Raw genomic sequence first — 57,084 nt, 5'->3', positions numbered from 1 at the left:
GTTGGGTCTTATGGCCTGACAGTGCAATAAACTGGCGAGGATGTCGCAGACCGCTAAGGGTGGCGTCCGCAAAACAGGCCAGCAGGTGCTGATAGTACACCATATAGCCGGTAACATCGTTGTGTGACCCCTGTGCCAACGGAAACAGGATATCGAGTAATTGTTTGGCGTTGGTCAGCTTCTCAGAAATATGGCGCTTCGCGAGAGACTCGACATTGACGACGGCCATAGCAATGCATGGATGTTGACGCTGCAAATTGGTAGTGTTCAGTGGCATATTCATGGCGATCCCCTTTCACATCTCAGCTAATCTCAACCGTCCGGGAACCATTCCCGCGTTGTATATTTTGTAGACTAGCTGTTTTTCTACTAGAATTTCACAATAAAAATTTTACATTGTGAATTTTACAAAATGCGCCAAGAAAACAGCCTGCTCCGTAAGTCACATTTTCTCGGGACAAAAATCAGAAACCTGAGAAAACGTAATCACTTAACAATGGACGACCTGTCTGCCCGGTGTATTCGGTTGGATCCTGAGTCGGCACCATCGGTGTCTTACCTGTCGATGATTGAACGCGGCAAGCGCACGCCAAGCTATGCCATGCTGCGGGTGATTGCGGATGTCTTTCAAAAAGATCCGGAATGGTTTATGGATGACGCACCCGAAGAGGACGCGATTGTGCCGGATAAAGGGCGCCGCGGGGGCATCAGCGGTATGCCATTAGAACCCGGTTTTCTGTTTTCTGGCGACATTCTGCAAATTGCCATTCCGGAGATGTTGTCGCAAACGGGGATTTCCGGTCGTCAATTTGCCCAATTGCTGATCCGCGCTTACCAAGAACATCATCAGAATCACTTCCCGGATCTGGAACGGGCCGCGGAAGAGACCGGTAACAAACAGTTGCCGCTGTCACAGGAAGATATGCTGGATATTGCCGCGCGACATGGACTAAAAATTCAGTGGTTTCAGACCCCTAAAAATATGGACGGCAGCCACCGATTAGTGACTTCCTTTATGGATGCCCCCGGCAAATTAATGCTTAATGAGTCGTTGAAAAGCAGTCCGACGCGGATGAAATATGACTTAGCGGTACATATTGGTCACTGTGTGTTGCATAACAGCGATGGACTGATGCACGAGATGAGTCTTGGCCCGGGCGCGTATGAGGTGGACTCGGCGCAACCGAGCTCTTCAGTGAATGCGCAGGATATCCTGCAAGCCTGGCGGGCATTTGAGGCCAGTTTTTTTGCTGGCGCGTTGTTATGTCCCAAAGTGCCATTTCGGCAGTTGTTGGACCGCTACGGCTATGAAGTCGATGCTCACCGTTTGGCGGGAGTGACACCATCGGTGGCGATGCGCCGGATGACCGTGGTATCGCCCTATCCTCATTGGCACTATTTTGATGCCTATACTCCGGGAAAGCTCAAAGCTGTATATCGCGGCAATGGCATTCCGTTGCCGTGGGGCAACATGCGGGAAGTGGCAGATCCCTGTCAGCATTGGTCGGTATTTCGGATGATCACTGAGCCGCGACAGGGCAGCGCGGCACAAATTTCATTGCTGGACGTTAATGGTCAGCCCAGAATTTACTGTTGTGAGTCGGTCAAAGTCACCGATCTGGCAGGCAATAATCGGGTGTTATGTGCTGGAATCGATCTCAACCCGGCGATTGAAGCGCAGGGCATGGATGCGCTGTCGATGTCTCAGGAGTTGAAACAGTTATGTGTCGTGCGTGGGGGCGAATCGGATATCCCAGCGGCGATGAAACGGCAATTACTGATGTTGGCCAGGATCCTTAATATTCATTGGTTGGAGCGCGGTCTGCAGCAGCAAGCGCGACTGATCTGCTCCCGTGGCGCAGTGTGCCCACGGGAACCGAAATGTTATGGGGGTTGTACTGACGCTTAAAGATTCCGCTGCTTAGATACGAAAGCGTGATACTAACTTGTCCAAGCGTTCAGCTAACAGATTGAGTTGTGTGCTGGCATTTGATGTCGCCTCCGCGCGCTCGCTGGTGCGGTTTGACACCTCGTTGATCTCTTCCAGGTTCCGATTGATGTCCTGTACTACCGTGGCCTGTTCTTCAGTGGCCGCAGCAACCTGGACGTTCATATCGCTTATCAGCGAAATCCGTGCCGAAATCTGCTGCAGTACGTCACTGGCTTCATCGGCGGCAACCACGCCTTCTGCTGAACGACTACGGCTCTTCTCCATAGCAGTTACTGCGTTAGCGGCTTCAGTTTGCAGACTATCAATCATCTGTTGTACTTCATTGGTGGACTTGGCGGTGCGTGATGCCAGATTACGCACTTCATCGGCCACTACCGAAAATCCACGCCCGGCTTCACCGGCGCGTGCCGCTTCAATGGCGGCATTCAGTGCCAACAGGTTGGTCTGCTCAGAAATACTGCGGATCACGTCGAGAATGCTACCGATGGCTTCGGTATGCTGCGATAGTGAAGCGATAACCTCTGACATCTGCCCAACATCGTCTGACAATTGGTTGATGGTGGCGCGGGCGCGGACAACAACTTGTTGACCGCTAGCGGCCTCATCGTTGGCACTTTTGGCTGCATCGGCGGCCTGAGCGGCATTTGCTGCTATTTCACTGACGGTCGCACCCATCTGATTGACAGCAGTGACAACTGCCAGGGTGCGATCCTTCTGTTCGCGATAGTCTTGTCGACTCTCTGCGGCATGAACGGAGCCAATCGTGGCGCTCTCTGTCAGTGTCTTACTGGTATTGGCCACTTCGCTTATCGAATGATGGATTTGCGCAATAAAGCGGTTGAAGCCATGCGCCAGCTCAGTCAGCTCATCATTCCCATGCTCCGGTAAGCGTTGACGCAAATCTCCGTCACCTTTACTCAGGTCACCGAACATCGTGGCTGCACTGGCAATGGGCTGACTGATAGAACGGGCGACTAATATCGCCAAAATGATAAATCCGACAGTGATCAGTAGTGTCCAAAGCAGGATCACCCAGGATGTTTGTTCTAACGCCCCAAAAATTTCCTGCTTAGGGACCTGAGCGACCACATACCAGCCAAGGGTCGGGATGTAACTGCTGGCCACCAGCGTGTCGGTGCCACCAATTTTTAGAGTTTGCAGATTAAAATTATCATGTTGCAGCAGTGCATTGGCAGCGGTGCCATAGAGGTCACTGAGTTTGCCTTTGCCCACCAGGGTTTTGTTCTGGTGAATTTGGATCAGGCCGTTTTCATCGGTGAGAAAAACGTTGCCTGTCTGTTCAATGCGAAAGCTGTTTAGCAGCGACACCATATCTTTTAGTGACTTACCTAAACCGACTAATGCTCTGCCATGCACTTGCTGGTAATTGACAAACAGCTTGACGTCACCGGTGTCGGGCTCGGTGTACAGCTTGAGCATTTTGGCTTTGCCACTGTTGACGTAATCGAAAAACCAACCATCTTGTTGATGATTCAGGATCCGCAGTAAGCCTTTTTGTGTGTAATAGGCGGCAGACTGGCGATCGGCATAGGACGCCTGAGATAACTGGTACTGCTCTGTCAGCTGTTGCAGTTTCGCTTCAACCAGCGGCTCTTCGGCATCTGGACGTCCCTGTGCCAACCACTGTCCGAGCATGGGATCTTTGGCTAACTGTTCTGATGCGCTTAACAAGGTCCCGATTTCAAGCTCAATACGGTTGCGGATCTGCATCAACTGGTTTGGCAATTCAGAAGTGAGCATGCGTTGGCTGATCACTTGCTTAGCACTGCTTTCCCCCAATAATGCTTGCAACACGGATGGCAGTACGACTGCCAGCACCATCGTAATAAGGAGTTTTTGTTTAATCGTTAATTTATTGAATTTAATCATTTAAAACTACAACTTAGAGATGCGGAGTTGACCTGAAGTACCGTTAACTCAAGGCCCAGATAGATTCCGGTGCAGCGTTGCCAAACCAGACGCGGCATTATCCCTATCCACCGGTGCTGCTGCAATCGCATGGATTCATAAAAATGCAGCGATGTTGCTGGCTACATACCCGAGTAATTAGGGCCACTACCACCTTCTGGCGTTACCCAATTGATATTCTGACTTGGATCTTTGATATCGCAGGTTTTACAGTGAATACAGTTTTGCGCATTGATCACAAAGCGTTTTACACCATTCTGTTCGGTAATTTCGTATACGCCCGCAGGGCAATAGCGCTGTGCTGGCTCATCATACAGCGGCAGATTGACCGCTAATGGCACCGAGGTATTTTCCAGCTGCAGATGGCACGGCTGATCTTCTTCATGTGCAATGTTGGTCAGATAGATAGAGGACAGCCTGTCGAAAGTGAGCTCGCCATCTGGTGCTGGGTAATCAATTTGGGGATAGTCACAAGCTCTACCCAGACAGGCAAAATCCGCCTTGTCATCACGTAGTGTCAACGGGAACTTACCATCAAACCAGTTCTGCTCGATAAAGTTAAAGGCACCGCCGAGCAGGGTTCCAAACTTGTGTAATGCCGGTCCGAAATTGCGGGCGCGATGCAGTTCTTCATATAGCGAACTCTGTTCCAGCCTGGTCTGGAAGCAATCGAGATCTTTGCCAGCATCTACCCCGGCTAACATCGCTTCGGCTAGCGTCTCCGCTGCCAACATGCCGCTTTTCATGGCGGTATGAATCCCTTTGATTTTGGCAAAGTTCAAGGTACCAGCATCGCAGCCAACTAATAAACCGCCAGGAAAACTCATTTTGGGCAGTGAATTGAGCCCACCTTTTGCGATCGCTCTGGCACCATAGCTTCGTCGCTCGCCGCCTTTTAATATTGCGGCGATTTGAGGGTGGGTCTTATAACGTTGAAACTCATCAAAAGGACTTAGATGCGGGTTTTTGTAATTCAGATCGACTATCAGCCCTACGGCGACCTGTTGATTTTCAATATGGTAAAGATATCCGCCGCCGGAAGCTGTTGTCAGTGGCCAGCCTGCCGTATGGACGACTTTGCCTAATTGATGTTGCTCAGCCGGTATTTGCCATATTTCTTTAAAGCCCAGTGCATAATGTTGCGGGCTTTTGCCATTATCCAGATGGAAATGTTGCATGAGTTGTTTACCGAGATGGCCACGGCAGCCCTCAGCGAAGACGGTATATTTTGCCAGTAATTCCATCCCGGGCATGTAACTGTCTTTGTGACGGCCATCCTTGCTGACCCCCATATCACCCGTGAGGATACCTTTTACACTGCCGTCATCATTAAACAACAGTTCGCTGGCGGCAAATCCTGGGAAAATTTCGGCACCGAGGGCTTCCGCCTGTTGTGCTAACCAGCGACACAGGTTTCCGGCGCTGATGATGTAATTACCATCATTAGTCATGGTTTTTGGGATCAGCGCATGAGGCATCGGCCGTGAACTCTCGCCAGACTGCAACAGTAAAAACTCATCTGTATTCACCGCAGTCGCCAGCGGTGCCCCAAGGCTTTGCCAGTCACCGAATAACTCTTCCAGCACGGTCGGCTCAAAAACTGCGCCAGACATTACGTGGGCACCGACCTCGGCACCTTTTTCCACCACACAGACACTAAGCGGCGTTTCCGCGTCTTTGGAAATCTGCAACAAACGACAGGCGGTGGCTAACCCGGCTGGACCCGCACCGACTATCACCACATCGAATTCCATGGATTCGCGTTCCATCATGTTCCTTTATCCTTCGCCTCGTGTTAACGGAATGTTGGCTTATGGTTCCACCATACCCGAAAAAATCGTTGGCGCACAGCACTTGACCGGTTCCCGCTATAGTGGACTTTAGTCACAGATCCCAGCATTGGCTAACGCACGCCCTGTTAAAGGGGTTTTGGAGATCAGGCATTTGCATTTATACTAGTAACTGACGGTTCTCCGAGCTGACGTCCCTACGTCACCACAGATAAGGGGCTTCAGCCGTGGCAATTTTGCCACCGGGGTAAGTGTAGAAATGCGCTTGCCTCCCCTTTATTTTGGAAAGGTGATCATGTCCCAGCAGTTACAAGACAATTTTGGTCGACGGTTTCACTATCTGCGGATGTCAGTGACTGATGTCTGTAATTTTAAATGCAGTTATTGCCTGCCGGATGGCTATCATCCCAATGGCAAGCAATCCTTTTTGACCCTCAGCGAAATTGAGCATCTGGTGGCCGCCTTTGCCAAGGTGGGTACTCGTAAAGTGCGCATTACTGGTGGTGAACCGACCTTACGTAAAGATTTTACCGATATTGTACGCTTATTGGCGGACAATCCCGCTATCCATACGATCGCCACAACGACCAACGGCTACCGCCTCGAGAAAAATGCCCAGGAGTGGTATGACGCGGGTCTGCGGCGTATCAATATCTCAGTAGATAGCCTGGACCCACGGATGTTTTATCAGATCACCGGTGAAAATCGGTTTGATCAGGTGATGCGTGGCGTTGATGCAGCACTTTCTGCCGGTTTTGAGCGTGTCAAAATCAACGCGGTGTTGCTAAAAGACCTGAATGATAAAGATTTGCCACGTTTCCTGCACTGGATCAAACACACGCCCATCGATTTACGCTTTATTGAGCTGATGGAAACCGGCTTAGGTCATGACTATTTCCAGGCACATCATTTGGCGGGCGAGTCAATTAAAGGCCGCTTGATGGCAGAAGGGTGGCTGTATGATCAACCTACTGCTGAAGATGGCCCGGCGCAGAATTTCAGTCACCCGGATTATCAGGGGCGTATCGGGCTGATCATGCCGTATTCCAAAGATTTCTGTGCCAGTTGTAATCGTCTACGGGTTTCCGCTATCGGCAAACTGCACTTGTGTCTGTTTACCGAACAGGGTCTCGATCTTAGGGATTTACTGCAGTCGGACGCTCAGCAGGATGAATTGATTGCGCGGTTGCATCAACAATTGCAACTGAAAAAGGAAACACACTTCCTGCATCAAGGCATCACCGGCGTAACTCAGCATCTGGCTTCTATCGGCGGTTAAGGCCGTTGGCGGTAACCGCCGCATTTTGAACGACAAATTAAGGCAGCTTTTTGATGAGCGAAACATTTACCCATATCAATGCCGATGGTAACGCCCACATGGTGGACGTTACCGCCAAGTCTGAAACAGAACGTGAGGCCCGTGCCGAAGCTTATGTGGAGATGGCCCCAGCCACGTTGGAGATGATCATCAGTGGTAAACATCACAAAGGTGATGTGTTTGCTACCGCCCGCATCGCAGGCATTATGGCCGCGAAAAAGACCTCAGAACTCATTCCGTTATGTCATCCATTGATGCTGACCAAGGTAGAGGTGGAGCTAGAAGCGCAGCCACAGCAGAACCGGGTGTGGATCACCAGTCGCTGCAAGTTATCCGGTAAAACCGGCGTAGAAATGGAAGCCCTGACCGCCGCTTCGGTGGCAGCGCTGACCATTTACGATATGTGTAAAGCGGTACAGAAAGATATGCATATTACCGGAGTGCGTCTGCTGGAAAAAAGCGGCGGTAAATCAGGACATTTTAAGGTGTAGCCCTATGATTAACGTATTGTTTTTTGCCCAGGTTCGAGAACTGCTCGGTACTCCTTCAATTCAGTTGGAGGCCGGTGAACATGTCGCTACCGCGGCGGCATTGCGTGAGCATCTGGCCGCCAAAAATGAAAAATGGGCGCGGGTACTCGAATCTGACAAGCTGCTGGTGGCAGTCAATCAAACTCTGAGCAACTGGCATGCTGAGGTGCGTGATGGTGATGAAGTCGCCTTCTTTCCTCCGGTGACAGGAGGCTAATGATGCAAGACCGGATTGTGGTGCAGCAGTCGGATTTTGATGTGCCGGCGGAATATGCCCGAATTGCCACTGACAACAGCGACGGCGCTATCGTTACCTTTGTGGGTAAGGTGCGAGATTTTAACGATGGCAGTGCGGTCACCGATCTGACGCTGGAACACTATCCGGGCATGACCGAAGCGGTGTTACAGCAGATCACTACCCAAGCCCGTGAGCGCTGGCCGTTAAATTTCGTCACTATTATTCACCGCGTCGGCACCATGTCACTTGGTGAGCAGATTGTCTTTATCGGTGTCAGCAGTGCCCATCGAAAAGCCGCCTTCGCGGCCTGTGAGTTCCTGATTGATTTTCTAAAGACTAAAGCGCCTTTCTGGAAACTGGAAGGTACCGGTGACGATAAACGTTGGGTTGACGCGCGCGATGCTGATGAGCAAGCGGCTAAAGCCTGGGAAGAGGACGCCTGATGATAGTCTGGATCTGCCGGAGTGTACTGGTATTAGTGTTAGCGTGGACGAGTCTGCTGCAGGCCGCGGAGATCCCGAATATTGCCGCTGCCGCCAACATTAAGTTTGCCATGGAGCAGATCGTTAAAAACTACCAGCAACAGACCGGTCAGCAACTGCGGGTATCTTATGGTTCTTCGGGTAACTTTGTGGCGCAGATAAAACATGGTGCGCCGTTTCAGTTGTTCCTGTCGGCAGATGAAAAATACGTCGAAGCACTCTCTTCATCCGGCATTACTGCCGATAATGGCGTGATTTACGCTTATGGTCGCCTAGCGTTGGTGGCGCCAAATAATTCGCCGCTGACATTGGATGAAAAGCTGGACGGGGTGGCAAAGTTACTGCACGACGGACAGTTAAAACGTTTTGCTATTGCCAACCCGGAACATGCCCCCTACGGCGAACGGGCACGGCAGCTGTTGCAGCAAAAAGGTCTGTGGCAGGCGATGCAATCCTCTATTGTGTATGGCGAAAACGTTTCGCAGGCAGCGCAGTTTGCCCTCAGCGGTTCCACACAAGGTGGCATAGTTGCGTTATCGCTGGCGATGGCACCACAATTTCGTGAACGTGGCCGCTATTTAGCGCTTCCGGTGGAACAGTACACGCCGCTGACCCAGCGAATGGTGCTACTCAATAGTGCCGGTGAAGTAACTAAAGACTTCTATCATTACCTGCAAAGCAAACCGGCCAGAGCGGTGTTCAGCTCTTTTGGTTTTGCCCTCCCAGAGGAACATTGATGGACTGGCAGTCACTGTGGTTGTCGATAAAGTTGGCTGCCATCAGTGTACTGATACTGATCCCTTTGGCCGTGATTATCGCCAGACCGCTGGCCTATGAGCGCTTTCGTGGTAAATCCTGGATTGAAGCGCTAATCATGGTGCCGCTGGTGTTGCCACCAACGGTGATTGGATACTACCTGCTCGTCAGTCTTGGCAGTGAAAGCTGGATCGGGCAGATGTTGGCGCAGTCGTTTGATATACAACTGGTCTTTCACTTTTCCGGCTTAGTGCTTGCCTCGGTGCTGGTCAATATCCCATTTGCAGTACAGCCAATTCAGCGCTCGTTTGAAGCCGTCCCCCAAGAAGTGCGTGACGCTTGTGCTTGTTGCGGTATGAATCGGTTGCAACAGCTGTTACGCGTGGAATTACCCTTGGCGTGGCCGGGGATTGTCACTGCCCTGGTATTGTGTTTTTCCCATGTGCTGGGCGAATTTGGGGTGGTGCTGATGATGGGGGGCTCCATCGCCGGTGAAACCAAGACCATCTCAATCGCTATTTACGACAGTGTGCAGGCGTTTGATTTTTCAGCCGCCGGAAATATGTCATTGCTGCTGGTGTTGTTTGCTGTTTCTACGCTGGCACTGACCACCGCTTTATCTCGGCGGATGGAGCGCAGTCGATGAATAGTCGCGGTGACTTGCATGTGAAAGTGGCACAAATCAGCGGTATTCCGCTGCAGGCAGAGTTTAGTTGCTGTGCCGGCGAGTTGCTCGCGGTCGTTGGCCCGTCGGGTGGCGGTAAAACCACGCTATTGCGAATGATTGCCGGGCTCAATCATCCGCAAACCGGCGAGATCCGCTGTGGCGAGCATGTGTGGTTTGGTAAGGGAATTAATCTCACGCCACAACAACGGCATTTGGGCTATGTGCCGCAGCATTACGGATTATTTCCTAACCTGAGTGCGCAGGCCAATATCGTGGCTGGCCTTGATCATCTGCCGAAATCACAACGACGGGCACGGGCATTGCAGTGGTTGGAATTGGTTAATCTGCATGGCTTGCCAGAGCGGTTACCGCACCAATTATCGGGCGGCCAGAAACAACGCGTGGCATTAGCGCGGGCATTAGCGCGCGAGCCATCAGTTCTGTTGCTGGATGAACCCTTTTCGGCGCTGGACAGAGAAACCCGCGAACGTTTGTATATCGAATTAGCCCGCCTTAAAAGCCAGCTGCAGATCCCGGTAATCATGGTGACCCATGATATTAACGAAGCATTATTGCTGGCGGATAAACTGGTGTTGATCAGTCAAGGGCAGATGCTGCAGGCTGGCGAACCCCGGCAAGTGTTGTTGAAACCGCGTAATGAATCTGTGGCGCGGCAGATGGGCTTGCGCAATATTTTTGATGCACAAGTGCTGCAATATGACCCAGACCAGAAACTGCTGTGGTTGCAGTTTGGCGAGCAGAAAATTGCCTGCGATGCCGATCCGCGTTTTCGCGGTGGCGATAATGTGCGCTGGGTGATCCCTAATCAAGGCATACGCTTTAACGCTATTAGCAGTGGCCGACTTAGCCGCAGCTATAACAAGCTATCGGTGACCATTGAGTCATTGTTGGTCATGGGCGAATCGGTGCGGTTAGTGGCGAGCATTGCAGGTATTGAACATCAGCTGCATGCCGAAGTCCCGCTACATTTAGTACAAAAGCTGGCGCTACGTGAAGGGCTACAGACGGAAGTGGCGTTAAAATCTGATCTTATCCATCTGCTGGAACACGACAATTCCACCCCCCACCACAGATGATCAAAACTTAATCTTGTTTCCATGCAGGTTTAAAGCAACCTTTCGTATACTGAATTGCCCAATAATTCAGGAGGTAGGCATTATGACCAACAGATTTTGCGGGTTATTGGCTATGTTGTTGATGACAACTCCTGCACTGGCTGTAACCGACCCGGCAGTAACGAGTGCACAAGCTGCCCAGCAAGCAGATATTAATACCCAGGTCACGTTACACGGTTATCTGATTAAAACGCTGGGAGATCAACATTATCTGTTCCGTGATCCCAGTGGTGAGTTGCAAGTCGAAATCGATAATGCCCTGTGGCGGGATATTAATGTTAAAGGTGATACCCCTTTGACCTTGAAGGGAAAAGTAGCCAATACCCGGTTTGGTCCTGAAGTTGAAATTGATAGTCTGCAACTGGCTGGATAATCATTAATTGTATGTAAACACTGGCCGTGCCTACGGCCGGTTGAGATGGAGGCATCATGAGGCTGATTTTAGCAACGCTGCTATTGTGGTGTTCTTCGGCCATGGCATCGACCTCACCGCTGCTGAGTTTGTTTGAAGATGGTCAACACCTCACCCCAACCGCAGCTATCAGTGATGTCGAAGCCAAGCATCTAGGTGAAATAATTGAATTTATTGCCGATATCAATGACGATAAGCTGTTATATCAGTTTACGGTGGCGGACCCTCAAAGCCATACTTTGTATAAACTGAAGCTTGATGGCTCTGACGGCAAAGTGCTTGATAAAACGGCACATACACTGACGAATGACGCACCGCAATTGGCGCTGGCGTTAAAATTAAGACAGCACCAGCAGTCGTTTTCCACCTTGACCCAACTGGCATTAGGCAATACCTCCGGGTATTTGCAACAAGCCGAGTTGGACCAGGATTTGGGGATCAGCTATCTGGAACTCAAAGTGCTGGACGAGCATGGCAGCCACAAATTAGCGTTTGATATTGAACATCAGCGACAGCTACCACTATTGAAATGGGATTAACGGATGAAAATATTACTGGTCGAAGACGACACCACCACCCAGGAATATATCGTCAAAGGATTCCTGGAGCAGGGACATAGCATTGAAACCGCCGGTGACGGCCAGCAGGGCTTAATATTGGCGACCAGTAGTCAGTTTGACTTACTGATCCTCGATCGTATGTTGCCGGGACTCGATGGTCTGAAATTGCTGGCGGCGCTGCGGGCAACTGGCAATCAAACTCCCGTGTTGATCCTGTCGGCGCTGAGTCATGTCGATGAGCGCGTTAAAGGTTTACGTGCTGGTGGCGACGATTATATGACCAAGCCGTTTGCCTTCTCGGAACTGCTGGTGCGCGCAGAAAAATTGATGCAGCGCGGTTTATCACAACCGGCGAATACCGATCTGAAAGTGGGGCCGTTGCGTATGGAATTGCTGACACGCAGCGTAACGCTGGATGATGAAGAGTTATTGTTACAGCCAAAGGAATTCTTGCTGCTGAAATATCTGATGGAGCATGCCAATCAGGTCGTCAGCCGCACCTTATTATTTGAAGCGGTTTGGGACTATCACTTTGACCCGCGGACCAATGTTATTGATGTGCATATTGCGAAACTGCGGCGCAAGTTTGAAGATTTGGGCCACGGCGATTTGATCGAAACCATACGAGGTGCCGGCTATCGTCTCCGCAAAGGTTATTAAGCCTTTTAAAAGCAGCGCTTGGCGCATCACGATTATCTTTTCGGTACTGGTGACCTTAATCATCGGTACTTTGCTATTGGTGCTCTACCGACAGTTGGTCAATGAACAGCAAACGCAGGTGCGGCAGCATCTGCTGTCAGAGGCGCAACGATATCTACAACTCTCATTGACCGTCGACCGTCGCGCATTTGCGGCGCAGATCCGGGCGTCTGATTCACGCACGGCGTTGATTGCCTGGCAAGGTGGGGTCGAAATGGTGGGCTCACTCACCTTGATGCCCGAGAACATGCCGCTACTGCCGAATACCCGTGAGTTTCCCATTTTCACTGGCGGTCCGGAAAAACTGCATATTTTGACCGGTGGCGTGGTGATGACCCGCTACGGTCCGGTACTTATCGCGACTCGCACCGACCATTTAGCAGCATTGATAGATAAATTTGTCAGTGCGGCGTTAACGGCGCTTGCCCTGACCATTGTGCTGGCACTGATTGTGGGGTACCTGTTTTCCAAAGGCTTACTCAGTCGCTTGGTACATTACAACCGTCTCAGCGAACGGATCGAAAAAGGTTATTACAACACGCGATTGCCGGTAAGTGGTAAGCAGGATGAGTTTGACCTGCTGGCGGCGCAGTTCAATCGGGTGCTGGATACGCTGGAGCATAACCTCCATGCCGTGCGCGGCGTCACCGACAATATTGCCCATGATATGCGTACTCCCTTGTCGCATCTGCGTATCGGCCTGGAACAACTGCCTTATCAGCCCCCGGAGAAATTACCTGAACGTTGTGGCGAACTGACCGATGAGCTGGATCATTGTCTGGCGACCTTCAACGCCATGTTGTCACTGACGCGCATTGAAGAGGGGCAGCAAGCATTGGAATTGCAACCGGTGAGTCTGCATGAACTGTGTGCCGATCTGCTGGAGATGGCAGACGCGTTAGCGGAAGACAGAAACCAGACATTAACGCTGGAAACGACCGAAGATTGCGTGATCTCGGGTGATAAGCATCTGTTGTTTCAGGCATTGTTTAATTTGGTGGATAATGCCATCAAATATGCGGGCGAGGGTGCCAGTATTCGCATTTCGCAGCAGGGGAGTAGTATCGACATCAGCGATAATGGCCCTGGTATCCCCGAAGATGCCCGGGAAAAAGTGTTTGAACGCTTGGTGCGGCTTGATCCTAGTCGCCATGAACAGGGCAGCGGTTTGGGATTATCGATGGTCAAGGCGATTTTATCGCGCCATCATGCGACAATTACCCTGACTGACAATCAGCCGGGATTAAAAGTAACCTTGAATTTCCCGCTTGCCTGAGAATACCTGCGATGACCACCGTTCCCAGTTACCGGCTGCTGGCCTCTGAAACAGATTTTATCGTTGTGGATAAAGCCCCTGGCGTGCATTTTCATAGTCAGGATGGCAGTGCCGGGTTGGTGGCACAGTTGGAAGCTGACCTCAAACTCAAACTTTATCCCGTACATAGGTTAGATACTATGACATCGGGGTTACTGTTGTTGGCCCGTTCATCTGCCGCCGCTGCGCGGTTTACGGCGATGTTTAGTCAGCATCAGGTACAAAAATATTATCTGGCGCTGGCAGGCGGTAAACCTAAGAAAAAGCAGGGTTGGGTTATCGGTGATATGGCCAAATCGCGCCGAGGTATGTATAAACTGCTGCGCACCACTGACAATCCGGCGATCACCCAGTTTTTCAGTCAGTCGGTGGCTGAAGGATTGCGACTTTACCTATTAAAGCCGTTGAGCGGTAAGACACACCAATTGCGGGTGGCGCTGAACAGCATTGGCGTGCCGATTCTGGGCGACACACTCTATGGCGCCACCGCAACCGTTGCTGAGCGCGGTTATCTGCATGCCTATGGTTTGGAATTTGTCTGGAATGGACGACTTTGCCAGTTTTTGTGCCCACCCATAGTCGGCGAACAGTTTCTGAATGCAGCGGTAACGGCGCAAATCCAGTTCTGGGACAAACCGTGGTCGCTGCCTTGGCCACAGTCAAAATCACCGGAGCGCTAACACTGATATGACACTAGCGCCGAACTGAACGGGAGCATCGTGGGTCCAGTCCGGCCTCAGTGCCACATTAGTTGGGGGCTTTCACCACGACAAACTGTTTCCCGCCTTCCAACGCTAAATACCAGACACCATTAGCCACGTAATATAAGCGGCCATCATAAGCGACTTTTTTGGTTACACCGGCCACCACATCCACAACTGTTCCTGGGGTCAGACTAGTGTCGGAGGCCACAGTATTGGGCGCACTCACTACAGTGTAATTGCCTGCGGGTGGATTCTGCACATATACGTACTGGTCACCATTCTGCCGGTAATAGTTATTGCCAACGATCGCATAGGTGATCCCGGCAAAAACCGCAAAAGTGGCTAAATCTGCCAGTGCATTACCGTGATAATTATAAACCTTGGGCGATGGCCGATGATCGTGGTTGTTGACGACGATGACATTTCCGCGGCTGTAATGATTACCACCGCGGTGGTCATCATTGTCGTGTCCATGGGCATAAGTCAGTGTTGGCGTCAGGACTAAGCTCAACGCGGTCAATCCGGAAATCAGTAATTTTTGCATGATAAGCAGGTCCTCTTTTAATGCCTCTTAGCATTAATATTGCCACTAAAGTAAGAGGGCCAGAAGCGGTATCAGGTAACAATAGGTAAAGTCGGTGCAAAGCCGTTACAATTGATTAACTGCTCAGTAACAAACATTGAAACAGCTTTAATTAGCAATTGCTGAATATGGAGGCTGTGCGCTAAAACACACAGCCTCTATGGGAATTGTTCTCTAGATGATGCTTGAGTTGCCGTTGTTCGATGACGATTACTGGCGTGGTTAACGGCGATTTCCCAGAATTCGCAAAATTCGCAAAAACAGGTTGATGATATCCATATACAGCGCGGCCGCACTATCAATGGCGTTATCTACGGTTTTGGGAATGGCATTGGCGCGGCCCCAGTCGTACCCGATATAACCACAGAAAATCAGCACGACAATCCAGTCGAGAATGCCATGATGGGTCTTGAAGAAAAACAGCTCTATCAATTCCACTACGATGACCAGCAACAGGGCGATGGTCAGTGCTCCGGCTATCCGCGCAAAAAAGGCCGGAAAGAGTGTGCCTAACACCATCATTCCGAGCGTCACCAGCGTGGTGATGCGCAGCGCATCAACCACTAAATCCGGTTGATACTGACTGACTACCAGATTGATGATTAGCCCGAAAGGTACAACGACTAGGTTATAACCAATAAAGCTGAACAGGGGATTATCGGATTTCTGAAACAGATAGATCCCGGCAAAACAACTGATAAAGTAACCGCCAAAAAACAGCAAGGGATTAATACTAGCAATACTCTGCGGGTCGATGCTGCTGACCATCAGATAGTTAATGGCAAAACCCCATAATAAGGTGATGCCGATAATCAGGTTGTACAGACTATTACCAATCACTTTGTCATTGGTGCTAGTACGGTCAAAAACGCTGTGTTCCATAGCAAATAATTCCTGATAACGTGAATGTGTACCAACTCAAGATATAGAAATAATCCCTTTAAAACCAGTGGTTTCAATCAGACTGACACACCTCGCAATGTGGTTGCTTGGGCAGCTTCATTTCGCGAAATTCCATGGTCATGGCATCTACCATCAGTAGGCGACCGTATAAGGGTTTACCCAAACCGGTAATCACCTTGATCGCCTCTGTCGCTTGTAAGCACCCCATCAACCCCACTACTGGTGCCAGAATACCGGACTCTACACAGCTCAATTGCTGCTCGCCGAAAAGACTGGCAAAGCAGTGATAGCAAGGCATGTCATCCTGATAACCAAACACGGTGACGACACCTTCCATGCGGATCGCTGCAGCGGATACCAACGGCACTTTGTGATGAAAACACGCCCGGTTCAGCTGCTCACGCACTGCGACGTTGTCGGTACAGTCGAGCACAATGGTATGCGTGGCCACCAGTTCCTCTGTCTCCTGATCGTCCAGCACTTGATGAATCGTACGGATGGCCACATGGGGATTGAGTTCGTTGAGAGTTTCTTTGGCAGAGGCCACTTTGGGCTGGCCGACATTACGGTCCAGATGCAGCACCTGGCGTTGCAGATTGGATAGTTCCACGGTATCGAAATCTACCAGGGTTAACTGGCCAATACCGGCTACGGTCAGATATTGAGATGCCGTGCAGCCTAGTCCCCCTGCACCAATCATCAGCACTTTTGCCAGCTTTAACTGCTCTTGCCCTTCGATGTCCATACCCTTAATGGAGATCTGGCGGCTGTAACGCAGTATTTCACTGTCGCTGAGAATATCGTCAAACTGCTCCATTATCGGTTCTCCGTCAGCAAAGTACGCTGTTAAAAGGCTCAACGGTGACTAGCTCACCTGCACCGGTATTGCCTTGTTGCTGCTCTAACACGATGAAACAGTTAGCCAGATGCATCGAACTCAACTGCGATGAATCCTGTGAGCCGGTAGTGCTGACCTGCAACGTGCCGTCGAGGTTATGACTGAGAATGCCGCGTTGATATTCGACTCGCCCAGGCTTTTTACGGATAGCACTGTTTAGTACCGCTTTAATCTGCAATGGCGCTACGGGTTTAAGCCCTTGTAACTTGCGCAGCAATGGCAACACCAGTTTGTAGAAGGTGACCATGGATGACACGGGGTTTCCTGGTAAGCCACAGAATACAGCGTCGCCAATCTTACCCATGGCAAACGGTTTACCGGGTTTCATGGCAAGCTTCCAGAAGGTGATTTTGCCTTCTTCATCTAGCACTTGCTTGGTGAAATCTGCTTCACCAACAGAGACTCCTCCAGAAGTGAGTACCATATCTGCACAGGCGGCCGCCTCACGAAATGCCTGCCGAATGGCTTCTGGGTCGTCCTTGATAACACCGAGGTCAATCCATTCGACGCCGGCTTTAATCAATAAGCCTTTGATGGAGTAGCGATTGGAATCATAAATCTGTCCAGGAGCTAATTCGCTGCCAATCGGGCGCAACTCATCGCCAGTAGAGAAAAAGGCCACTTTGGCGCGACGGAATACGCGTAGGTGGTTGATACCTAATGTCGCGATAATGCCCATCTCCGCCGCGCGGATTTCGGCGCCAGAGGTCAATACTTTGGTGCCGACCGCCATCTCTCCGCCACGCAAGCGCACGTTTTCCCACTGCTCACTGCAGGGTTCAAGCGTCACCTGATCGCCGGCTACTTCGGCATATTCCTGCATCTGTACGGTGTCATAACCATCGGGAACAGTCGCGCCGGTCATAATGCGCACACAACTGCCAGGGCGGTATTCACCTTGAAAAGGGTGACCAGCGAAGGATTTGCCGATAACCGTCAATGTGCCTTTGCTGGGTAAGTCGGCAAAACGATAGGCGTAACCGTCCATACCGGAATTGTTGAATGGTGGCAGTTCAATACTGCTGTGCAGATCTTCTGCCAGAACGCGGCCGATCGCTTCTGCCAGTGGTACTGTTTCAGTTTCATATAACGGTAGAATCTGCTCTAGCAGCATAGGTACTGCTTCATCGGGATGCAGTAATTGCGGGCGAGCACAAGGGTCCTGAGACATGGACATAGAGCAACCTTAATCTGACAATGAACTTTTCTCTGGCGGTTATTATGCCACGCGCAAGCCCGTAGGCTAAGCTTCCACCAGAACTCTCGATTGATTTTAACGATAATTTGAACAATAACAGTGAACTAGGTCGCCAACAAAAAAAGCAGCCGTGGCTGCTTTTTCTTTGGACGCGGTATTAACCAACATTCGCCATTAACGAGTGGCGATATGCGGCAATATCTTCGATGGTCAGTACCGGCATCTGGTGCTTGTCGCCAAACTCAATGATCTCCGGTAACCGCGCCATAGTACCGTCAGGATTGGTCACTTCACATAAGACCCCGGCATGTTTTAGCCCTGCAAGTTTCATCAGATCAACCGTTGCTTCGGTATGGCCACGACGGGTAAATACGCCCCCTGGCTGCGCCCGCAAAGGGTAAACATGGCCGGGACGAACCAGATGCTCAGGTTTAGCATCATCAGCGATGGCTGCTTTGATGGTGGTTACCCGATCAGCTGCTGAAACGCCGGTAGTGACACCATCGCGTGCTTCAATACTGACGGTAAATGGGGTGCCGTACTGGCTGGTGTTAGTGGTCACCATCGGCGGTAAATCCAGTGCTTTGACCCGTTCATCGGTCAAACACAAACAGACAATGCCACTGCCTTCACGGATTAAGAGTGCCATCTGTTCGCTGGTAAGGGTTTCGGCGGCAAAAATCATGTCGCCTTCATTTTCGCGGTCTTCGTCATCGACCACCAATACGCCGCGGCCTTGGCGCAGTGTCTGCAAGGCTGTTTCGACCCGTTCGGCGGGCGTACCAAAAGCGGCTAATAATGACTGATTCATGGTAAAAGTCCTTAAATTACAACGTGAATTTTCCAGAATCAGGGCAAGAAAGGAATAGCACAACTACCGCCATTGCGGTAATAGATGCCTGAAAGACAGCCGGTATAACAGTTGTCATATCCTCTTTCATCCGGACTGAGCCAGTACATACTGGCAACACCGTCGGCTCTGGAATAGTCACATAAGGTGAGGACACCAGATCTGCTGACCCTGACATCGTATCAGGCGCTCGCGGGCTTTCGCTGCTTAAAGCGATTTACCACCGGTGGGGAATTACACCCCGCCCTGAGAATACTGCCTGAGGGTGCTCAGGCGAAAAATAGCATGCGCCCGCAGTTATGAAATAACAAGCTTCCGCTTCACATTTCTGATCAGAGACTTGCGGTAATAAAAGTTGCCGGTCACTATAGGGTTTTCGGCCAGCAGTTTCGGCCATGAGCGCGGTGCGGTAGTGGCTGCGACTTAACAGGGAAAGGCTCATGAACAGACTGTTGACATCTATTGGGTTGGTAGGCGCAGCCATAGTGCTGTGCGGATGCGGAAGTATGAATGCAAAAGTAGAAGTCACTGCGCCAGTGGCCACTAAAATTCCTCATGAAATGACACTGCATGGGGTAACGCGAGTAGATAACTATTATTGGCTGCGTGATGACAGCCGTACCGCTCCTCAAGTCTTGGACTATTTGCATCAGGAAAACGCCTATACCCAGGCGCAGTTAGCCCCTTACAAGCCGTTAGAAAACCAGCTATTTAAAGAACTGACCTCGCGGGTCGAGCCTAACGAAAGCACAGTACCTTACCACTGGCATAACCACTGGTACTCACGGCGCTACAGTGAAGGCAAAGAATACCCGATTATTGTGCGTAGTCAGACGCAGAGCGGTGCTGTGCAGTCGCTGTTGGACGCTAACGAACGCGCGGCGGGACATGACTTTTATCGCTTGGCTGCTGTCAATGTCAGCCCGGATGAAAAGCTGCTAGCCTTTGCCGAAGATACCCTGAGTCGACGCATCTATACCGTCTATTTTAAAGATCTGTCTGGTGGTCAACTACTCTCCGATAAGCTCACAGACGTTGACGGTGGCGTGGTATGGAGCAATGACAATCGTTATGTCTTCTATATTGCCAAAGACCCGCAAACCCTGTTGGGGGATAGGGTATTCCGTCACAAACTGGGGACTCAGCAGTCTGCTGATGTGCTGGTTTACCACGAAAAAGACGACTCCTATTTTCTCGACCTAGGTAAAAGCCTCGACGAAACCGAGATTGTGCTGACCCATGAAAACACCATTACCAGTGAAGTCTCCTTGCTCGATGCGAACGCGCCATTAGGCGAGTTTTTGCCGGTGCTGCCTCGAGAAGAGGGCATCGAATATAGTGTCGCGAAACGGGGCAATGAGCTTTATATCCTGACCAACTGGCAGGCGCAGAATTTCCAGTTGATGAAAGTCAACATCAACAAAGCGGCGAACAAGGACAACTGGCAGCCAGTGATCCCGCATGATCCGGATGTATTGCTGGAAGATTTTCTGTTACTGGACGACTTTCTGGTGTTACAGACCCGGGAACAGGGGTTAAGCCACATACGTATTTACCCCGATGCAGATACGACTCGCGGCTACGAGCTGCAGTTTGATGACCCGGCGTATGTGGTGGGGTTAGATGTGAATCCTAATCAGCACAGTCGTGAGCTGCGAGTGTATTACTCCAGCCCGTCAACCCCTGAATCTATTTATGACTATCAGCTGGATTTCCCGGGGCGTCGTACCCTATTGAAACAGGAAAAAGTGCTAGGCGGCTTTAATGCCGCTAATTATCGCACAGAAAGATTACGCATCACCGCACGCGATGGCACTCCGGTACCGGTGACATTGGTGTACCGCAAAGACAAATTCCAACGTGATGGCACTAACCCGCTGTACATCTATGGCTATGGGGCCTATGGCATTGTGATGGAGCCAGCGTTTCAGGATGACATTATCAGCTTGCTCGACCGCGGCATTGTGTATGCCATTGCCCATGTGCGTGGCAGCGATATGCTGGGACGGCGCTGGTATGAAGAAGGCAAGATGTTACATAAACAGAATAGTTTCAATGATTTTGTTGATGTCACTAAGGGGTTATTGAACGAAAAATATGGCGCGCCAGGCAAAGTGTTGGCTGCAGGTGGTAGCGCGGGTGGGTTACTGATGGGGGGCGTGATCAATCAGGCGCCAGAGTTGTATCTTGCCGTCGCGGCTCATGTGCCATTTGTCGATATCGTCACGACTATGCTGGACGAATCGATTCCGCTCACTACCAATGAATACGATGAGTGGGGTAATCCGCAGCAGAAAAAATATTTCGACTACATGCTCAGCTACTCGCCTTATGACAATGTACAGCATCAGGCTTATCCCAATCTGCTGGTAACCAGCGGCCTGTATGATTCTCAGGTGCAGTATTTCGAACCGGCAAAATGGGTGGCTAAACTGCGCGACTATAAAACGGATAATCATCTGTTACTGCTGCATATGGACATGACGGCGGGTCACGGGGGCAAGAGTGGCCGTTACAGCAGTTACGAAGATACTGCGTTAGAGTACGCCTTCTTCCTCGGCTTGTTGGGATATAAATGAACCCGTGGTCGTTGTATATCATCCGTTGTCGTGACGGAGAGCTGTATACCGGTGTGACCACCGATGTCCCTCGCCGTTTTGCTGAGCACCAGCGCGGCGGTCTGCGCGCTGCTAAATATTTGCGCGGACGAGGGCCGTTGCAGTTAGCCTATCAGGAGTTGGTCGGCAGTCGCAGTGATGCCCTCAAGCGAGAACTGGCGGTGAAAAAACTCAGTCGGCAACAGAAGCTCGCGCTATTGAATAACGCTCCAGCAGCGTAGTTGCGCTCAAAAAGGAGCGGGATTCATTGACCACAATGCGGCCACTACAATGAATCCCGCGGTCGGGAAGTTGTCCCGGAGTTGCCATGAATGGCTTTCGGAGAACAACTCTCTATAGCAGCAATTGCGCCAATATTTATCTAATTGAAATTAAACGATAAAAATATTTCTTCGACATGAGGAAATAAGAACTTCGCCGAAAAATGGCGAATTTTCCCAATCACTTGAGGATCTTGGCAAAAATGTATATCTGCTATTGTCCGGAGCATGACGCTGGCAGGATAAGTCGGTGATGTTCTTTCATCAATTGGGCGGAGTGGTTGCGGGTTAGCGCAAAAACTTCTCCATAAATACGCTATTGGGGTCGGGCTGATAATCAGCAAACGGTGTGCATTCACTGAAGCCGAATTTTAGGTAAAGCGCCCGCGCGGGTTCAAAAAATGCCATTGAACCGGTTTCTAAACACAGCCTTGTCACGCCGAGACCCGCGGCATGTTGTAGTAGATGATTTAACAATGCGGACGCAATACCGCGACGTCTGGCGGCAACAGTGGTACGCATCGATTTAATCTCTGCAAGCTGACTATCATGTAATTTTAGGGCAATGCATCCCAGCAACTGTTGCTGCTGCCAGGCACTCCAGAAGATAATCTCGGGTTGCTTCAGCTTGGTGATATCCAGGGCATGGACACTCTCTGGTGGCGAAGTTGCATACATATCTTCAAGATGGGCCTGCAGTAACGCCAGTATTTGAGGCGATTCGAGGTCATCAATCCGGATCGTCAGATTTTCCGTCATAAAATACCTATCATGCTATTTTTCTTGGCTTTTATGCGCCAAGGTCTGGGCGTGTTGTTCCCAATGTTGGCCATCAAACTGGGTGATATGCACTGCTGCTGGCTCGGTATCCAGGCAGTTCACATTGACATCGACGCCATCTGGATTGGAGCGGGGAATATAAAAAGGTTTGATGCCACAAGTTCGACAGAATGTATGTTGCGCCACGCCGGTGTTAAAGCGATAGGTGGTGAGCATCTCTTCACCGCGGATAATGCGAAATTTGCTTGTGGGTACAATCAGATGGAGATAGCCTGATTTACGGCAAATGGAACAGTTGCAATAATCGACCGCTAATTCGGCGGGGGCTTCCACTTCAAATCGCACCGCCTGGCAATGGCAACTTCCCTGGTAAATCACGCTGCTTTCCTCGTCCGAGTCACCGTGTCCTAGTTTTCCCACAATGCGCGGAGTAGGTCAAAGCCAATTTACAAGGTTTGACCATGTTAGGGCGGGTCCAGATGTGCCAGCATCTGTCGCCACACCTTTGCTATCTCAGCATTAAACAGATAAAAAACAATGTGCAGGTGTTTGAATTGCGGTTCGTTACAGGTTTGCAAGGCGATATTTGCCGCTTCCTCCAATGGGTAACCGTAAACACCACAGGAGATCGCCGGCAGCGCTACTGAATGACAGCCATGCGCCATCGCCAGTTGCAAGGAGGAGCGATAGGTTGCAGCCAGGTGCTGCGCGGGGGCTGCATCGCTGCTATAAATCGGCCCGACGGTGTGAATCACGTAACGACTCGGCAAGTTCCCCGCGCTGGTGATGCGGGCTTCACCTACCGGGCAACGTATGCCATTTACTTCAGGGATTTTGAGACATTCGGCCAACAACTGTGGCCCTGCGGCTTGATGGATCGCGCCATCCACGCCACCACCACCAAGCATACGACTATTGGCGGCATTAACGATGGCATCTTCAGATGCGAGAGTAATATCCCCTTCGACCAGTTGAATATGATTCATCATCAGTCTCCATGAGGGTGGCAGCTGTGGTTACCGGTACTGTTACTTTAGTCGGTATACGTCAGGCTGCCAGATCTGCATCAGACTTTGTGGATTTTCTACGGTATTAAAGCCAAATTGAGCGTACAAGCCATGCGCATCGCGCGTCGCTAGCATCATGCGCCGTAATCCTTGTAGCTCGGGGTGAGCAACGATGGTCTGAACCAGCCATTTGCTCAGACCTAGGCCACGATGTTCTGGCGAAATAAATACATCAGCGAGGTACGCGAACGTTGCGCGATCACTGATGATGCGGGCAAATCCCACTTGCTGACCCGCTGCGGTATACACGCCAAAACACAGCAAATTAGCAATCGCCTTACGCATCACGGCTTCTGGTATGCCTTTAGCCCAGTAACTGCTAGCGATAAATCCGCATATTACTGCGAAGTCCAATTTGTCAGGATCGCAACTGACTTCGTAACCTGACACTGTCATACAAATATTCCAATACGCTAAATTTCATAGAGTTCTAACGGCAGATTATCCGGATCGTTGAAAAAGGTAAATTGTTTACCCGTGTAGGCATCGATTCGGATGGGTTCGCAGTTTATGCCATGGGATGCAAGCCATGTAACCGCGTCGGAGACAGAAACTACGCGAAAGGCGAGGTGGCGTAATCCCTGGGCTTCCGGGAAGCTTGGACGCGTTGGCGCATCAGGGAATGAAAACAGTTCCAGTTGCGAGCCATCAGGCAGTTGCAAATCCAACTTCCAGGAATTTCTTGCTTGCCGATAATGTTCGGCAATAACGTCCAAGCCTAAAATCTCACAATAGAAGTGTTTGGAGCGCTGATAGTCGTGGCAGATGACAGCGATATGGTGAATGCCTAAAAGCATGAAATATCCTCTGGCTAATAACCTTACCGTCACCATACCCGAGTACTGCGGCGGATCAATCTCTGTCGCCGCCGATTTGAACGCTGAACTTAATTGGTATCGTGTTTTGATACGGGCATCGTTGGCTGCCTCGGCAATTTAATTCGAACGGCTATAAGGGGTTACCTGAAGCAATCGCAGATAAAAAAGCCTGACGTTGTGGCCAGGCTTTTTAGCGAAAGAGTGCGTTTACCAGACTTTCACACGTTGCTCCGGTGCTAGGTACAGCTTGTCACCTGGCTGTACATTAAATGCTTGATACCAGGCATCTAAGTTGCGTACGGTGAGCGCACGGTACATCCCCGGGGCGTGACCGTCAGTCGCAATGCGTTGACGCAACGCCTGATCGCGCATCTTGGTCGCCCAAGTCTGGGCAAACCCGATAAAGAAGCGTTGATCACCGGTAAAGCCATCAATGACGGGCGCAGGTTTCCCATTTAATGAGGCATGGTAAGCATCCAGTGACGCAGCTAAACCCGCAACATCGGCGATGTTTTCACCCAGAGTTAACTTGCCATTGACGTGCAGATCCGGGAACGGGTAGTAGGTATCAAACTGTGCCGCTAATGCTTCCCCTTGTTGGGCAAAGCGCGCAAAGTCATCCTTGGTCCACCAGTTACGCATTGCCCCGGTTGAGTCGAATGCGGCACCGTTGTTATCAAAACTATGGCTGATTTCATGGCCGATGACGGCACCAATAGCACCATAGTTATAGGCGGCATCGGCTTTGGCATCAAAGAATGGGGGCTGTAGGATCCCTGCCGGGAAGTTCAGGGCATTTTGTACTGGCAAGTTTACCGCATTGACAATCTGCGGCACCATCCACCATTCATGCTTATCCTGTGGCTTGCCAACTTTAGCCAACTGTTGTTGATAACGGATCTGTTCCCCGGCAATTTCGTTATTGTAGGCATCGGTGGCCGATACCTGATAATGGCTATAATCGGGCCAGCTATCAGGATAACCCACGCCGACAACCAATGAATCGACTTTGGCCAAGGCCTCTTTTTTGGTGGTGGCTGCCATCCAGTCCAGCGCTTCGACTCGCTGGTGGAACGCATGAATGATCTGCTGCACCATATCGCCGACTTGTGCTTTAGCGGATGCCGGGAAATATTTTTCCACGTAATCTTTACCTACGGCATCGCCCAGGTACTCATCCAGTGCGCTTAAGGCACGTTTATCACGACTACGCTGCTGCGGGGTGCCAGAGAGTGTGGTGCCATAAAAAGCAAAATGGGCGTTATCAATCGCGCTTGGCAGTACATCGGTGTGCGCATTGATCTGATGGAATACCAGCCAGTCCTTCCAGGACTGCAGTGGCTCAGACGCGACCAGTGCGGCCAGGTGCGTAATCGCCGCAGCATGATACGCTGCAAAACGAGGTTGTTGTCCTAGATGTGCTGCATTCAGAAAAGCCTGCCAATCGATACCTGGTGCCTTCGTATCAAAGTCTGCTCGACTCCATACAGTAGAGGACTTGGCAAAGTCTTCACTTTCTTCACGAGTTTCGTGTGCGGTGGCGATTTTGGTTTCCAGGGCAAAGATACGATCGGCCTTGGCGGCAGCATCCTCAACGCCAGCTGAGGTCAGCAGCGTTTCAATGTAATTGCGATACTGTTTCCGAATGTCCACCATTTTGGGTGAATCTGACAGATAGTATTCACGCTCTGGCAGACCCAGACCGCCTTGCAGAATATATGGCAGGACTTCTCCAGGTGTTGCCAGTCCCTGAGTGACAAATAACCCAAACAGGTTTTCAGTGGCGTAATGGGTCGCATTTAGCGGATCAACATCGGCGCGCAGATTACTGCCCAACACGGCAGCTAATTGCTGTTTGTCTTTAATGGCAGCATAGCGTGCCAGATCAGCCTGCACCGGTTGCAGACCGGCAGCATCAATGGCAGCGGTATCAGTATAGGCTTTATAGAAATCTGCAATACGCGCTTCATCGCTGCCTGCGGGATGTTGGGTATTTACCAGATTGGCTATCAGCTCAGCTTTATGTTTTTCGGTGGATTCAAAAGCTACCAGAAACGCACCAGTGCTGGAGCGGTCTGCCGGAATTTCAGTGGATTTCATCCAGTTGCCGTTGGCGTACTGATAAAAATCATCACCGGGCTTGATGGCGGTGTCCATGGCCTTAAGGTTGATACCGATATCTACGTCAGTCTTGGGCGCTGCATCGGTCGTTTTTGTTGCTGCGGCAGTTTCGCTTTTGGTGGACGGTTCATTACATGCGGTTAAACCGCCCAAAAGGGCAGCACTGACCGCCACTGCAGTCAAAAGTCTGGTAAACATAATGGTCCCTTGTGAGTTGCATTACTGGGGAATTCGTCAACGGCCAAGTTTACCTTGATGTGCCGAGCTTCTCATTAGCGAAACTCGGGATAATGTGTGAGTTTATGTTTCAGTCGGCGACTATCGATAAAAACCTAATGCCACCGTGAATGCCAATAACAACAGCGCGGCTGCCTTCAGCCAGTGGATGTGGCGCCGGTAACGGATTAAATACTGGTCTTGTTTTTGATTGAGCAGGCCTGCTTTAAGCGATAAATGCAGTGCCGCAATCAATCCGCCACGGGCTTTAGCAATGTCACGCCAGACATCGGGGTAGCGCTGTTGCGTATACTGCTTTGCCCGGCGATCGGCATAGCTTTTGAGGATTAAGATCAATAATGCCGCAACAATAACGGTGATCAGCAGCTGGTTCATATTATCTCGCTCATGGTTTCTTCTGGACGCTCAGCCTAACCCGGTCACTGCTTGGATGGAAGTTAAGGACTCAAACGATATGCGAGTGATCGTGTGCCTGTAGCGTCTTCGAAATCATTTCCCAAAGACAATTCGTGACTAAGGTGTGATTGTAAATAACTGGACTTCACATTTTTCACTGAGACTAACGATATGTAAGGCAATTGTCAGTTTGCGCAAGGTGAGATCGGATTTAAGACAGTATTCCTGGAATGAAAATCCGCTAACAAAGTTCTCAATATTTAAAGATAAATTCTTTAAAAACATATTAATAAATTCATTTCAGCTATAAAAAAGCAAACACATCTTTTAGATGTTTGTTTTATTTTGAGAATAGTCATTTCGTAAATAAATTAATTCATAATTGCAACAAACTGTTAAAATCGCGCCCGAACTACTCAGGGGGATGTTTCAGATATAAGAAACACCTTTAATTTTAAATAGTTAAATATATCAATCGGGTAATCTATGATGAGCAAACTGTCCACGCTTTTCTTAAGCATCAACGCAGCGTTGATTGCCAGCGGTTCGCTGGCCTACGCGGACGAGCAATCTACCAAGACCGACGATGGCAAATTAGAGCGGATCATGGTCACCGCACAGAAGCGTGTCCAGAACGCTCAGGATGTGCCGATGTCTATCTCTGCACTGAAAAGTGATGATCTGCAGGCGATGGGTGCTGCTGGTGATGACATCCGCTTTATGTCTTCCCGTATTCCTAGCTTGAACATCGAATCTTCTTTCGGTCGTACCTTCCCACGTTTCTATATCCGTGGCATGGGTAACACTGACTTTGATTTGAACTCTTCTCAGCCAGTATCTCTGGTGGTGGACGATGTGGTTCAGGAAAACGCCATCCTGAAAGGTTACCCGATTTTTGACCTGGAACGTGTAGAAGTACTGCGTGGTCCACAGGGGTCACTGTTCGGTCGTAACACTACTGCCGGTATCATTAAGCTGGAAACCAAGAAGCCAACTCAGGAATTCAGTGCTTACGGTAAAGTTTCTTATGGCACATACAATACTGTGAACATGGAAGCAGCTGTCGGCGGCGGTCTGACTGATACCGTTTCTGCTCGTTTGTCTGTGCTGGACCAGCACCGTGACAACTGGGTAGACAACAAAGCCCCTGGTTATGAAGCCAATGATCAGTTAGAAGGTTATAATGACCGTGCTGCGCGTTTGCAGGTGTTATGGCAACCAAACACTGACTTCAGCGCACTATTTAACGCTCACTATCGTAACCTGGATGGCACTCCTCGCGTGTTCCGCGCCAACATCATCAAGGACGGCACCAATGATTTGGTTGATGGCTTCGAGCGTGACACTGTGTACCAGGATGCCGCCAGCCGTGCTGAGCAGACTGTTAAGACTCACGGCGGCAGCGCTAAACTGGAATACAATTTCGGTGATTACACTCTGACCTCTATCACTGGCTATGAATCTGCTGAGGCATTTTCTCGTGGTGATATCGATGGTGGTTACGGTGCCTCTTACCTGGCTTCTATGGGCCCTGGGTTCATTCCTTACACTTCTGAATCAGCTGACGGTCTGCCAGATCATAGCCAGTGGACTCAGGAACTGCGTTTGGCGACCAATGAACTGGGTCGTCTGGACTACCAGGTTGGTTTATTCTATTTCGACGAATCTCTGAACATCGACAGCTTTAACTACGATGAAACGGGTACTCAGAATGGTTACGCGTACCAGAAGCAGGACACTAAAGCTTGGGCAGGGTTTGGTTCTTTGGATTATGACCTGACCGATGACTTTAAGGTTACTGCTGGCATTCGTTATTCTCATGATAAGAAAGACTTTGTCGCACAGCGCCTGGTTTCTCCCGCCGGTGCCGGTGCAACTGACAAGCTGTATGCCGACCCTTCCGATGGTCAAATCAGTTGGGATCTGAGCGGTGTTTACACTGTCGATCAGGATACTAACGTCTATGGCCGTATTGCCAAGGGCTTCCGGGCACCATCTATCCAGGGCCGTCTGCTCTGGGGTGACGAAGTGACTGTTGCCAATTCTGAAACCATGTACAGCAGCGAATTAGGCATTAAGTCCGACCTGCTGGATAACCGTGCTCGCGTTAACTTTGACGTGTTCTACTATCAGCTAAAAGATCAGCAGCTGACTGCTGTAGGCGGTGGTGTTAACTATAACCGTCTGATCAATGCTGATAAGACTGAAGGTTACGGTTTCGAAATGGATTCTCAGTATGCGGTGACTGAAAACCTGCTAGTTACCGCGGGTGTCAGCTATAACCACACTGAAATCAAAGATGACCAGCTGGCTATCGCGATCTGTGGTAGTCGTCGTTGTAACGTTACTGACCCACTGGATGCTGATGGCAACGCGCTGATCAATGGCAACTCACTGCCTCAGGCACCCAACTGGACTGGTAACCTGACTGCTAACTACAGCTACCCGCTGGCTGATGGTGAACTGTTCGTGTTCACTGACTGGGCTTATCGTTCTAAGGTTTCATTCTTCCTGTATGAATCTACAGAATTTGAAAGCAAGTCACTGCTGGAAGGCGGCCTGCGTGCAGGTTATCGCTGGACCAGTGGTAGCACTGATTACGAAGTTGCCGCCTATGGTCGTAATATCACTAACACCGTACGTGTTACCGGTGCGATTGACTTCAACAACCTGACCGGTTTCGTTAACGATCCACGTGTTGTTGGTGTTGAATTCAAAGCCAGCTTCTTCTAAGTCTGAGAGTCTTCCAATTAAGCCTCGCAATTAGCGGGGCTTTTTTTCGGCAAGCTTCCGAAAAGGTATGTCGTGAATTTAATCGCGATGTGTTGCAACTGATAGGCTGCAACACTCAGGACGTGGCCTTCACATAAACATTCAACTGCATATCAATAATCTCATAACCCATTTGCTGTACGGTGCCGCGCAGTTGCATCATCAGCCTTTCATCCTGCATTTCGACAATATCACCTTGATGAACATCCACCAGATGTACATGTGGCTGGCCATCAGCAAGTTCGTAATAAGCTTTACCCTGTGTCAGCTGATTACGACGCAGTAAACCAGCTTTAGCAAAATCATTGAGCACCCGATACACTGTCGCCTGCCCCAACTCGTCACCCCGATTTTGCAATTGCAGATACAATTGCTCAGCCGTGAAATGTCTTTGGTTGCTGTTTAGGAGTAAATCCATTACCGCCAAACGCTGACGAGTTGGTTTAATCCGGTGTCGGTTCAACAACTGTTCGGTTTGAGTCATGGCGAAGTCTCCGAATGCGGTTGATCAGCATTGTTCAATGTCTTGAGCAGCGCGCTCTAGGAGTTGTGCTATTGCAGCCACTGACGACTCGGTGAGTTCACTATTGGCAAACTTGTTGCGTAAAGCGGTCTTTAATTGCTCCATTGCACCGTTTATTTGGGGATTATTGCGCGCGCGTTGCTTCAGCGCTTTTTGTTCCAGACGTTGCAATAACACTGACAATTGCTCGGCATGAGCTGCCAAATGGGCTTTCCCCGCCTCGGTGATCGCATAAGCCTTACGCCCTTCCTGGCCACCGTCTTCACCTTCTGCACAAATAAGCGCTGCTGCTTCCAGTGCATTTAAGGTTGGATAGATAACTCCCGGACTTGGTTGATAGTCACCACCGACCTGATCGCCAATGGCCTTGATCAGCTCATATCCATGCGCCGGACACTGAGTGAGAAGATGCAGTACTAACCCTTTTAATTCGCCGCGATGAAAACGACGATGACGCTGTGGTTCCTCCTCAGCATGCGTTTTTATGTTGGCATGTGAGCCGGTGTGTGCGCCTTTGGTGAAGAATTGGCCGCCGTGATGTCTGTCTGATGACATTCCATGAAATGGTTTCATGATATTCTCCTTTGTTTAAGATATATCGTAATATAGAGGAAATAGTTGATATAATCAACTATATTTCCAATGTGCTAGCGCAATAAAAAAGCGACACTGTTTAGCAGTGTCGCCATTGCAAAGTTGATCAGCCGTCATGAACCATGACTCAACGCGTCGTTACTGTTTAAGCGGTCAACAGATTCATCAGTTATCTCGAAGCGCTTACATGATGTCGTTGCGTTGTAACATGCGGAACTCAAGCAAGGCCAAGGCCTCGTCGTCGGGGATGTATTGACTGCGAACAGTCTATGCTCCCAGCATGATGCCACCATCGACCGCAATATGCTGTCCGGTGATAAAGCCATTGGTGATCAGAAACAGGTAAGCTGATGCCAATTCGTCAATCTCTGCGGTCCGCTTCATCGGGATGGCGGTTGCAAAATGCGCTTTGATTTGTGCCACTTGTTCGGCTGGCAGATCGCGCCAGAAGGGGGTTACGGTCCAGGTTGGTGATACTGCATTTACTCTGGCTTTCGGTGCCAGCTCTACGGCTAAGCCTTCCACCAATGCATTGATCCCAAGGTTGCCAATATAGCTGCCGCAGGCATCCTGCGCCCGGCCACCAGTACCGGAAGTAAACACCAGACTACCACCTTGATTGATGTGGTTGGCCGCTAACTGAGCAATGCGCACATTGGTGAAAAATTTCGATTCCAGTACATGACGGATGACTGCCATATCTGCTGACAGAAAGCCACCGCCCATGACATCGCCCACCATGGAAACTAAGTGATCGAACGCGCCAGCATTGGCAAAGAAATCTGCCAGTGCCTGATGATCATGAGCATCTACCTGTGCGGTTTCAACAATGGCACCAAGTGCAGACAATTTGTCCTGAGCTGCCGCTAAACGCTGCTGATTACGCCCGACGATCAACAGTTGTGCTCCGGCTTCTGCACAGAGTTCGGCGACTCGTAAACCAATTCCTGAACTGCCGCCGATGACCACAACCCGCTTATGCTGTAATGCACTACTTGCCATAACTTACCTCGCCGTTTCAATTGGTAACTGTGCCAACGTCATGGATGAGAACGGCGCATGACGCTGCACAACTTAGGTATTCACTCGCTCAAGACAGAAATTCATGGAGGATTTTGCATTGGGCTAAGACTGTCATCACTGTCAAATAGACCGTGACTGATGGGCTTTCGCTGCGGCAATAACGACTTTACTGAAATCATCACGGTATCGCTCAACGAGATGAAAATTGGCGTGAATTAATCATTAAGCCGACTACGTTCAGTCGCGGTACGATTATAAACAGATGGGAATACTAAACTACTCGGTACAGTAATGGTCAATTGCAATTATGTGGATGGTTGCAGTAACAAAATCGACAGGTATTAACAATATGGCAAGGAAGCAGCGCTTCCCGCCAAGTATGACGACGGGCAATGATGTCTTGATGTCGACGATTTCAGTTCTGCGCCTTCGAACCATCATCATGGATGCCAGTGAGTTGCCGGTGCAGTAACAAAAGCGCCACGGCCGGTGGCGCTTGCAACATTAACGGCTGCGGTAAACCGGGTAGCGCAGATACTGCTGATCATAATAGGGACTGCGTTCATAGAACCAGCGCAGGCGGGCTTTGGGATCAGCGGCAAATGCCGCATCTTTTAGTGCTGCTTCAAAAGCCTTTTTTAGGTCTGGCTGCGTAGCGAGCATTTGGGCTGCCATCGGCTCGACCGCATAGTCTTCAATGTATTCAGTGCGGTTAAAGATGGTGTTAAAAAAGCCCCACTGTAAAAATGAATCGGGCGATAGCGGCTCTAATAACATCATCGCCAAATCGCCTAAGGGTTGATCGGTGGGAACTTCCATCGTACCGGCAGGTAGTGTGAGTGTCACTTTAGTCAATTTCGCCTGTGCCGTTACCCGCTGGTGGCCTTCAAAACTGCTTTGGCTGAACGCCGGTTCACTCAGCTGGTATTGCTGTAATGACATCTTGGTCGGTTGCTCAAGTGTATTCATGCGTATCCCGTGGATCATCAGGCGATGAATAACCGTCTGCCACTGTGGCGGAATGTAATAGGCGGCAGGACGACTGACGCGTTGCCCCTCCTGTGTGGCACCGAACACCGGAAGCTGGGGGTATAATTTAGGTTCGCCGTTCCAACGTACGACGGGAGCACCAGAAATTGGGCTTGGCGCTAGCGTGTAGTCAATGCCTTTAAAATCTTGTGTCAGCGGTTGTGGTTGCTGTTCCCAAGTTAATGTCACCAGTTGTGGGTAACGATAACGGTCTTTTTCAATCGCCGCCTGCAAGCGGGTGGCCTCCGCCCCAACCGTTTCCAAGGTTTGTTGTAGCATCACATAGGTGCCCAACACCCGCTGTTTAAAAGGTTTCAGACTGTGATTTTCAATGAGTACTGTGGGTAGATGACGGGCATCGCCATAACCGTCTGAGTAGCGTTGGCTGGGGTGCCATTGTTCCAGTCCCTTAGATAAATCGGTATTGTCGACGGTAAATACCAAGGGCCCTGGTGTGTGTCCTGCGGCAGTGAGTGCCTGTTCTATCTGTGGTCGATAACGCTGGGTAAACCATTGATAAACATTTGGGCTAAACCCTTGTGCGGTGTTGTAACCGAAGGTGATATCGTATTGATAGTCCAGACCATCAGTGACATGCACGTCAATATACAACTGTGGATCCCAGCGATTGATGGCTCCGAGAATATCCTGAATTTCCAGGGTATCCGCTTTAGCGTAATCCCGGTTAAGATTCAGGTTCTGGCTGTTGCTGCGCCATCCCATTTCCACCGGACCGCGTTGGTTCACCCGATTATATTCGCCACTGCGTTCATGGCCGTCGACGTTCAGTATCGGCACAAACAGCAGGTTAACATGTTCCAGTAGTTGTCGTTTCTCACCTTGGAAGATATCGCGCAGCAGCATCATGCCAGCGTCTTTGCCATCTATCTCACCCCCATGGATGCCCGCTTGTACCAGTACTGTCGGTTTATGGTTCGCCTTGAGTTGCTGTGGAGTTTTGGCATCTTCATCGCTGGCGATATACATCCAGATATCGCGTCCCTGCGGGCTCTTGCCGAGGCTCACTTTCTCCAGCCCGCTGCTGTCACTCATGAGTTTATCGAGCCAGGCAATGGTGTCGCCGTAACTCGGGCTGCGCATTCCACTGCTTTGTTCAAATGGTGTCGCCCAATCGCTTTCCTGCGCTTGCATCAATGATTCATCTGCACCATGCCAGGGTTGGACCGCTGGCAGGATGTTATCATTGACATAAGTGGTAGCGGGTGCTGTTTGTGCCATAGCTGATATCGGCAGCATGGCTGCATAGATGGCCAACAGCGGGATAAGGCGCATGAGAAACTCCGAAGACAGATAGAAAAATCAGTCACTGATGGTTCAATAATTTCACGACGCTTTCAAGAGGCAACCGTGGTTTTGCTGGAAGAAATGGTTACGGACGTTTTCCGTAAAAAAGCCAGCGTACGATGCTGGCTTTTTGATAGGAAAACTTATTGTTGTCTTTCAGGTGCGCTACTGATTTTGAAAATCGCTTCGATGTCGATCGCATCGAAATGATAATGACTGTTGCAATATTCGCAGTCCATATCAACGGCGCCACGTTCTGCAATAATGCTATCGATTTCGGCTTTGTCGATGGTACGGATAGCACCGGCACAACGTTCACGAGAACAGGTACAGCGGAAACTCACATCAATAGGATCAAACAGCCGCAGATCTTCCTGGTGATACAAACGGTGCAACACTTCGCGGGCTGATAACTGATAGAGTTCATCGGCGGTGATGGTGGCTGTCAGTTGCATTAGATGTTCAAACGCATCGTTTTCAGCGTGTTGACTGGGAAGAATCTGCAGCATCATGCCTGCGGCCTGACGGCCGTCGGCGAACAACCAGATGCCGGTGGGCAGCTGCTCCGACTGGGCAAAGTATCCTTCCAAACACTGTGCGACCGTAGGTTTATCTAAGGCCACGACTCCTTGATAGCGCTCGCCATCTTCCGGGGTGATGGTGATAGCCATGTAGCCTTGAGGAAACAGCTGTTCCAGTGACGCATCGTCGGCAATTTCCCCTTCCCAGCGGGCTACACCACGCAGTTGTTGCTTATTGGTACCATTAATTACTGCCAGTGATACCGGCCCTTGGCTTTGCAATTGCACGCTGATGTCGCCATCAAATTTCAAGGTGGCGGTTAAGAGCGACGTTGCCGCGAGCAGTTCGCCCAGCAGCACTTGTAGCCGGGGTGGGTATTGGTGGGTTCCCAATACCTGCTGATAACTCTGTTGCAACTGCACCAGTTCGCCGCGCACATCGGCATTGTCGAACAGGTAACGATGAAGTTGGTCTTGGTTCATTCACTTTCTCACAATCAGGATTCTTTAAACCGGATAAGCTGACGCCGCTGCTTTTTATCCGGTTTGCTATCAGGTGCCGGGTTAAGCAGGATATTCAGTCGTCTGGCTTCAGCATTTGCTTGCCGTTTACTGATACTCTCAGCGGTTTCCTCATATAACGTCTGCGCAATGATCGCACTCTGCCGGACGCCAGAAATTTTTTTGATCACGATCTCTTTTTCGTCATATCCCTGACGTAATTTGATGTGGGCCTCAATTTCGGCAATTTTACTGGATTTGGCCCGTTGACCGTTATAGTGCACTTTACCACTATTAATCATCTCTTTGGCCAAGGCGCGGGTCTTGTAAAAACGTGCAGCCCACAGCCACTTATCCAACCGAACAGCCTCTTCAGTATGGCTTTCCACCATAGTGGTGCTCCTGTGTACAGATGAAGATGGACGACTTCACAGTGTTAATAATATCGGCAACTTATAACATTAACCGGCTTCAAAGAGTGGGGCGCATCACACCCTTTTTTGGCGCGAAAAGGTAGCATAATCCAGCTATATTAGCCAATTGTGGGTTCGGTGTGCTCTTGTTGCCAACTAAGCTCTAGGTTAGCATGGCGCAGGATTTAATTAGTAAATCAGATAATAATATAGAAACAGTGCCTGACTGAGAGGCCCGGGAAATTATGGATTCTCTGGATAAGATTATCGCCAAGGTAACGGCTATTCCGTCAAAACCAGCCAGCAACGCTGTATTCTGGTTATTGTTACTGTTGGTGTTGTATCTGGCTGCGCAAATCACCTGGAAACTGATCCCCGTCACCACTCCGCCAGTGGCCTGGAAAGCGGCGCCGATGGGGCAGGTTCAGCAACAGAACATCGATTTGTCGGCCATTAAAGGGCTGGCATTGTTTGGCAAAGCCGACGCAACCGGCGCGCCAGTCAAAGCGACAGCGCCGGAACTGATCACCGATGCGCCAAAAACCTCATTGTCTATTCTTCTCACCGGCGTAGTCGCTTCGACTGCGCAGCAGCGTGGTCTGGCGGTTATTGAATCGCAAGGAAGTCAGGATACCTACAGTCCGGGGGATAAGATCAAGGGGACCTCGGCCTCGCTCAAAGAGGTCTATGCTGACCGTATCATCATCACCAACGCTGGCCGTTATGAAACCCTGATGTTAGATGGATTGGAATTCACTACATCCTCTGGTGATGCCAATGAGCAGCTGCAACAAGCCAGAAGCCAACCGGCGCTAAAAGTTGATCGTCGTGACGCAAATTTGGGACGGGATATTCAGCAATCGCGTGACGAGCTGATCGCTGATCCTGGCAAGATCAGTGACTATTTGGCGATCTCTCCGGTACAACAAGATGGCCAGATGTTGGGGTATCGCATTAATCCAGGCAAAAATCCGGAACTGTTCCAAAAGGCCGGATTCAAAGCAAATGACTTAGCAAAAGCCATTAACGGCTATGATTTAACAGAGATGTCTCAGGCGCTTGATATTATGGGCCAGTTGTCTGACCTGACGGATATCACCGTCACCGTAGAGCGGGATGGTCAGCTCGTCGAAATTATGTTCAGTTTGCCGCAGTAACGCAGGTTTAGGGGAAGTTGAAGAATGAATAAAAAACGGATTCGAACCAAGCTGATCGCGGGGTTAGTGGCATCGGTCGCCTTATTTATGCAACCTTGCGCTTGGTCAGAACAGTATGCGGCCAACTTCAAAGGCACAGATATTCAAGAGTTTATCAACATCGTTGGTAAAAACCTGAATAAAACCATCATTGTTGATCCGACCGTGCGCGGCAAAATCAATGTGCGCAGTTATGACATGCTCAACGATCAACAGTACTACCAGTTCTTCCTGAACGTGCTGCAAGTATACGGCTATGCAGTCGTCGAGATGGATAATAACGTCATCAAAGTGGTGAAGGATAAAGACGCCAAAGTCTCCTCCATCCGCTTGGCTAATGATAATGCTCCTGGTTTAGGGGATGAGATGGTGACCCGTATCGTCGCACTCTATAACACCGAAGCCAAACAGCTAGCCCCCTTGTTACGGCAGTTAAACGATAATGCGGGTGGCGGTAACGTAGTTAACTATGACCCGTCCAACGTCATCATGATCACCGGTCGTGCAGCCGTCGTGAATAAACTGGTTGATATTGTTAAGCAGGTCGATAAGCAGGGCGATGTTGATACTCAGGTGGTACAGCTGAAGTATGCTTCTGCCGGTGAAATTGTGCGTATCATTGATAACCTGTATCGCTCTTCGGCCAATCAGGCGCAGATGCCCGGACAGGCACCCAAAGTGGTTGCTGATGAGCGCACCAATGCCGTGGTTGTCAGTGGCGATAAGCGCAGCCGTGAACGTGCGGTAGAATTGATTTCCCGGTTGGATGCTGAGCAGGCAACCACCGGAAATACCAAAGTGCGTTATCTGAAATATGCGAAAGCCAAAGATTTGGTGGAAGTGTTGACAGGGTTTGCACAAAAGCTCCAGAGCAAAGAAGGCGGTGCGGCTAGCAGCAGTCCTTCTGCCGCAGGGGCAGCTGGGGCGCGCAACAACAATATTACGATCATGGCGCATGAAGAGACCAACTCACTGGTGATCAGTGCCGAACCGGATCAGATGCGCACATTGGATAGCGTCATTGATCAGCTCGATATCCGCAGAGCCCAGGTACTGGTAGAGGCGATTATTGTTGAATTGAGTGAAAACGACAGCATCGGTCTTGGGGTGCAGATGGGCTCTCTGTCTGGAGGTCTGACCCAGTTTAATAACGTCGGCTCCACCATTTCGGATATCGGCGCTGGTATCTGGAGTGCACGTACAGTGTCAGGCAGTACCACCACTACCGCGACCAGCAGTGGTGTCGTAACCACTACCACACCAGACACCTATGGTGACACCACCGCTCTGGCTTCTGCATTAAGTAATGTCTCAGGTATGGCTTGGGCCGTAGTTTCTGGTGATTTTGGTGCATTGATTCAGGCGACTGCTGCCGATACGAACTCCAATGTGTTGGCAACACCGTCAATTACCACCATGGATAACCAGGAAGCGTCGTTCATCGTCGGTGACGAAGTGCCGGTCATCACGGGTTCCCAGAGTTCTCAAAACGGCAATAGTAACCCTTTCACTACCGTAGAGCGTAAGGAAGTAGGGGTGAAGCTGAAAGTCGTGCCACAAATTAACGAAGGTAACTCAGTTAAACTGACGATTGAGCAGGAAGTCTCTGGTGTGAATGGTAATACCAGCGTTGACGTGACTTTTGCAACACGTAAGTTGTCGACCACCGTTATGGCTGACTCCGGTCAAATCGTGGTACTCGGTGGTCTGATCAACAAAGAAACTCAGGAAAGCGTGCAAAAAGTGCCATTGCTGGGAGATATTCCACTCCTTGGCCAGTTGTTCCGTTCTTCTAACAGCAAGACAGTTAAAAAGAATTTGATGGTATTTATCCGACCAACCATTATCCGTGAAGGCGTGGTGATGGAAGGGATTGCCGGTCGTAAGTACAACTATTTCCGGGCCTTGCAGCTGGAGCAGCAGCAACGTGGTGTGAACCTGATGCCAGATGCTGAAGTGCCGGTGATGGATAAGTTAACTCCCGCTGATCAGATCCCACCAGAAGTGAATAAACTTTTGGAACAGTATAAAAGTGGTAAAGCGTTAAATACTGATCCTTCAGCATCTGATAGCCACCAAGACACTAAACAAGACGGCAGTGACCATGAGTGAGATTGAAACTCAGACAGAGGAATTGACCCAGCTCTCCAGTGACCTGGGATTGGTGGCCGAGTCCGAAAGTGATGAGATGTTTCACTCCGAGAGCAGTGAACGGTTACCGTTTGCGTTTGCTCATCGCTACGGGCTGGTGCTAAGCAAAGACGGCGAACAGCTGGTGCTGTACTACACCACTCGGGCGCCGATGTCTGCATTGCTGGAAGCTCGGCGTTATGCTGGCAGTGAGTTGCCGTTAGTGAAAGTTGACGAGGCAACGTTTGAAGCGCGCCTCACCCAGACTTATCAGAGCAACTCTTCCGAAGCGCAGCAACTGATGGAAGACATCGGTAATGAGATGGACCTGTTTACGCTGGCTGAAGAGTTACCGCAAACAGAAGATTTGTTGGAAGGTGACGATGATGCGCCAATCATCCGCCTGATCAACGCACTGTTATCCGAAGCCATTAAGGAAGAAGCGTCAGATATCCATATTGAAACCTATGAAAAGCAGCTGGTTGTGCGTTTCCGGGTCGATGGGGTGCTGCGCGAAGTATTGCGGCCCAACCGCAAGTTATCGTCATTGCTGGTATCGCGTATCAAGGTCATGGCACGGCTGGATATTGCCGAAAAACGTGTGCCTCAGGACGGTCGTATCTCGTTACGCATCGGTGGTCGGGCCGTGGATGTGCGTGTGTCTACTATGCCTTCCAGTCACGGCGAACGGGTGGTGTTACGTCTGCTGGATAAAAATGCCGGTAATCTGGATCTGGTGCAGTTGGGGATGACCGAAGATATCCGCGTGGTGTTTGAAGATCTCATCCGTAAACCGCACGGTATTATTTTGGTAACTGGTCCTACAGGTTCCGGTAAAAGTACCACCTTGTATGCCGGGTTAACCGATATTAATCATAAAGATATCAACATCCTGACGGTAGAAGACCCCATCGAATATGAAATTGATGGCATCGGTCAGACGCAGGTGAATACCAAAGTGGACATGACCTTTGCCCGTGGCTTGCGAGCGATTCTGCGTCAGGACCCAGATGTGGTGATGATTGGGGAAATCCGTGACCTCGAAACTGCCCAAATTGCGGTGCAGGCATCGTTAACCGGACATCTGGTGTTATCAACCCTGCATACCAATACCGCCTCCGGAGCCATTACCCGTCTGCAGGATATGGGCGTTGAACCTTTCCTGGTGTCTTCCAGTTTGTTGGGCGTACTGGCGCAGCGGCTGGTACGTACTTTATGTGATGAATGTAAAGAACCGCATCTGCCAAGCAAGCAGGAGCGGGAATTGCTCGGTTTATCCAAAAAAGACGAAACCCCTATTTATCGAGCCAAAGGTTGTAAGGCCTGCGGTTTCAATGGTTACAAAGGGCGTACCGGTATCCACGAGTTATTGTTGGTTGACGACAAGATTCGGGAGCTGATTCACGGTGGTCGTGGTGAGCTGGCCATTGAAAAATATATCCGCGAATTCACCCCAAGTATCCGTCACGACGGTATGCAAAAAGTACTGGCCGGGATCACTACCCTGGAAGAAGTGCTGCGTGTGACCCGCGAGGAGTAACCTATGGCGGCGTTTGACTATAAAGCCCTCAACAGTGCGGGTAAGCAAGTCAAAGGGGTGATCGAAGCAGATACCCCACGGCATGCTCGTAGCCAGTTGCGGGAACAAAAGCTGATGCCTCTTGAGCTGACGCAGGTCACGGAGAAAGAGTCAAAAGTAGCCAGTGCCGGATGGTTGAGTCGCCGGCAACGTATTTCGGTGGCGGAGCTGGCGTTAATTACTCGGCAGTTAGCTACTTTGATTGCTGCCGGTTTGCCGGTAGAAGAAGCGCTAAAAGCCGTGGCGCAACAGTGTGAAAAAGATCGGCTGTCGTCAATGATTATGGCCGTGCGTTCACGCGTGGTCGAAGGTTACTCACTGGCTGATTCTATGGCCGAATTTCCTCATGTGTTTGATGATCTCTACCGGGCGATGGTGGCATCCGGCGAAAAATCCGGGCATCTGGAAGTGGTGCTGAATCGTCTGGCCGATTACACCGAGCGTCGTCAACAGCTGAAGAACAAGTTAACTCAGGCCATGATCTATCCGGCAGTGCTGACCGTAGTGGCAATTGCCGTCATCTCAATTCTGTTGACTGCTGTGGTACCGAAAGTGGTGGCGCAGTTCCAACACATGGGACAGGAACTCCCGGCGACTACCCGAGCTTTGATTAGCTCCTCAGATTTTTTGAAAGATTACGGACTGATAGTGCTCGGTGTAATCATTCTGTTGCTCGTGCTTTTTAAACGCATGCTCGCCAAAGCCGATTTCCGCATGAAATATGACAGCTTTTTACTGCGGATGCCGGTCGTCGGCAAAGTCAGTAAAGGGCTGAACACGGCGCGTTTTGCGCGGACACTCAGTATTCTCAGTGCCAGTTCGGTACCGTTGCTGGAAGGGATGCGCATTGCCAGTGAGGTGATGCAGAATGTGCGGGTGCGGGAAGCTGTAACTGAGGCCACGGCTCGGGTGCGCGAGGGCACCAGCTTAGGGGCCGCGTTAACCAATACCAAACTGTTTCCACCGATGATGCTTTACATGATTGCATCCGGCGAAAAAAGTGGTGAATTGGAACAGATGTTAGAACGAGCTGCCGACAACCAGGATCGGGAATTTGAATCAAACGTTAATATCGCGCTGGGGATTTTTGAGCCGGCACTTGTCGTCAGTATGGCGGTGATAGTGTTGTTCATTGTGATGGCTATTCTGCAGCCGATTTTGGCGCTCAACAATATGGTCAGCGGCTAAGCCACTGACGTGTTTTAAGAGGAAGTAACCTATATGCAACGCAAATACAGACAACGTGGTTTTACCCTGCTGGAAGTGATGGTTGTGATCGTGATCCTTGGGATGCTGGCCGCAATGGTGGTACCTAATATCATGGGAAACAAAGAAAAAGCGGACCAACAAAAAGCTGTGTCTGACATTGTTGCCCTGGAAAACCAGCTCGATATGTACAAGCTAGACAACAGTGTTTACCCCTCAACAGAGCAGGGGTTGGAAGCGCTGGTGCAAAAGCCGTCTATCTCGCCCGAACCACGCAATTATCGCGATGGCGGTTACATCAAGCGTTTACCTCAAGACCCATGGGGCAATGCCTATATGATGTTGAGCCCAGGTGAGCATGGCAAAGTCGATATTTTCAGTGCCGGTCCAGATGGTCAGTCTGGTACTGATGATGATATCGGCAACTGGAACCTGCAAAAGTATCAATAACATGCGACGCCTGCGCCTACAGGGATTTACCCTGCTAGAAGTGATGTTGGTGATTTTGCTGATGGGGTTAATGGCCGCAGCGGTCACTCTGTCCATCGGTGGCGGAGATCAACAACAGCAACTGAAGCGCGAAGCTCAGCGGTTTATTTCGGTGACTGAAGCTGTCGCCGATGAAGCAGTATTAAGTGGTCAGTTTGTCGGCATCGTCGTTGACAAGAATGCTTACCATTATGTCATCTACATTGATGATAAATGGCAACCGTTACAACGGGATAATTTAGTGTCGGAACATCAGCTGCCGGAAGGGATCAGCACCGATATTGAAGTTGAAGGGTTACCTTTAGATCAAGACGAAGATAAGGATTCGTTATTTGATGACGACAAGAAGCCGTTCGATGATGACCCAAAGCAACAAAACAATCCCGAGCCGCAAATCATGTTGTTACCCAGCGGCGAAATGACCGGCTTTGAGCTGACGTTCATTGCCAGTGGTGGCGAGCAACACTATCAGCAACTGGTTAGTGGCGATAACCTCGGCCGTCTGGTGATGGGGAGGTTTGATGAAGATCGCTAAAGGCATGACGCTATTGGAAGTGATGGTGGCGATGGCGGTCTTTGCGGTCGCGGCTGTTGCCATTACCAAAAGCATTGGCGATCAAGCGGCCAACCTACCAATTCTGGAAGAAAAAACGCTGGCGCAGTGGGTGGCCGACAATCAGATGGTTGAGGCGCGGTTACAGGAAAGTTTTCCGACACTGGGTACCAAAGAAGGCCATGTCGATATGGCCGGGAAAACTTGGTACTGGCGTAAAGAAGTGGTCAAAACAACCGATGATAAATTCCGAATGATCCGCATCAGTATCAGTGATACCGATAAATACCAGCGGATCATTACCAAGGTGAGCAGCTATGTATTCAACCAAGAATAGCGGCTTTACCTTGCTGGAAATGCTGGTGGCTATCGGCATTTTCGCCATGCTCGGACTGGCAACCAATGCGGTGTTGCAAACCGTTTTAAAGGATGACGAGGTTACCCGGGATTTTTCGACCCAGCTGCGTTATCTGCAGCAGGGATTTGGCACCATCGAACGCGATATGGGGCAAATGGTCGCGCGAACATTCCGCACTGCTGCGGGGGGCCATTCCGACATTGTGTTGCAGGTGGGCAATAACCTGCTGGATTCAGATGCGCAGGCGTTGGTGTTCTATCGTATTGGGTGGTTGAATCCTGGGGGCATGCTACCTCGGGGCAATATTCAGTCACTGGCGTATGTACTGCAGGACGATAAATTACAACGCTGGTATTACCCTTATCCGGATCCACAAATTGGGAGCGAGCCGATAAAAACTGTCCTGATCGATAAAGTCAGGTCAGTGAAATACGCCTTTTTTGTTGATGGCAAATGGAAGCAGGCGGATCAGTATCAGTTTACCAGCCTGCCAACCGCAATCGCTATCGAGGTGGAGTTGGATGACGGCGGGACGATCATGCGCAAGTTTTTATTGCCTGTTGGTGCTGGCACGTCTGGTGGCAGTAACGAGAAAGCGACTGACAGTAATAGCGACAATCAGACTGACACCACCGATGATACTGATACAGATGGTACTGCGAGTTCCAGTTCAACTAGCAGCAGTAAAACCAGTAGCCAACGGGGCGAAGAGGAATAACCATGCAGCGCAAACAGCGAGGAGTTGCCCTGATAGTTGTGTTGCTGGTGGTTGCCATTATCGCGGTGCTGGCTGTCAGTATTAGTGGCCGAAATCAGGTATCGGTGCGGCGGACCATTAATATGGCTGAGTATGATCAAGCCTACTGGTATGCGATTTCGGCAGAGGAGTTAGCGCGTAAGGTGCTGAAACAGGATCTGGATGATGCTGAAGGTCGGGTACACCTGCAACAATATTGGGCGCTGTCCAATGCCGTTTTTCCGGCAGAGGTGGGGCAAATTGGTGGAACGATCAGTGACTTGCGTAGTTGTTTTAATCTGAATTCATTGAGTCAGACCAGCACCACCAATAAGAACACCCAGGTAGAAACCTTACCTGTGGCGGCGAAACAGTATAAGGCGCTGCTGGAAGATATCGGTATCGATGAATTTAATGCTGAACGCTTGATGTACACCTTAAAAGATTATCTGGATGCCGATACGGATATTGGGACCTATGGTGCAGAAGATGATGATTATGAAGCGCGCAAAGTGCCCTATCGCGCCGCCAATACATTGATGAGTGATCGTAGTGAACTGCGGGCGGTGTTGGGGTATAGCCAGGAAATTTACCGTAAACTGTTGCCCTATGTCTGTGTGATCCCTGGCAATAACACCCAGGTGCTTAACGTAAACACCGTCAAGGTAGAGCAGGCGGCATTGTTAGCGGCGATGCTGGAGAACAAAATATCAGTTGGGGAAGCTGAAAGCATTATTAACCAGCGTGCGAGCAGCGGCTTCGACAAGGTAGATGACTTTTGGCAGCAAGGCTCGCTGGCATCCATTGCCAGTCAGGATGATCAAATGAAGTCGAGTTTTGCGGTGTCCAGCAAATTCTTTATGCTGGATGGACGTGCCAAAGTGGATGATGCGGTATTTCACATGCAGAGTGTGTTACATGTCATCGGTGGTAATAAACTGGAAGTGCTGACACGCCAGTATGGCGGCCAGTAGCAACGGCCTTTACCTTTTGGGAATGGTGGAGAATAACAGTGAGTGAACGCTTATTTATCCGTTTAGGCAGCAACAGCAGTGCCCCGTGCGCTTGGTTGGTCTGGTCTGAACAGGAACAGGAGATCATCGCCTCTGGTGAACTGGCGGATGCCCATGCGCTTTCGACACTGAGTGAGCGCGCAGGTAATCGACCTGTCGATGTTCTGGTTCCCGGTGATGCCATCAGTTTGACCACAGTTAACCTCCCAGGGAAAGCGCAACGGCAGGCTCTCAAAGCGCTACCCTATATGTTGGAAGATTCGTTGGCGCAAAGTGTTGATGAACTGCATTTTGTGGCAGGTCCGCGCGATGGCGATACGTTGCACGTTGCGATAGTGGCGCACACACTCGTGCAAGAGTGGCTTGAATGGCTAAGCAACGCCGGTCTTAAACCCCGCAAATTGGTGCCAGATTGCCTGGCATTGCCCCTCCAGGGCTGTGATTGGGCATTAGTAGAGATCAATGGTCAGATCCTGCTGCGGCGCGGAATCGCTGACGGGCTAAGCGTCAGCCGTGATTGGTTTGATGTGTTGCTGCCAACACTAATTGAAGACCTTGCAACGCCGCCAACCGTGGCTTGTTATAGTCAGTTCAGTGCCGCAGGGGTGGATTGCCAATTACAGCAGCTAGATCTGCCATTGTTGGTCCTCGCCAAAGGCTATCTAGACGCGCCTTTTAATTTGCTTACTGGGCGCTACACGCCCAAACGGGAATACAGCAAGCAATTGCTGCCGTGGAAAAAAGTTGCCGCAGTGGCGGCGCTGGCATTACTGCTGGCACTGGCAAATAAAGGATTGAACATCTATCAGCTGCATACCCAGACCGCCGCACTGAAAACTCAGACCGAAAGTATTTATCGCACGGTGGCTGGAAACAGCCGCATCGTTAACGTGCGCTCACAAACGGAAGCACTGCTGCGCTCATTGCAAGGGCAGGGATCTGGCGGCGAACTGTTTGAAATGCTCGGAAGCTTGCAACAGGCATTTAAACAAGTGCCCGATTTGAAGCCGGAAAATCTGCGCTTTGACGGCACTCGTGGCGAAATCCGCATGCAGGTAACTGCCAAAGATTATGCCCAGATAGAAAAATTCAAGCAGCTGGCGAGTAACCGTTTTCAATTGGACGCCGGGGCGATGAATAGCATCGATGGGGCGGTTACTAGTACGCTGACGTTGAGGAGCAAATAACATGGAAAATTTGCAAAAGTGGTGGGAGTCGCTAGCTCAGCGGGAACGGCAAATGGTGCTGGTGATGGCGGGCATCATTGCCATCAGTATTGTGTATTGGGGGATATGGACGCCGATTAGCAATGCAGAAACCCAGGCGCAAGCACAACTAAATGCCCAGCAGCAAACCCTGACATTTGTGCAAGAGAGTGCTGCCAAAATTGCCGTGCTCAAAACTGGCGGCGGTAGTCGTCCGGCGCTTACTGGCAGTTTAAGCACCGTCGTGACCCAAAGTGCCAGTGCTTATGGTCTATCCATCACCAGAATGCAGCCTCAGGGGAAGCAGATCCAAATCTGGATGGATGATGTTCCATTTGACGCACTGTTATCCTACCTCGGTGATTTGGTACAAAAGCAAGGTTTGTCATTAGATAATCTGGATGTGACCGTTGGTGAGCAGCCGGGCATGGTGAAAGTCAGACGTATTCAGCTCTCTCAGGCATAAGGTGTAGTTTTGAAACTGATTAGCAAAGTAGCAATTGGGATTGTGATTTACCTGATTTTTATGGTGGTGTTATTCCCGGCGCGCATTGCGGCCGCGTTGGCACCCCTGCCAGCAGGTATCAAACTCAGTGGTGTGAGTGGCAGTCTTTGGAACGGGCAAGCACAGCTGGTTAATATTGGACCGAGACAACTGGAACAACTGCAATGGCAGCTGAGTCCTTGGGCATTGTTGACCGGTACCGTAAAAGCCCAGATTCAAATTGGCAGTCGGGCTTCTGCCGTGAATGGTAAAGGCTTGGTCAGTTGGTCAGCCAAAGGCGTCAGTGCCAAAAATCTGCGTTTGGATGCCCCAATCGGATTTCTGGTGGGTGGCAGTAAATTACCGTTACATACCGTATTAAGCGGTGATATCTCCTTGAACCTGGACATTGCTGAGCAGGGGCTGCCTTGGTGTGCAGCCTTAAACGGTAAACTGTTTTTGAATCAGTTCGATCTGAAAAACCAGTTCGGTGACTACCCATTAGGAAATATTGAATTCGGTTTGCAGTGCGTTCAGGGGCAGTTGCAGTTAGCCACCGATGATGAGAAAAATACGATTGGCGTCGCTGGCACTGTTCTGCTGAAAGATAAAATGCAGATGGAAGTGAATGGTCGGATGCGTCGTACCGATAGTCAGTCGCAAGATCTGCAACAGTCGTTGGTACTGTTGGGTAAACCCGATGCGAGTGGCAACTACCCGATTAAATACAACGGGCGTATCCCCGGAATGTAATGCGTTCTTGGCAACCAAAGGTCGGCAGATGTCCGGCCTTTTTTGTCGGCCAAGATTATTGCTGAATGCATAAGTTTTGGGTGACCAGCGCGTAATCATCGGTTGCCGGAAACTGCTGAAACTGTTTTGTTGGCTGATGACTGTCTGGATTACTGATCCCCAATAGATAACCCACCCCCGCTTGACTGGCCGCATTGAGGATCTTTTCACTGTCATCCACAAATAAGCAGCGCGCTGGATCGAGCTGAAAACGTGCAAATACCTGGTGCCAGAATTGCGGCGACTCCTTCGGTACCCCCAACTGGTGACTGGACAGCATCGCGTCTAGGTGCCTGGCTAAATCGGTATGTTGCAGCTTGAGTTCAAGGCTATCGGGATGGGCATTAGTCAGCAAAATGCGCCGTTTGCCGGCTTGCTGCAACGATAATAAAAACGGCACGGTATCGCGCCGTAGGCGAATTTTATCGGTAATTGAATAATGTAACGCCAGAATATCCAGTTGCAGTTCCTGCGCCCAGTAATCAAGACAATACCAGTTGAGTGTCCCTTCCACCTGTTGATATGCCTGCTGCACTAACTGTTGGGCTTCACCACGGGTGACACCCCGCTGCTGGCTGAGGGTCTCGGGCACCAGTGACAACCAGAAATGATTGTCAAAATGCAGGTCCAGTAGCGTGCCGTCCATATCCAGCAACACAGTGTCGATTTGCGCCCAGGGGAACATTTCCGCCTCTGTTAATTCCTGCCAATTGGTATAACATTGTAACCTATATCACATTTCTGCAATTGGCAATCGAGGCCTTAATGAGTAAACGGCAGCAAAAGCCGGAAATTCTGCATAAGGAAACCGTCGCCCAAAGCCGACTGTTTCATATTGAACAAGTGCATCTGCGGTTTTCCAATCAGCAAGAGCGATTCTATGAACGCATGAAAGGCGGTACGCGGGGCGCGGTAATGATCGTTCCGGTACTGCAGCGGCAATGGTTATTGCTGGGGCGCGAATATGCCGCAGGAACTGAACAATATGAACTGGGATTCCCCAAAGGTCTGATTGACCCGGGTGAGACTCCGGAGCAGGCTGCCAATAGAGAACTTCAGGAAGAGATCGGTTATGGCTGTCGTCAACTGATCCATCTGAAAGAGCTGAGTCTGGCACCGGGCTATTTTGCCAGCAAGATGCAAATTTTCCTGGCGGAAGACCTCTATGAAAGCCGCCTGGAAGGTGATGAACCGGAACCCATTGAAATGGTCAGCTGGGCGTTGCCGGATTGGCGCAGTTTGCTGGAACAAGGGGACTTTTCCGAATCTCGTAGTGTCAGTGCCTTGTTTTTGGCGCTGGATCGGCTGAAACTAAAAGTGTAATCGTTTAATTTTTATGATGTTGTGCCGCGAAACCGGCCGCTGACTTTAATTTCCTCCGCAGCGAGGTTGGAGTGGTTATGAAGCCAGAAGAGATGCTGGAACAAGTGATAGAGGTTGCCATTGAAGCGGGTAAAATGATCCGCGGCATATACCAGCAGGGTAGTTTTAAACGCGAGCTCAAAGACGATTTAACGCCGGTCACTTCCGCAGATATTGCGGCACATGAATTGATCACGTCACGGCTTACCACCTTAACGCCTGAGATCCCGGTACTATCTGAAGAAGCATCGGATATTCCTCTCGCAGAACGTGCCCAATGGTCCAGTTACTGGCTGGTCGACCCTTTGGATGGTACTGGCGAGTTTATTGCCGGCAGTGGTGACTTTTCGGTGATTATCGCCTTGGTTGAACATAATCGCCCGGTGTTAGGCGTGGTTTATGCGCCGATGACCGAACAGTGTTATTTCGCCGTGGCCGGACATGGTGCGTATAAACGTAGTCACGGCCAGCAACAACGCATTCATAGCCGTCAGCTGCATTCACAAGAACCTACCTTGCGATTGGCTATCAGCCGCCGTCAGGATCCTGCCAAGGTGCTCAGATTATTTAGGCAACCGGACAATTGCGAACTGTTGCCATTGGGTGGCGCGGCACTAAAGAGCTGCCTAGTGGCTGAAGGGCGGGCAGATTGCTACGTGCGTGTTGGCCCGACTGGGGAATGGGATACCGGTGCAGCACAAATCATTATCGAAGAGGCGGGCGGTAAGTTGCTGGATACAACCCTGCAACCACTGACGTATAACGAACGCGATACTCTGGAGAACCCCAACTTTATTGTAATGGGGGCTCCAGATCTCGCCTGGGATCAAATCCTACAAGCCAGTTAGCGTGGCGTCTGCTCATCCAGCCATTGATTAATCGCGCGCTGATCTCCACGAAAGACAATACGATCGGCCTTCTTTTGCAGCTGATATTCATACATGGGGTCGTAATATTTACCTAGCAGCAGTGCAATCCATTCCAGATGCAGCTCGGTATTATTGCGTTGTTGCTGTTCCTGCAAGGCGCGCTCAATTAATGCTAACAACTCTGTGGCATGCTGTTGGCCGAGTCTCCTGCTAATACCATTCACACTTTGTCGCAAGTACTGGGAAAACGACTCAAATCCCATTTCCTCGCCATCACGGACACAAAAATCGTGATGCATTTTATGTACATACTGTGCTAACAACCGCTGTAATCGGTCTTGTAATGAGGCGTCGAGAACAATGACGTTAGCCGCCTGCATGCCATCAAAGAAGGGTTTAGAAATGAAACAACGGCCCACCAGGTGACTTTCATCTTCAAGCAACAAGCAGCTGGTGCGACGTTGTTGATGCTGTAACAGCGCCAGTGCTAGATTATTTTCGAAGTTAATCTGCGTCGGCTGCGGGGTTACTTCTTTGCCAAAGCTCGAACCGCGGTGATTGGCTACCCCCTCAAGGTCGACGGCTTCCTCGGTACGCTGGTGGATCACCTCCGTTTTACCAGAGCCTGTGATGCCACTGAGGATCAGCATTTGTGGCGCTAATGCGGGATCTTCAATCGTCTGGATCAGAAACTGGCGCATCCCTTTGTAACCGCCAGCGATATAAGGAATATCACGACCAGCTTCTTGCAACCATGATTGTGAAATCTGCGACCGCATGCCGCCACGGAAGCAATAAAAATAGGCATCGGGATGTTGTTGGCAAAACGCCAACCAGGCATCGACCTTGGCAGCCTTGACTGCACCTTGCACCAGTTGATGGCCTAAAGCTAACGCTGCAGTTGGGCCATGTTGCTTATAACAAGTGCCGACCTGCTGGCGCTCGTCATCGGTCATCAACGGCAGATTATGGCTACTGGCAAAGGCACCTTTGGTGAATTCCACTGGTGCCCGTAGGTCTATCAGCGGTCGCTTGCTCAGAAATATCGCGCGATACTCTGACGCAGGAATAACATTTTGAGCCATTATCGTATGTTGATCCATTCGGCCTGTTGGCTACGCTCAGATAAGCTGCCAATCCGATATCCAGTGATCTGTTGCGTAGCGAGTACATCAAGCAGTGCCGCTTCCTGGTCTGGCGCTACAGCAATCAGTAGGCCGCCGCTGGTCTGGGGGTCGCACAGCAAAGCCTGTTGTTCTTCAGTCAGCACAGGTAGCTGCTCACCATAGCTGTCGAAATTGCGGTGTGTGCCGCCTGGGACGCAACCTTGTGCCAGATACTCACGCGCTTTAGGTAGTAACGGTAATGCGTCAACGCTGATTGATGCTGACAGATTAGCACCTTGGCAAACTTCTAGTAGATGACCCGCTAGCCCAAAACCGGTGACATCGGTCATCGCATGCACACCTGTTAAACGTGCAACTTCTGCTCCGACTTTATTGAGCTGACACATCGCATTTGGCGCAATGAGCGCATCCTCATCGGCCAATTTTTTCTGCTTTTGTGCTGTGGTGAGAATTCCAATCCCCAGTGGTTTGGTGAGGTAAAGAATATCACCTGCATGCGCGGTATCGTTTTGTTTCAGATGCCGCAGATCGACCTTGCCGGTGACAGCTAGCCCGAAAATAGGTTCTGGCGCATCAATGCTATGACCGCCCGCTAGCATAATCCCAGCATCAGCGCAGGCCTGACGACCACCATCGACCACTTGTTGTGCGATTTCGGGCGGCAGCTTATTCACTGGCCAGCCCAGGATAGCGATTGCCATAATAGGCGTGCCGCCCATGGCATAGACATCACTGATAGCATTGGTGGCAGCGATACGGCCAAAGGTAAAAGGATCGTCGACTATCGGCATGAAGAAATCGGTGGTGCTGATGATGCCTGTGTGTTCATCCAGCTGATATACCGCAGCATCATCACGGGTTTGATTGCCTACAAGCAGGTTAGGATCGGTAAAACCGGGCAGCTGAGATGCCAGAATAGTGGTGAGCACCTTTGGAGAAATTTTGCAGCCGCAGCCAGCTCCGTGGCTGTACTCGGTAAGTTTGATAGGGCTGTCAGACATCATAAACTCCATACACGTTTGACGAGTCCCTGATCTTAACCTTATACGGCCACAGTACAAGCTGGCCGTGTCGCGATTACGGATAAATTAGCGGTTAGGCGCCAAGATTAGCGGTCAGTCGTTGCCAGTTGCGTCGTTGTAGCTGGAATCGCCGTTTCAGTTCTGCAACTTGCGGTAACAGATGATCATGAGCTAACTGCTGACGCTTGGCCTCAAGCAGATGTTTTTTCACTTCATAGTAGGCAATGAGGTGTTGTTTCAGCTCCTCATACTCCCGTTGCAGTTTGTCCAGTAGCTCATCGGCATTGCTCAAATTCAGTAGCCGTTGCTGAGTCTGCTTTAACTGCATCTGTAGCAATGCAGCATCAATTTTTTCCTGCGGTACGCGGCGTAAATCCCCGGCTAAGCCACACCAGGACAGACCTCGGATTAGCCACTTGGTCGGATCGTAGTGCCACCAACGGATGCCATTGCGATAGTCATGTTCAAAAATATGGTGAAAGTTATGATAGCCTTCGCCATAGGTGAGCAATGCCAGGATCCCGTTGTCCCGCGCGGTATTGCGGTCGGTATACGGCTGCTTACCCCACACATGTGCGAGAGAGTTAATGAAAAAAGTACAGTGATGCACTACGACTAACCGTAGCAGCCCCGCGAGCAACAACATGGAGATAATGTCGCCATGTAGCCAGCCTAACACCAGTGGTAGACCGATATTCATCGCTGCTGCCAACCACAGATAATATTTGTGCTGCCACATGACCACCTGATCCTGTTGCAGATCGCGCGCGTTACTGTAATCGTTGTAGCGTTCCGGCTGATATTCTCGCAGCATCCACCCGATATGACTGAACCAGAAACCCCTGTTAGCTGAATATGGGTCTTTGTCGTTGTTGTCCACATGCTTGTGGTGTACCCGGTGATCAGAGGCCCAGTGCAGCGCACTGTTCTGAAATGCCAGGGCTCCGCCGAGAGCGTACAGCACTTTCACTGCCGTGTGTGCTTTGTAGGCCTTATGCGACCATAATCGATGATAACCAGCGGTTATCGATAAGCCGGCGGCAAAGGCCAATATGATAAACCAGGCCCATTCGACGGCGTCAAACCCATGATTCAACCCTCGCCAAGGCACTAGGATAGCCGCGCCAGCAAAAGTCGTAACGAAGAAAATGATGTTGGTCCAGATGAGGGGTGGCTGCTTCATATATGTCATCCCATAATGTTTTGGCTTACAAGTGTAAGCTAAAATGTGAGTTTAAGACAATCACACCTTTCGTCTAAGGGACTTTGCTTATCAGGTAAACTAGGTATTATTGGCTGACTGTTAAAGATCAGGTGAAAAACATGGGTGTAAGAGCGCAACAGAAAGAGAAAACGCGTCGGGCATTGGTCGATGCAGCATTTATTCAGCTAAGTGCTGAACGTAGTTTTTCCAGTCTGAGTTTGCGCGAAGTTGCCCGTGAAGCCAATATTGCTCCGACTTCCTTCTATCGCCATTTTAAAGATATGAATGAATTGGGCCTGACGATGGTGGACGAAGGTGGCCTGGCACTGCGACAGATGATGCGTAAAGGCCGTCAACGAGCGGAAGCCGGCGGCAGTGTCATTCGTATTTCTGTCGAAACCTTTATGGAAGTACTGGAATCCAATCCCAACGTATTTCGCATTTTGCTGCATGAACGTTCGGGAACCTCTGCGGCCTTTCGCGCCGCAGTTGAAAGAGAGATTGAACACTTTATCTCAGAACTGTCCCACTACATTGAAGATTCGGCAGGGCGCAGTCCAGACCTGGCCCGCGAACAAGCGGAAGCATTAGTCACCCTGGTATTTAATGCCGGAGCGGCGGCACTGGATATGAAACGGTCGGACCGAAAACTGCTGGCAGATCGGCTGGTGACGCAATTACGTATGGTGGTAAAAGGCGCGGAAGCATTGCAGCAGAAACGCGACAATCCAGAACTGCGTTCCCGCTTGCTGCGCTAACGATTATTTTCGCTGTAACAACACTCCAGCTTCAACATGTTCAGTATAAGGAAACTGATCAAACAGTGCAAAACGCGCTATGCGATGGGTGCGGCATAACTGCGTCAGGTTTTCCTTCAGCGTTTCCGGGTTACAGGAAATATACAAAATATTGTCATAGCCCTGCACCATATCAACAGTTTGCTGATCCAGTCCTGCACGAGGCGGATCCACAAAAATGGTATTGCAATCGTAACTGTTAAGATCAATCCCTTCCAGTCGCCGGAATTGACGCTCGCGGGTCATCGCCGCAGAAAATTCCTCGGCTGACATGCGGATGATTTGCAGATTGGCAATTTGATTGGCTTCAATATTGTACTGGGCGGATTCTACCGAAGGCTTGGCCAGCTCTGTCGCCAGCACTTTGCCGAAATTTTGTGCCAGCGCGATAGAGAAATTGCCGTTCCCGCAATACAGTTCGAGTAAATCACCACGGCTATTACGGGTACAATCCTGTGCCCACTCCAGCATCTTGCAAGCAACCCCCGCATTGGGCTGGGTGAAACTGTTTTCCACCTGCTTATAGTGAAATTGCTCATTGTTTACTGGCAACGTCTCAATGACAAAGTCACGATCCAACAGGACTTTCTGCTTACGTGCTCGGCCAATCAAATCCACCTTAAAACGACTTGATAGTCGCTGCTTCAGCGCTGCCGCTTCCGCTTGCCAGACATCATCCAGTTGGCGGTGATAGAGTAGTGATACCAGAATGTCACCAGACAGCGTAGAGAGAAAGTCCACCTGAAATAGTCGATGGCGCAAAGCTGAATTGGGTTTCAGTTCATCAACCAACGCCAGCATCATCTGATTAATCAGGGCACTTGCGGGCAGAAATTGATCACAGCGGACCGGTTGTTTTGCCTGTTGGTCATAAACACAGAAATACAGATCGTCACCGTCATGCCATACGCGAAACTCAGCGCGCATTCGATAATGCTGCGGTTGCGATGGGAAAACTTCTAGCAGTGGCGGCGAAAACTCGGCAAAAGACTGCTGCAGTAAATGGCGCTTTTGTTCTAGTTGTTCACCATAGCGTTCTGGCACCATTGCATCTAAATTCATCACAGTCTCTCTTGTCTAAAACGGGGCGCAAATATTATACATAGCTGCGCCTGAGCTCAAGTTCTCAACGGGAAACTGCGGTGTCACTTTGCAGTTTTAATGGCGCTGTGAAACAATATCCGGCCTTAAACAGCCGCAAATTGGTTGTTGTTAGGTTTATATCCCCAGAGGCATATCTTGTCACACACAATTCTGGTTTTTGATTCAGGTGTTGGTGGACTGTCAGTTCTGCAGGAAATCCGCCAGCTTATCCCCGGCCAGCATTATCATTACCTGTTTGATAACGCACGTTTGCCGTATGGAGAACTGAGCGAGGCTGAATTAATCTCAGGTTGCGTGGCGCTGATCGAACCTATGGTCACCCGTCTGGCGGCCGATATTGTGGTCATCGCATGCAATACCGCAAGTACTCTTATTCTACCTGCACTCAGACAGTGCCTAAGTGTGCCGGTAGTCGGTGTTGTGCCGGCGATTAAGCCCGCGGCGCAATTATCGAAATCGCACCATATAGGATTATTAGCGACGCCCGGCACGATCAAGCGCGAATACACCCATGACCTGATCCGCAAATTTGCCGATGACTGCCGGGTAGAATTATTTGGTTCTTCCGAACTGGTGATGCTGGCAGAACAAAAAATTGCCGGTCTGGAACCCTCGCCGCAGCAATTACAAAAACTGCTCGCTCCCATCACTCAGTCATCACTGGATGTGCTGGTGTTAGGCTGTACACATTTCCCTATGTTGAAAGCCGAGATCAGCCAGATTCTTGGTGACCAAGTGACGTTATTGGATTCGGGAACAGCCATTGCGCGGCGGGTAAGAGATTTATTGCCTGCGGGTGAAGAAAATCCAGAAGATGAAACCGCTGTTGCTTATTACACAACAGCGGCAATATCAGAAGGGCTTACGCTAAGCCTAAAAAAACTGGGCTTCAGTAAAATCGAAAACATTAAGAGCGAGTAACGCTACTCGTTATCGCTGTCACTGTCCTGCGATTTAGCTTCACGCACTTTTAGCGTTCTTTCCTGGAAGGTGTAGTCATTTAATTTTGCCAGTGCTTGCTGACCACCTTTTTCGGCGATTTCCACAAAGCCGAAACCTTTACGCCTTCCAGTTTTACGGTCACGAACTAAACGTACGGAGTTCACCGGGCCATATTTTTCAAAAAGCGCTTTAACTTCAACTTCATTGACACGATAAGGCAAATTACCGACATAAAGCGTCATTATGGGCCCTTTATATGGCTCCGCGGTTGAAGTGGTATTCGCGGAAGCCAGCGTAGCGCAAATAATAGCAGTAATAATCGCCCCGGCAGCAAAACCCATATAGGACGGTAGCTGAGGAATAAAGAAATAGATCGCCAGCGCACCTAAAACAGCGACAAGTAAAGCGATAAGCAATGACTTTTGCATAAAAATAAAATCTCGATGAAACGAAAATGATAAAATAGTGTTAACAACCGTCGCTATGGTAATGAATTATTTAGTGTTAAACCAGACTTTTGCCGGAAAAGTGACCATCGCTCGCAAAATTTGTAGATAACTGTAGTTTTAAAACTTAATTGCCCTATTTAACGGTTCTCAAAAACCTCTCTGGATAAAAGATCGGCGACCGATTCAAAGCACTCAAAAAAGATCTTGCACCACCAAACTTCACGCCTATAATGCACCCCACACCGACAGACAGCGCGAACTTCTGAGTTCAAACATTAATGTCGAGTGATAAAGTCCTCAATTAAATCAAACTTTACTTGACGACTAAGGGTATTAGCGTAAAATACGCAGCCCCAAATGTGCAGAAATGTGCATTTCGCTCTTTAACAAAATATCAAGCAATCTGTGTGGGCACTCGCAGTGAACGAATCGCAAAACGATTTAAAACTCACTGAAGAGTGTTCGAGCAAAGAACAGTCATTCATAGAGTCAAAAACTTTTAATTGAAGAGTTTGATCATGGCTCAGATTGAACGCTGGCGGCAGGCCTAACACATGCAAGTCGAGCGGC

Annotated in this window: 59 protein-coding genes, 1 rRNA gene, 1 pseudogene and 2 riboswitches (1 of these 63 only partly in view); of the genes and pseudogenes, 34 read left to right on the top strand and 27 right to left on the bottom strand. The window is 50.1% G+C overall.

Translation table 11 applies throughout. The annotated features are described in order from the left end of the window. On the bottom strand, positions 1-283 hold the 5' portion of the coding sequence (locus PY479_RS10070) for a malate synthase (protein WP_275483663.1). 236 nt of this gene lie to the left of the window's left edge; 283 of the gene's 519 nt are visible here — the first part of the coding sequence; the start codon lies at positions 281-283; its stop codon lies beyond the left edge, outside the window. 129 nt (positions 284-412) lie between these two features. On the opposite strand from PY479_RS10070, the gene PY479_RS10065 reads away from it, so the two are divergent. Then, positions 413-1,909, top strand: a complete 1,497-nt coding sequence (locus PY479_RS10065) for a DUF3612 domain-containing protein (RefSeq protein WP_275483662.1) — start codon at positions 413-415, stop codon at positions 1,907-1,909. Positions 1,910-1,921: 12 nt separating this feature from the next. Here the strand turns inward: PY479_RS10065 and PY479_RS10060 are convergent, their stop codons facing one another. Both PY479_RS10060 and PY479_RS10055 read right to left on the bottom strand, forming a co-directional pair. Continuing rightward, positions 1,922-3,838, bottom strand: a complete 1,917-nt coding sequence (locus PY479_RS10060) for a methyl-accepting chemotaxis protein (protein ID WP_275483694.1) — start codon at positions 3,836-3,838, stop codon at positions 1,922-1,924. Between the two features lie 164 nt (positions 3,839-4,002). Beyond that, positions 4,003-5,649 carry an electron transfer flavoprotein-ubiquinone oxidoreductase gene (locus tag PY479_RS10055; protein WP_275483693.1) on the bottom strand — a complete coding sequence of 549 codons (1,647 nt, stop codon included), beginning with the start codon at positions 5,647-5,649 and terminating at the stop codon, positions 4,003-4,005. A 190-nt stretch (positions 5,650-5,839) separates the two neighbouring features. Next, positions 5,840-5,978: riboswitch (molybdenum cofactor riboswitch) on the top strand. Between PY479_RS10055 and moaA the strand changes: the two genes are divergently transcribed. The 12 genes from moaA to PY479_RS09995 all read left to right on the top strand — a co-directional run bounded on the left by moaA (position 5,966) and on the right by PY479_RS09995 (position 14,463). Continuing rightward, complete coding sequence (moaA, locus tag PY479_RS10050) at positions 5,966-6,949, top strand: GTP 3',8-cyclase MoaA (RefSeq protein WP_212595035.1); 984 nt, start codon at positions 5,966-5,968, stop codon at positions 6,947-6,949. (Overlaps the previous riboswitch by 13 nt.) Positions 6,950-7,002: 53 nt before the next feature. Next, complete coding sequence (gene moaC, locus PY479_RS10045) at positions 7,003-7,479, top strand: cyclic pyranopterin monophosphate synthase MoaC (protein ID WP_212595036.1); 477 nt, start codon at positions 7,003-7,005, stop codon at positions 7,477-7,479. A gap of 4 nt (positions 7,480-7,483) precedes the next feature. Further along, positions 7,484-7,735 (top strand): molybdopterin synthase sulfur carrier subunit, encoded by a 252-nt coding sequence (gene moaD / locus PY479_RS10040; RefSeq protein WP_212595037.1) that lies wholly within the window; start codon positions 7,484-7,486, stop codon positions 7,733-7,735. Continuing rightward, a complete protein-coding gene (gene moaE, locus PY479_RS10035) occupies positions 7,735-8,199 on the top strand; it encodes a molybdopterin synthase catalytic subunit MoaE (RefSeq protein WP_275483661.1) in 465 nt (154 codons plus the stop codon). The genes moaD and moaE overlap by 1 nt, the downstream gene beginning before the upstream one ends. Next, positions 8,199-8,975 (top strand): molybdate ABC transporter substrate-binding protein, encoded by a 777-nt coding sequence (modA, locus tag PY479_RS10030; RefSeq protein ID WP_212595039.1) that lies wholly within the window; start codon positions 8,199-8,201, stop codon positions 8,973-8,975. Before moaE ends, modA begins: the two co-directional genes overlap by 1 nt. After that, complete coding sequence (gene modB / locus PY479_RS10025) at positions 8,975-9,640, top strand: molybdate ABC transporter permease subunit (protein ID WP_212595040.1); 666 nt, start codon at positions 8,975-8,977, stop codon at positions 9,638-9,640. Before modA ends, modB begins: the two co-directional genes overlap by 1 nt. Then, a complete protein-coding gene (locus PY479_RS10020) occupies positions 9,637-10,758 on the top strand; it encodes an ABC transporter ATP-binding protein (protein WP_212595041.1) in 1,122 nt (373 codons plus the stop codon). The genes modB and PY479_RS10020 overlap by 4 nt, the downstream gene beginning before the upstream one ends. An 82-nt stretch (positions 10,759-10,840) precedes the next feature. After that, entirely contained in the window at positions 10,841-11,170 is a 330-nt protein-coding gene (locus PY479_RS10015) for a NirD/YgiW/YdeI family stress tolerance protein (protein WP_212595042.1), read from the top strand. A 56-nt stretch (positions 11,171-11,226) separates the two neighbouring features. Further along, the gene (locus tag PY479_RS10010) at positions 11,227-11,748 is read left to right on the top strand and encodes a PepSY domain-containing protein (RefSeq protein WP_212595043.1); all 522 of its coding nucleotides are present in this window, start codon (positions 11,227-11,229) and stop codon (positions 11,746-11,748) included. 3 nt (positions 11,749-11,751) lie between these two features. Next, entirely contained in the window at positions 11,752-12,429 is a 678-nt protein-coding gene (locus PY479_RS10005) for a response regulator transcription factor (protein ID WP_275483660.1), read from the top strand. Positions 12,430-12,478: 49 nt separating this feature from the next. Then, the gene (locus tag PY479_RS10000; protein ID WP_212596470.1) at positions 12,479-13,744 is read left to right on the top strand and encodes a HAMP domain-containing sensor histidine kinase; all 1,266 of its coding nucleotides are present in this window, start codon (positions 12,479-12,481) and stop codon (positions 13,742-13,744) included. An 11-nt stretch (positions 13,745-13,755) separates the two neighbouring features. Continuing rightward, complete coding sequence (locus PY479_RS09995; protein ID WP_275483659.1) at positions 13,756-14,463, top strand: TIGR01621 family pseudouridine synthase; 708 nt, start codon at positions 13,756-13,758, stop codon at positions 14,461-14,463. Positions 14,464-14,530: 67 nt separating this feature from the next. On the opposite strand, the gene PY479_RS09990 is transcribed toward PY479_RS09995, so the two are convergent. The 5 genes from PY479_RS09990 to ribB all read right to left on the bottom strand — a co-directional run bounded on the left by PY479_RS09990 (position 14,531) and on the right by ribB (position 18,880). Beyond that, complete coding sequence (locus tag PY479_RS09990) at positions 14,531-15,031, bottom strand: hypothetical protein (RefSeq protein WP_275483658.1); 501 nt, start codon at positions 15,029-15,031, stop codon at positions 14,531-14,533. Between the two features lie 261 nt (positions 15,032-15,292). Next, positions 15,293-15,952: a Bax inhibitor-1 family protein gene (locus tag PY479_RS09985; RefSeq protein WP_212595047.1), complete on the bottom strand. Its 660-nt coding sequence runs from the start codon at positions 15,950-15,952 to the stop codon at positions 15,293-15,295. A gap of 73 nt (positions 15,953-16,025) precedes the next feature. Continuing rightward, positions 16,026-16,790, bottom strand: coding sequence for a molybdopterin-synthase adenylyltransferase MoeB (moeB, locus tag PY479_RS09980; RefSeq protein ID WP_275483657.1), 765 nt, complete (start codon positions 16,788-16,790; stop codon positions 16,026-16,028). 13 nt (positions 16,791-16,803) lie between these two features. Next, positions 16,804-18,048: a gephyrin-like molybdotransferase Glp gene (gene glp / locus PY479_RS09975; protein WP_275483656.1), complete on the bottom strand. Its 1,245-nt coding sequence runs from the start codon at positions 18,046-18,048 to the stop codon at positions 16,804-16,806. A 178-nt stretch (positions 18,049-18,226) separates the two neighbouring features. Then, on the bottom strand, positions 18,227-18,880 hold the full coding sequence (gene ribB, locus PY479_RS09970; protein WP_275483655.1) for a 3,4-dihydroxy-2-butanone-4-phosphate synthase: 654 nt from the start codon (positions 18,878-18,880) through the stop codon (positions 18,227-18,229). Positions 18,881-18,994: 114 nt separating this feature from the next. Beyond that, positions 18,995-19,177, bottom strand: a riboswitch (FMN riboswitch). 182 nt (positions 19,178-19,359) lie between these two features. Between ribB and PY479_RS09965 the strand changes: the two genes are divergently transcribed. Continuing rightward, positions 19,360-21,498 (top strand): S9 family peptidase, encoded by a 2,139-nt coding sequence (locus tag PY479_RS09965; RefSeq protein WP_275483654.1) that lies wholly within the window; start codon positions 19,360-19,362, stop codon positions 21,496-21,498. Between the two features lie 5 nt (positions 21,499-21,503). Continuing rightward, positions 21,504-21,758 (top strand): annotated as a pseudogene (locus tag PY479_RS09960) (GIY-YIG nuclease family protein); the annotation flags it as partial. A 327-nt stretch (positions 21,759-22,085) separates the two neighbouring features. Here PY479_RS09960 and PY479_RS09955 read toward each other — a convergent pair. From PY479_RS09955 to PY479_RS09925, 7 genes are all read right to left on the bottom strand, one after another. Then, complete coding sequence (locus PY479_RS09955) at positions 22,086-22,556, bottom strand: GNAT family N-acetyltransferase (RefSeq protein ID WP_275483653.1); 471 nt, start codon at positions 22,554-22,556, stop codon at positions 22,086-22,088. A 15-nt stretch (positions 22,557-22,571) separates the two neighbouring features. Next, positions 22,572-22,955 (bottom strand): GFA family protein, encoded by a 384-nt coding sequence (locus PY479_RS09950; RefSeq protein WP_275483652.1) that lies wholly within the window; start codon positions 22,953-22,955, stop codon positions 22,572-22,574. A gap of 86 nt (positions 22,956-23,041) precedes the next feature. Then, positions 23,042-23,566, bottom strand: coding sequence for an O-acetyl-ADP-ribose deacetylase (locus PY479_RS09945; RefSeq protein WP_275483651.1), 525 nt, complete (start codon positions 23,564-23,566; stop codon positions 23,042-23,044). A 39-nt stretch (positions 23,567-23,605) separates the two neighbouring features. Beyond that, positions 23,606-24,040, bottom strand: a complete 435-nt coding sequence (locus tag PY479_RS09940; protein WP_275483650.1) for a GNAT family N-acetyltransferase — start codon at positions 24,038-24,040, stop codon at positions 23,606-23,608. 17 nt (positions 24,041-24,057) lie between these two features. Then, positions 24,058-24,441 (bottom strand): VOC family protein, encoded by a 384-nt coding sequence (locus PY479_RS09935; protein ID WP_275483649.1) that lies wholly within the window; start codon positions 24,439-24,441, stop codon positions 24,058-24,060. A gap of 228 nt (positions 24,442-24,669) precedes the next feature. Next, positions 24,670-26,781, bottom strand: coding sequence for a M13 family metallopeptidase (locus PY479_RS09930; RefSeq protein WP_275483648.1), 2,112 nt, complete (start codon positions 26,779-26,781; stop codon positions 24,670-24,672). Between the two features lie 120 nt (positions 26,782-26,901). Continuing rightward, positions 26,902-27,195 carry a hypothetical protein gene (locus tag PY479_RS09925; RefSeq protein WP_275483647.1) on the bottom strand — a complete coding sequence of 98 codons (294 nt, stop codon included), beginning with the start codon at positions 27,193-27,195 and terminating at the stop codon, positions 26,902-26,904. Between the two features lie 507 nt (positions 27,196-27,702). Between PY479_RS09925 and PY479_RS09920 the strand changes: the two genes are divergently transcribed. Beyond that, positions 27,703-29,949 carry a TonB-dependent receptor gene (locus PY479_RS09920; RefSeq protein WP_275483646.1) on the top strand — a complete coding sequence of 749 codons (2,247 nt, stop codon included), beginning with the start codon at positions 27,703-27,705 and terminating at the stop codon, positions 29,947-29,949. A 115-nt stretch (positions 29,950-30,064) separates the two neighbouring features. Here the strand turns inward: PY479_RS09920 and PY479_RS09915 are convergent, their stop codons facing one another. From PY479_RS09915 to PY479_RS09905, 3 genes are all read right to left on the bottom strand, one after another. Beyond that, a complete protein-coding gene (locus PY479_RS09915) occupies positions 30,065-30,472 on the bottom strand; it encodes a transcriptional repressor (protein WP_275483645.1) in 408 nt (135 codons plus the stop codon). Positions 30,473-30,496: 24 nt separating this feature from the next. Continuing rightward, positions 30,497-31,084, bottom strand: a complete 588-nt coding sequence (locus PY479_RS09910) for a PadR family transcriptional regulator (protein ID WP_275483644.1) — start codon at positions 31,082-31,084, stop codon at positions 30,497-30,499. 288 nt (positions 31,085-31,372) lie between these two features. Next, on the bottom strand, positions 31,373-32,107 hold the full coding sequence (locus PY479_RS09905; protein WP_275483643.1) for an SDR family oxidoreductase: 735 nt from the start codon (positions 32,105-32,107) through the stop codon (positions 31,373-31,375). A 370-nt stretch (positions 32,108-32,477) separates the two neighbouring features. Here PY479_RS09905 and PY479_RS09900 point away from each other — a divergent pair, with 370 nt between their 5' ends. Beyond that, positions 32,478-32,600, top strand: a complete 123-nt coding sequence (locus PY479_RS09900; protein WP_275483642.1) for a hypothetical protein — start codon at positions 32,478-32,480, stop codon at positions 32,598-32,600. 32 nt (positions 32,601-32,632) lie between these two features. Here the strand turns inward: PY479_RS09900 and PY479_RS09895 are convergent, their stop codons facing one another. From PY479_RS09895 to hslR, 3 genes are all read right to left on the bottom strand, one after another. Next, a complete protein-coding gene (locus PY479_RS09895) occupies positions 32,633-34,414 on the bottom strand; it encodes a M14 family metallopeptidase (RefSeq protein ID WP_275483692.1) in 1,782 nt (593 codons plus the stop codon). Positions 34,415-34,605: 191 nt separating this feature from the next. After that, positions 34,606-35,466: an Hsp33 family molecular chaperone HslO gene (hslO, locus tag PY479_RS09890; protein ID WP_275483641.1), complete on the bottom strand. Its 861-nt coding sequence runs from the start codon at positions 35,464-35,466 to the stop codon at positions 34,606-34,608. A gap of 14 nt (positions 35,467-35,480) precedes the next feature. Further along, positions 35,481-35,876: a ribosome-associated heat shock protein Hsp15 gene (gene hslR / locus PY479_RS09885; RefSeq protein WP_212596472.1), complete on the bottom strand. Its 396-nt coding sequence runs from the start codon at positions 35,874-35,876 to the stop codon at positions 35,481-35,483. 266 nt (positions 35,877-36,142) lie between these two features. On the opposite strand from hslR, the gene gspC reads away from it, so the two are divergent. Genes gspC through PY479_RS09825 form a run of 12 tightly spaced genes read left to right on the top strand, consistent with a single transcriptional unit; the run spans position 36,143 to position 47,599 of the window. Further along, positions 36,143-37,054 carry a type II secretion system protein GspC gene (gene gspC / locus PY479_RS09880; protein WP_212595066.1) on the top strand — a complete coding sequence of 304 codons (912 nt, stop codon included), beginning with the start codon at positions 36,143-36,145 and terminating at the stop codon, positions 37,052-37,054. Positions 37,055-37,078: 24 nt separating this feature from the next. Continuing rightward, entirely contained in the window at positions 37,079-39,205 is a 2,127-nt protein-coding gene (gene gspD, locus PY479_RS09875; RefSeq protein WP_275483640.1) for a type II secretion system secretin GspD, read from the top strand. Continuing rightward, positions 39,198-40,763, top strand: coding sequence for a type II secretion system ATPase GspE (gene gspE / locus PY479_RS09870; protein WP_212595068.1), 1,566 nt, complete (start codon positions 39,198-39,200; stop codon positions 40,761-40,763). The genes gspD and gspE overlap by 8 nt, the downstream gene beginning before the upstream one ends. A 3-nt stretch (positions 40,764-40,766) precedes the next feature. Continuing rightward, positions 40,767-41,990 carry a type II secretion system inner membrane protein GspF gene (gspF, locus tag PY479_RS09865; protein ID WP_212595069.1) on the top strand — a complete coding sequence of 408 codons (1,224 nt, stop codon included), beginning with the start codon at positions 40,767-40,769 and terminating at the stop codon, positions 41,988-41,990. A 33-nt stretch (positions 41,991-42,023) separates the two neighbouring features. Then, entirely contained in the window at positions 42,024-42,458 is a 435-nt protein-coding gene (gspG, locus tag PY479_RS09860) for a type II secretion system major pseudopilin GspG (protein WP_212595070.1), read from the top strand. Position 42,459: 1 nt separating this feature from the next. Next, positions 42,460-43,032: a type II secretion system minor pseudopilin GspH gene (gene gspH, locus PY479_RS09855; RefSeq protein WP_212595071.1), complete on the top strand. Its 573-nt coding sequence runs from the start codon at positions 42,460-42,462 to the stop codon at positions 43,030-43,032. Then, positions 43,019-43,387, top strand: a complete 369-nt coding sequence (gene gspI / locus PY479_RS09850) for a type II secretion system minor pseudopilin GspI (protein WP_212595072.1) — start codon at positions 43,019-43,021, stop codon at positions 43,385-43,387. Before gspH ends, gspI begins: the two co-directional genes overlap by 14 nt. Further along, positions 43,368-44,126: a type II secretion system minor pseudopilin GspJ gene (gspJ, locus tag PY479_RS09845; RefSeq protein WP_275483639.1), complete on the top strand. Its 759-nt coding sequence runs from the start codon at positions 43,368-43,370 to the stop codon at positions 44,124-44,126. The genes gspI and gspJ overlap by 20 nt, the downstream gene beginning before the upstream one ends. Before the next feature lie 2 nt (positions 44,127-44,128). Continuing rightward, positions 44,129-45,118, top strand: coding sequence for a type II secretion system minor pseudopilin GspK (gene gspK, locus PY479_RS09840; RefSeq protein WP_212595074.1), 990 nt, complete (start codon positions 44,129-44,131; stop codon positions 45,116-45,118). A 38-nt stretch (positions 45,119-45,156) separates the two neighbouring features. Then, positions 45,157-46,344 carry a type II secretion system protein GspL gene (gene gspL / locus PY479_RS09835; RefSeq protein WP_275483638.1) on the top strand — a complete coding sequence of 396 codons (1,188 nt, stop codon included), beginning with the start codon at positions 45,157-45,159 and terminating at the stop codon, positions 46,342-46,344. A gap of 1 nt (position 46,345) precedes the next feature. After that, positions 46,346-46,828 carry a type II secretion system protein M gene (locus PY479_RS09830; RefSeq protein ID WP_275483637.1) on the top strand — a complete coding sequence of 161 codons (483 nt, stop codon included), beginning with the start codon at positions 46,346-46,348 and terminating at the stop codon, positions 46,826-46,828. A 9-nt stretch (positions 46,829-46,837) separates the two neighbouring features. Further along, complete coding sequence (locus PY479_RS09825) at positions 46,838-47,599, top strand: type II secretion system protein N (protein WP_212595077.1); 762 nt, start codon at positions 46,838-46,840, stop codon at positions 47,597-47,599. A gap of 55 nt (positions 47,600-47,654) precedes the next feature. On the opposite strand, the gene yrfG is transcribed toward PY479_RS09825, so the two are convergent. Beyond that, a complete protein-coding gene (yrfG, locus tag PY479_RS09820) occupies positions 47,655-48,323 on the bottom strand; it encodes a GMP/IMP nucleotidase (RefSeq protein ID WP_275483636.1) in 669 nt (222 codons plus the stop codon). Between the two features lie 80 nt (positions 48,324-48,403). On the opposite strand from yrfG, the gene nudE reads away from it, so the two are divergent. Both nudE and cysQ read left to right on the top strand, forming a co-directional pair. Next, complete coding sequence (nudE, locus tag PY479_RS09815; RefSeq protein WP_212595079.1) at positions 48,404-48,961, top strand: ADP compounds hydrolase NudE; 558 nt, start codon at positions 48,404-48,406, stop codon at positions 48,959-48,961. Positions 48,962-49,038: 77 nt separating this feature from the next. Further along, a complete protein-coding gene (gene cysQ, locus PY479_RS09810) occupies positions 49,039-49,848 on the top strand; it encodes a 3'(2'),5'-bisphosphate nucleotidase CysQ (RefSeq protein WP_212595080.1) in 810 nt (269 codons plus the stop codon). Here the strand turns inward: cysQ and mnmH are convergent. The 3 genes from mnmH to PY479_RS09795 form a co-directional block, all read right to left on the bottom strand. Beyond that, positions 49,845-50,954 carry a tRNA 2-selenouridine(34) synthase MnmH gene (mnmH, locus tag PY479_RS09805; protein WP_275483635.1) on the bottom strand — a complete coding sequence of 370 codons (1,110 nt, stop codon included), beginning with the start codon at positions 50,952-50,954 and terminating at the stop codon, positions 49,845-49,847. The genes cysQ and mnmH overlap by 4 nt on opposite strands. Beyond that, the gene (gene selD / locus PY479_RS09800) at positions 50,954-51,997 is read right to left on the bottom strand and encodes a selenide, water dikinase SelD (RefSeq protein WP_275483634.1); all 1,044 of its coding nucleotides are present in this window, start codon (positions 51,995-51,997) and stop codon (positions 50,954-50,956) included. The genes mnmH and selD overlap by 1 nt, the downstream gene beginning before the upstream one ends. Before the next feature lie 94 nt (positions 51,998-52,091). Beyond that, the gene (locus PY479_RS09795) at positions 52,092-53,201 is read right to left on the bottom strand and encodes a fatty acid desaturase (protein ID WP_275483633.1); all 1,110 of its coding nucleotides are present in this window, start codon (positions 53,199-53,201) and stop codon (positions 52,092-52,094) included. A 140-nt stretch (positions 53,202-53,341) separates the two neighbouring features. On the opposite strand from PY479_RS09795, the gene fabR reads away from it, so the two are divergent. Then, positions 53,342-53,980, top strand: coding sequence for an HTH-type transcriptional repressor FabR (fabR, locus tag PY479_RS09790; RefSeq protein ID WP_212595083.1), 639 nt, complete (start codon positions 53,342-53,344; stop codon positions 53,978-53,980). Between the two features lie 3 nt (positions 53,981-53,983). Here the strand turns inward: fabR and trmA are convergent, their stop codons facing one another. Continuing rightward, the gene (trmA, locus tag PY479_RS09785) at positions 53,984-55,081 is read right to left on the bottom strand and encodes a tRNA (uridine(54)-C5)-methyltransferase TrmA (protein ID WP_275483691.1); all 1,098 of its coding nucleotides are present in this window, start codon (positions 55,079-55,081) and stop codon (positions 53,984-53,986) included. Between the two features lie 177 nt (positions 55,082-55,258). Between trmA and murI the strand changes: the two genes are divergently transcribed. Next, complete coding sequence (gene murI, locus PY479_RS09780) at positions 55,259-56,044, top strand: glutamate racemase (RefSeq protein WP_275483632.1); 786 nt, start codon at positions 55,259-55,261, stop codon at positions 56,042-56,044. A 2-nt stretch (positions 56,045-56,046) separates the two neighbouring features. Here murI and PY479_RS09775 read toward each other — a convergent pair whose 3' ends face one another. Next, positions 56,047-56,493 (bottom strand): RNA-binding protein, encoded by a 447-nt coding sequence (locus PY479_RS09775; RefSeq protein WP_212595085.1) that lies wholly within the window; start codon positions 56,491-56,493, stop codon positions 56,047-56,049. Positions 56,494-57,014: 521 nt separating this feature from the next. Here PY479_RS09775 and PY479_RS09770 point away from each other — a divergent pair. Beyond that, positions 57,015-57,084: ribosomal RNA gene (locus PY479_RS09770) — 16S ribosomal RNA — on the top strand; the annotation flags it as partial.

The organism is Shewanella sp. A32 (genome assembly GCF_029167175.1).
GTDB classification, from domain to species: domain Bacteria; phylum Pseudomonadota; class Gammaproteobacteria; order Enterobacterales; family Shewanellaceae; genus Shewanella; species Shewanella yunxiaonensis.
The sequence above is the reverse complement of the archived record's forward strand: the minus strand, read 5'-3'. Positions and strand labels throughout refer to the sequence as shown.

Excerpts from the sequence above, each read along its gene's own strand:
- hslO (WP_275483641.1), bottom strand. The coding sequence starts at position 35,466 with ATGAACCAAGACCAACTTCATCGTTACCTGTTCGACAATGCCGATGTG.
- moaE (WP_275483661.1), top strand. The coding sequence starts at position 7,735 with ATGATGCAAGACCGGATTGTGGTGCAGCAGTCGGATTTTGATGTGCCG.
- gspF (WP_212595069.1), top strand. The coding sequence starts at position 40,767 with ATGGCGGCGTTTGACTATAAAGCCCTCAACAGTGCGGGTAAGCAAGTC.
- ribB (WP_275483655.1), bottom strand. The coding sequence starts at position 18,880 with ATGAATCAGTCATTATTAGCCGCTTTTGGTACGCCCGCCGAACGGGTC.
- cysQ (WP_212595080.1), top strand. The coding sequence starts at position 49,039 with ATGAAGCCAGAAGAGATGCTGGAACAAGTGATAGAGGTTGCCATTGAA.
- hslR (WP_212596472.1), bottom strand. The coding sequence starts at position 35,876 with ATGGTGGAAAGCCATACTGAAGAGGCTGTTCGGTTGGATAAGTGGCTG.
- PY479_RS09895 (WP_275483692.1), bottom strand. The coding sequence starts at position 34,414 with ATGCTGCCGATATCAGCTATGGCACAAACAGCACCCGCTACCACTTAT.
- selD (WP_275483634.1), bottom strand. The coding sequence starts at position 51,997 with ATGTCTGACAGCCCTATCAAACTTACCGAGTACAGCCACGGAGCTGGC.
- PY479_RS09795 (WP_275483633.1), bottom strand. The coding sequence starts at position 53,201 with ATGAAGCAGCCACCCCTCATCTGGACCAACATCATTTTCTTCGTTACG.
- PY479_RS09940 (WP_275483650.1), bottom strand. The coding sequence starts at position 24,040 with ATGACAGTGTCAGGTTACGAAGTCAGTTGCGATCCTGACAAATTGGAC.
- fabR (WP_212595083.1), top strand. The coding sequence starts at position 53,342 with ATGGGTGTAAGAGCGCAACAGAAAGAGAAAACGCGTCGGGCATTGGTC.
- moaC (WP_212595036.1), top strand. The coding sequence starts at position 7,003 with ATGAGCGAAACATTTACCCATATCAATGCCGATGGTAACGCCCACATG.
- PY479_RS09905 (WP_275483643.1), bottom strand. The coding sequence starts at position 32,107 with ATGGCAAGTAGTGCATTACAGCATAAGCGGGTTGTGGTCATCGGCGGC.
- PY479_RS10005 (WP_275483660.1), top strand. The coding sequence starts at position 11,752 with ATGAAAATATTACTGGTCGAAGACGACACCACCACCCAGGAATATATC.
- PY479_RS09930 (WP_275483648.1), bottom strand. The coding sequence starts at position 26,781 with ATGTTTACCAGACTTTTGACTGCAGTGGCGGTCAGTGCTGCCCTTTTG.
- PY479_RS09775 (WP_212595085.1), bottom strand. The coding sequence starts at position 56,493 with ATGCAAAAGTCATTGCTTATCGCTTTACTTGTCGCTGTTTTAGGTGCG.
- PY479_RS09955 (WP_275483653.1), bottom strand. The coding sequence starts at position 22,556 with ATGACGGAAAATCTGACGATCCGGATTGATGACCTCGAATCGCCTCAA.
- nudE (WP_212595079.1), top strand. The coding sequence starts at position 48,404 with ATGAGTAAACGGCAGCAAAAGCCGGAAATTCTGCATAAGGAAACCGTC.
- PY479_RS09830 (WP_275483637.1), top strand. The coding sequence starts at position 46,346 with ATGGAAAATTTGCAAAAGTGGTGGGAGTCGCTAGCTCAGCGGGAACGG.
- moaA (WP_212595035.1), top strand. The coding sequence starts at position 5,966 with ATGTCCCAGCAGTTACAAGACAATTTTGGTCGACGGTTTCACTATCTG.
- yrfG (WP_275483636.1), bottom strand. The coding sequence starts at position 48,323 with ATGTTCCCCTGGGCGCAAATCGACACTGTGTTGCTGGATATGGACGGC.
- PY479_RS09900 (WP_275483642.1), top strand. The coding sequence starts at position 32,478 with ATGGCAAGGAAGCAGCGCTTCCCGCCAAGTATGACGACGGGCAATGAT.
- PY479_RS09920 (WP_275483646.1), top strand. The coding sequence starts at position 27,703 with ATGATGAGCAAACTGTCCACGCTTTTCTTAAGCATCAACGCAGCGTTG.
- PY479_RS09915 (WP_275483645.1), bottom strand. The coding sequence starts at position 30,472 with ATGACTCAAACCGAACAGTTGTTGAACCGACACCGGATTAAACCAACT.
- PY479_RS10020 (WP_212595041.1), top strand. The coding sequence starts at position 9,637 with ATGAATAGTCGCGGTGACTTGCATGTGAAAGTGGCACAAATCAGCGGT.
- PY479_RS09965 (WP_275483654.1), top strand. The coding sequence starts at position 19,360 with ATGAACAGACTGTTGACATCTATTGGGTTGGTAGGCGCAGCCATAGTG.
- modB (WP_212595040.1), top strand. The coding sequence starts at position 8,975 with ATGGACTGGCAGTCACTGTGGTTGTCGATAAAGTTGGCTGCCATCAGT.
- gspD (WP_275483640.1), top strand. The coding sequence starts at position 37,079 with ATGAATAAAAAACGGATTCGAACCAAGCTGATCGCGGGGTTAGTGGCA.
- moeB (WP_275483657.1), bottom strand. The coding sequence starts at position 16,790 with ATGGAGCAGTTTGACGATATTCTCAGCGACAGTGAAATACTGCGTTAC.
- PY479_RS09935 (WP_275483649.1), bottom strand. The coding sequence starts at position 24,441 with ATGCTTTTAGGCATTCACCATATCGCTGTCATCTGCCACGACTATCAG.
- moaD (WP_212595037.1), top strand. The coding sequence starts at position 7,484 with ATGATTAACGTATTGTTTTTTGCCCAGGTTCGAGAACTGCTCGGTACT.
- gspI (WP_212595072.1), top strand. The coding sequence starts at position 43,019 with ATGAAGATCGCTAAAGGCATGACGCTATTGGAAGTGATGGTGGCGATG.
- PY479_RS09925 (WP_275483647.1), bottom strand. The coding sequence starts at position 27,195 with ATGAACCAGCTGCTGATCACCGTTATTGTTGCGGCATTATTGATCTTA.
- PY479_RS09985 (WP_212595047.1), bottom strand. The coding sequence starts at position 15,952 with ATGGAACACAGCGTTTTTGACCGTACTAGCACCAATGACAAAGTGATT.
- PY479_RS10010 (WP_212595043.1), top strand. The coding sequence starts at position 11,227 with ATGAGGCTGATTTTAGCAACGCTGCTATTGTGGTGTTCTTCGGCCATG.
- gspK (WP_212595074.1), top strand. The coding sequence starts at position 44,129 with ATGCAGCGCAAACAGCGAGGAGTTGCCCTGATAGTTGTGTTGCTGGTG.
- PY479_RS09910 (WP_275483644.1), bottom strand. The coding sequence starts at position 31,084 with ATGAAACCATTTCATGGAATGTCATCAGACAGACATCACGGCGGCCAA.
- PY479_RS09995 (WP_275483659.1), top strand. The coding sequence starts at position 13,756 with ATGACCACCGTTCCCAGTTACCGGCTGCTGGCCTCTGAAACAGATTTT.
- gspJ (WP_275483639.1), top strand. The coding sequence starts at position 43,368 with ATGTATTCAACCAAGAATAGCGGCTTTACCTTGCTGGAAATGCTGGTG.
- PY479_RS09945 (WP_275483651.1), bottom strand. The coding sequence starts at position 23,566 with ATGATGAATCATATTCAACTGGTCGAAGGGGATATTACTCTCGCATCT.
- PY479_RS09990 (WP_275483658.1), bottom strand. The coding sequence starts at position 15,031 with ATGCAAAAATTACTGATTTCCGGATTGACCGCGTTGAGCTTAGTCCTG.
- mnmH (WP_275483635.1), bottom strand. The coding sequence starts at position 50,954 with ATGGCTCAAAATGTTATTCCTGCGTCAGAGTATCGCGCGATATTTCTG.
- PY479_RS10015 (WP_212595042.1), top strand. The coding sequence starts at position 10,841 with ATGACCAACAGATTTTGCGGGTTATTGGCTATGTTGTTGATGACAACT.
- gspC (WP_212595066.1), top strand. The coding sequence starts at position 36,143 with ATGGATTCTCTGGATAAGATTATCGCCAAGGTAACGGCTATTCCGTCA.
- gspE (WP_212595068.1), top strand. The coding sequence starts at position 39,198 with ATGAGTGAGATTGAAACTCAGACAGAGGAATTGACCCAGCTCTCCAGT.
- modA (WP_212595039.1), top strand. The coding sequence starts at position 8,199 with ATGATAGTCTGGATCTGCCGGAGTGTACTGGTATTAGTGTTAGCGTGG.
- gspH (WP_212595071.1), top strand. The coding sequence starts at position 42,460 with ATGCGACGCCTGCGCCTACAGGGATTTACCCTGCTAGAAGTGATGTTG.
- glp (WP_275483656.1), bottom strand. The coding sequence starts at position 18,048 with ATGTCCATGTCTCAGGACCCTTGTGCTCGCCCGCAATTACTGCATCCC.
- trmA (WP_275483691.1), bottom strand. The coding sequence starts at position 55,081 with ATGAATTTAGATGCAATGGTGCCAGAACGCTATGGTGAACAACTAGAA.
- PY479_RS10055 (WP_275483693.1), bottom strand. The coding sequence starts at position 5,649 with ATGGAACGCGAATCCATGGAATTCGATGTGGTGATAGTCGGTGCGGGT.
- gspG (WP_212595070.1), top strand. The coding sequence starts at position 42,024 with ATGCAACGCAAATACAGACAACGTGGTTTTACCCTGCTGGAAGTGATG.
- PY479_RS10065 (WP_275483662.1), top strand. The coding sequence starts at position 413 with ATGCGCCAAGAAAACAGCCTGCTCCGTAAGTCACATTTTCTCGGGACA.